A 41,538-nucleotide genomic window follows, 5' to 3' on the forward strand; every position below is an offset into this window, starting at 1 on the left:
TATTGTTTTTTTATGCATTTTAAATTCACGCATTAATAAAATTTGTTGTGGTTAATAAAATCTGCCAATTCAGTTGTTTATAAGCCGAGGTTAGACTAAATTTAACCGTATATCAGATTTGGCTGGCTTTACTTTTATGCAAAAAACCTCTGAACTAGAAGAATTTAACAACAGACCTGCCCACATTTTATGCCTAGACGACGAGGCAAGTGTTTTAAAGTCACTTGTACGACTATTACGGATGAACAAATTTAATGTGGTTGTATCGACCGACGGACACGACGCACTTCAAAAAATGTCAGCCACACAGTTTGATGTGGTCATAAGTGATATGCGTATGCCCAAAATGAGCGGCGCAGAGTTTTTAGCAAAAGCAAAAAAGCTAGCCCCTGATACACAACGTATTTTATTAACCGGCTATTCTGATCTAGAGTCAACGGTTAGCGCAGTAAACGATGGGGGGATTAACGCCTATATTCAAAAGCCATGGCAAAACGATCACTTAATTAGTGTTATAAAATCAGCAGTTGAAAAGTTTCGCTTAAAAAAGCACAACGAACTACTTCAAGCACATGTCAAAAAACAAAATGCGCAATTAACCGAACTGAATCAGTCGTTAGAACTCAGAGTAGAAAAGCGCACAAAGCAAATAAAACAAGTGCTCAGGCAGCTTGAAAAAGCAAATGAACGAGAAAAAAACGAGCATAAATCTACTGTAGAGCTGCTTTATAATTTTATTAATGCAAACCCTTATCTCGATGGCAACAGAGCACAAAACATTGCCAATACCTGTACTCATATTGCCTTGTATTTAAATGCATCACAAAAAAGTATCGAACTTGCGCCAACTGCGGGTTACCTAGCACAAATAGGATTGCTAGCCATGGACCCCGATCTTTATAAAAAACCAGTGAATAAACTAACCGAAGCACAACGCAAAACCTTTTACACACACCCAAGCACCGCGCAACTAATGCTTATGCCTGCACTGCATTTACACGATGTATCTGATGCTATTTACTATCAATATGAGCGCTATAACGGCAACGGGTTACCAAAAGGGCTTTCGGGTAACGAAATACCCATTGGCGCCATGGTATTAAGCGTTGCACGTGATTATTGGGAAGCTTATGAGCAAAGTGTGGGCGACAACGAGGCCGAACACCACCAGCACGCACTCGACACTATAAAACTTTACAGCGGTACGTTTTATCATCCAAAAATTGTGCGAGCACTTGAAGCCAGCCACAACAAAATGAAAGAGAAGAAAAGCACAGCGGGTTCGGTCACTATTTGTAATGCTCAAGAGCTTAAAGAAAATATGGTATTAGGGAACTCGATACAAAGTCACACTGGCATTATGTTATTACCTAAAGGCCACGTGTTTAGCCGTAAATCAATTGAAAAGCTACAACAGCTTGAAGCAAAAAAACCAACCCCCTTTAGAATTATGATTAAAAGCGCTAAATGATTGATCTAAAGCAGGCTTTTTTTCGTTACAATAGGCCTAAAATATACATATAACATTGCTTGAAGGAGCACAACGTGTCGCGATTTTCTGCCGTAACCGACAATCCCCACGACGGGCGTTTTAATCAAAAAACGGGAATACTACTTACTAATTTAGGGAGCCCAGACGCCCCAACGGCTGCGGCACTACGTATTTACTTACGCGAGTTTTTATCTGACCCACGCATAGTAGAAATACCACGCCTTGTTTGGATGATCATATTACATGGCATTATTCTGCGAGTACGTCCAAAACGTTCAGCAAAGTTATACAAGAGCATTTGGACAAAAAACGGGTCACCCCTCACGCACATTACGCGCCAGCAAAGCGAAAAGCTCAACACATTGTTAAAGCAAAAAGGCTACACAAACACCGAGGTTGTTATGGCAATGCGCTACGGCAATCCTTCAATAGAAGCAGGCCTTGAAGAGCTAAGAGACAAAGGCCTTACACGCATAATTATCATGCCAATGTATCCGCAGTATTCAAGCCCTACAACAGGGTCTACATTTGACGCTGTATCAAGCGTGCTGCGCAAATGGCGCTGGGTGCCAGAGCTTCACTTTATAAACGGCTATCACAAAAACACCACTTATATTGAATCGTTAGCTAATAGCATAAGCGAAGATCTAGCAGCCAATGGGATGCCGCAAAAAATTGTTTTTTCGTACCACGGTATGCCAAAACTATTTTTAGACAATGGCGACCCGTACCATTGTCTATGCTTGCAAACAACGCGACTTGTTGTTGAAAAGCTTGGCCTTGATAAAGACAATGTCATTAGCACTTTTCAAAGCCGATTTGGTAAAGCAGAGTGGTTAAAGCCTTATACCGACGCAACACTAGAAAGCCTGCCAGCTGAAGGAATTAAAGACGTTGCAATTATAAGCCCAGCTTTCAGCGCCGACTGCCTCGAAACTCTTGAAGAGTTAGAAGGCGAAAACCGCGAAATATTTGAAGAAGCAGGCGGCGAAAAATACCGATACATCCCAGCTTTAAACGACAGAGACGACCACATTGAAGCCATATTTGATGTGCTAAAACCGATGCTGTAATCAACTCAATATAATAAACAAGGCGTTAATATTAACGCCTTTTTTTACGCCCATTATTCACAAAGAGGGTAAGAGACGCTGCGCTTTTAGAGTTAGTGAAAAGCCCATCATTTACAATGCCATGGCTGAATTTACCTGTAGACGCGCAGCTTGCTGGCGTTTAAAAGCAACGCTTTTACATTTAGTCGATTTATTCGTAAACGTAACTAACTTAACACCGAGAAGTGACTAATAACTACTTTTTAACTCTGTGTAGCGCAAAGCGCCTCGGTGTGCTCTGTGGTAATATTTATTTTTAAATAACAAGAAGCTGCCGCTTCTAACGTGAGCAAGCTCTACGTCTACAAAAACAAACTAAACATTGGTATTGCTCGGCTCATTTACTTCTCATTCACTCCTCTTTGTGCATTACAGTTTTAAAAGCCAATTGATCACAAAGAGGGTAAGAGACGCTGCGCTTTTAGAGTAGTAATTAAGTGACTCGTTATTAAAACCAATAACTTAAATCAAGTAGCTTTGCTCTTCTCATTTACTCCTCATTCACTCCTCTTTGTGCATTACAGTTTTGAAAGTCCATTATTCACAAAGAGGTCAAGAGACGCTGCGCTTTTAAGTAACCCACCATCATTAACCCTTGCGAGTGATCATCACGGTGCACACTCCCGCAATAATTCCCCAAAAAGCAGATCCTACTGAAAACATCGTTAAATCAGACGCCGTCACCAAAAACGTCACTATTGCAGCCTCAGTATATTGCGAACCCGTTAACGCCTGCTGCAAACTATTAGCAATAGTGCCAAACAAAGCGATACCCGCTAACGCCAAAATAAGTGCCTGCGGCAAACTTGCCACCAAACCGACTAAAGTTGCAGCACACAACGCCATTAAAATATAAAACACACCGCCCGCAATACTTGCCCAATAGCGTTTATCCGGGTTTTTATCAGCCTCATCACTCATACAAATAGCCGCCGTAATAGCAGCTAAATTAATTGAATACGCTCCAAATGGCGCACAAAGTACATTTACCAGCCCCGTCACATTAAGCGATGCCGAAATAGGCGCTTTGTAATTATGCGCCTTTAACACAGCAATACCTGGCAGATTTTGAGAGGTCATTGTCACAATATATAAAGGTAAACCAATGCTTATACAGGCTTGTAAATTAAACGAAGGCGCAATATAGGTAAAGTGACTCATTTTCCACTGTAACGCACTGGTATCTATGTAGCCAAATTGCCACGCTAATAACACACCAACAATCAATACACTTAACATCGCAAAGCGCGCAAAAAAGCGCTTACCCACAAAATAAACCAATACCATTAACCCTATAACTAAGGGCATATCGTTCATAAAATTAAATACATCTATACCAAAAGTAACCAGCACACCCGCCAACATAGCACAGGCAAGCTCACTGGGTATTCGGTTCATTATTTTTTCAAACCATCCCGTAATCCCCGACAAAAAAACCAACAACGCGGCAAACATAAATGCCCCAACGGCTTCGTTCAAGTTATACCCCTGTGCGCTTGATATAAGCAAAGCAGCCCCAGTGGTCGACCATGCAATTAAAACAGGAACTTTGTAATAGTAAGATAAACCAATTGAGGTTGCTCCCATTACTAAACCTAGCATTAAAATCCAGCTAGCAACTAAATCAGGCGTTCCCCCCAGGGTGATCACAACCTGATAAATTAATGCAATAGAACTTGCAAAACCAATAATCACTGCCACTAATCCAGCGGTTGCTCGGTTAAGTAATTGATCTGAAAACGTCATAAATCCCTCTTGCATTTATTTTTATGCACACAACATACGTTGCGCAATTTCACATTGCAATTGGCTATTAGTGTAAGAATCGTGAATTATTTTCATTTTTATTTTAAAAAATTTTGAGCCCTTAAATTGTTGCACTTTAAAAAATAAAGAAGTACCTATAAAAGAGCCACAGACCGCATAAAACCTACAAAAAGCAATACCTAAAATGTACTAAAAACGAGCTAATCATTACTTTACAACAACTTAAAAAATCAAAAAGCAATACATTAATACTATAAAAACAAACTTGATCTAATCACCCACTTAGTATAAAACGTAACAAATAGTTAACCAAAAACACCAAAAGAGAAACAAATGAAGCGTTTAATCATTGCTGCCGTTGCTACTGCTGTACTCGCATTTGCCATTTATAAATTAGTAATCGATACCAATAAAGCCAAAGAGCCTATTGCCCCAATAGCGATCGATTTTGTGCCTGTTGATCTGCAAAAAACACGCACAAACAAAGCGCCAGCGCCTATTGATATGAGTAAAGACCCTATAAAAGCCACACCCAAAATAGAACAAACAGCCCCATTTGAAAGCTTTGACGCGGTAAACCGCTTATCTGATCGTGCAAAAGTAGTGCTTACAAATGCCAAAGTACTGCCTACCGACCTTAATAACGAAGCCTACATAGAGTTTGATCTAGCCACTTTACAAGCACTAAAAACAGGCGAAAACTTTGATTTAGCTATTCCACAAACAACCGAAACTTATACAGCCGAAGTCACTAACGTTATTGAGTCAGCAAATGGTGACAAAAGTATTTTTGGAAAAGTACTCGGCGTTGACGGACGTATGCACAACACGGTACTTACCGTTGGGAAAGACGCTATATACGGCCAATTTACTGCGCCTTCTGGAAACTACGTATTTGAAAGCAAAGGCCAATACGGCTGGATAGCAGCTAAACGCGACTTATATAAAAGCCATATTGAGCACGACGTAAGTACCCCACAACCAAAAACCGATAACACTGCCGATATGTTTGCTCCTAAAACCGACGGCTAACCACTATTCCGCCCGCTTAATTAAATACTATCGCGGATTGCTATTACCTAATTTTTTATATTAAGCCCCATTAAATGGCTGCTTAAGCGTGCTCGTTATGCTTAAGCAAAATTTAATAATAACTATATTAACCACTACAAAAGTAAGGAAATACAACAATGAAGAATGTAATCATCAAAACAGCAGTAGCAGCTGCATTGTGCGCTGCAAGCACAGCTCAAGCAGAAACGATCGATATTGGTATTTTATATACCGACCAATCGGCTGCAGCAACCAGCAATATTAATACAAAAATTAACCAGCTTATTGCATTTAGTAATCAAGTTTACAGCCAAAATGGCGTAGATATTACGCTGCGTTTAGTGGGTTCGCAAAACTTAGGCGACTACGCAATTACCCCATCAGAAGATTGGCTTAATGCAGTAACAAACAGCAGCTACGTAGATAACCTGCGCACAGGCTGGAAAGCCGATATGGTAGCAGTGCTAGGTATGGGTCAAAGTGCAGGTGCTGGCTTAATTTCATGTGGTTTAGCATGGGTTGGACAAGGTACAAACGGCAACCTTTACAGCTCTATGAGCGATCGTATGTACTCAATTACAGCGATTGACTGTGGTGCAAGCACATTTGTACACGAGCTAGGCCATAACCAAGGCTTAGCGCATTCACGTAAACAAGGTGATACGTCGGGTGGTGTTTACACTGACGGCATGGGCCACGGTGTACAAAACGAGTTTGCAAGTATCATGGCGTACCCACAAGTATTTGGTAGCGCAACACAGTACGATTACTTCTCTAACCCAAATTGGAGCGTAAACGGTATTCCTTACGGTATTACTAACCAGGCATACGCAATTCGCACGGTAACGGCAACAAAAACAAGTATTGCTAACTTTAAGTAAAATAGTAAAAGCGGGCATATGTAATGCCCGCTTACGTTATTTTGTTAGTCCCTTTGGAGCGCGTTATGCGCTCTTTTTAATGCACAACAACTTTTTGCTTAATAGCCGGCATTAACGTTTTACCATCGCCATCTACCTTATTTAATAGCTTTAAGCCCATTACTTTTGCAAGCACTGGGTAAATGTCGAGGTTATTTACTTTTTTAAGGCTTACACCTTGTTTAAATGCAGGCCCAGTGGCAATAAACGTGGCTGCCATGTCGTCTGTGTAAGCGTAACCGTGTGTGCCAACATACGTCGATTTACCCTTACTGGTAAATACAGCAGGCGCGTTAGTTTGCACTATAATATCGCCCACACGGCTCCCTTTATTATAATGATACCCAGCCAACTGCTCATCGGTTAATACTGCATAGCGGCCTTTTGCCGCGTCGCGTAAGCGTTTTTTGTAATTGGCGATGTTAGCTGGGCTGGTTTCGGGTTTTGCATAAATAAGTAAGCGAGGCCCCGTGTTTTTAACTATAAAACCGTCATCACTAGGTAACGTGTTTAACAAAATGCTTTTATCAGGGTCAACAACCGCCATACCATGGTCCGACACAATCACTAAATTCACATCTTGTTCTAATTTATTTAAACGCGCTTGCAACTGCCCCATTAACGTATCGAGCTGTTTAACTGCATCACGTGTTTGTGGCGCATCGGGGCCAAATTCGTGCCCCATGCTATCGACTAACGAAAAATAACTCGCAACAAAGCGAGGGCGCTGCGCCTTAGGTAAGCTCAACCACTGAATAATTTGGTCAACCCGGCCTTGGTACTCACTATGTTTAGAATAATGATAAAAATAGTCGGGAGTCATACCATTAAACCTCGCATCCGACTCAGGCCAAAAATACGCCGCCGACTTAAGCCCCTGCATTTTAGCTAAGTTCCACAGCGGAATGCCTTTAACCCACGTACTGTCGCCTAATGCTTTACCCATGCTGTAACATTCGTTATTACGCGCTTTGTCGCAAAATTTGTTATCAACAATGCCGTGATTTACTGGCAATAACCCAGTCACAATAGAAATATGATTAGGAAACGTTTTAGTGGGGTAAACCGGTATTAACTTTTGTGCTCTTACGCCTTTATCAGCCATGGCTTTTAAATTAGGTGCACCGTGTTTTTCAATGTAGTCCCATCTAAAACCGTCAATCGACACAAGCACTACTGTTTGCTCTTTTGCCGCAAATGCTAAATGGCTAGTTAGCACCAAAGATGCCAATATCATTACCTTTAAAAACACATACTTCATTATAAATACTCGCCTACATTAAAATGCGTTAAATACTGAAAAATATAGATTTATAATACAATTGCTGGCCCTTAAATGATACAAGCACCTGTACCTAACTCGTCTAGATGTATATATTAACAAGTAAGTATTAAAAAAGAATGACACCGCGCACTTACTTTGCCAGTCGTCAACACCAAACAAGGACACCGATGACTATCGACTTTAGTAAAAAAATAACCCCCGCGCGCATGTACCGAACCACCTCTAATTTACAAATGGCGCTTGAAAGCGACCGTGGTCGCATAATGAACAGCGCCGCTATTCGTCGCTTACAACAAAAAACACAAGTATTTCCGCTTGAGCGAAATGCCGCTGTGCGGTCAAGGCTAACCCACTCCCTTGAAGTGCAACAAGTTGGCCGCTTTATTGTACAGCGTATTTTTGCCAACCTAAGCTTTGAGCAACAAAAAGATTATGGCTTAACCGACCTAGAACGCCCACTCGAAAGCCTAGTAGAAATGGCTTGCCTAATGCACGACATTGGCAACCCACCTTTTGGCCACTTTGGCGAAGCCGCAATAAACCACTGGTTTAATACTAATTTAGCCAGTGTAACTCCCGAGCGATGTCGCGAGCCAAACACCGGCATAGGGGTTATTTTTAAGCACCTAGCGCAAGACATTTGCAACTTTGAAGGCAACGCCCAAGGCATGCGTATTATTCACTCGTTGCAAACCCTAAACCTAACCTACAGCCAAAGTGCAGGTATTTTAAAATACACCCGCCCAGCAGGGCTTGATATAAAAGACATACCCCAAAATAAAAACTACTTAATGAAAAAAGTAGGCTACTACTACAGCGAAAAAGCCTTTATTGAAGCATTACAAAACGAGTTAACCATAGAGCCCTACTGTCGCCATCCGGCCAGTTACATAATGGAAGCCGCCGACGATATATCGTACTGCCTAGCCGACATAGAAGACGCCGTAGAAAAAGGCATAATAACCATTGAGCTACTGTGCACCGTACTTAAAAATCACTATCAAAAAGTACTTATAAACCTAACCATTGACGACACCGAACACCAAGACTTTGTTAGCAAAGCGGTAAACTACGCACTAGAGCGTGGCAAAGCACAACCGTATAACTTTAATAGTGAATTTTTTATATACCTGCGTGTAGCCCTGCTGCACCCGCTAGTTAACCATGCCGCAAAACGCTTTATAGAAAACATAGAACCCATTTATCACGGCGACTTTAACCATGCCCTACTAGAAGACCGAAGCCACTTGCACGCCGTAACACAAACGCTTAAACACGTTGCCCAAGCGCATGTGTTTTCAGATAAAGAAGTAGAAAAGCTTGAGCTACAAGGCTACAGAATCATTAACGGCCTACTCGACAGCTACAAACCGCTACTGCAATTAACAAGCGACGACTTTAAACGCGCCCTAAATGGCGACAAACGCCTACTAATAGAATCAAGGCTTGTTAAAAAGCTCTCTAAAAAGCACCTAAACAGCTACCAACATGCCATAGACGCTATGCAAGAAGAGCCCGACCACTATGCAGCCTACGAATTTTATTACCGATGCCGGTTAATTCAAGATTACATTAGCGGCATGACCGACCAATTTGCCTACGACGAATACCGCAGCCTAATGGTAATAAGCTAATAAAATAGCGCTTACTCAGCGCTATTTAATAACCGCCAGGCTAAGCTTTAATATTAAAGCAAATAAGCTTAGCCATATTCGCCCGCCATTAAGCGTAATACTCCCCTAGATAATTTTTAATTTTACGCTTAAAATCAACTTATTAATGTTTAAACGCTAACCGCCCTTATGACCACTTTACTCAGACGCCTGACGCTTTGTTTTGCCTTATTTTATAGTGTTAATAGCGCTGCTTATAACGAAGCAATGTGCATACTTATAAAGCAAGAAGTACAGCAATACAGTAATAACAAAACAAGCGAAAAATACCGTAAAGCGGCGCGTGACTATAAAAAACATTGCAACAAACCTAAGCAAGTACTTACTCAGTCTAAACCAGTAGTAAAAGAGCCAGAGCCAAGCGTAATAGTAACCCAACCACAACCAAACAATGTGCAACCTGCTCCGGTTATTGAGCCCACCAACCAAACCACCGATGGGCTAATTGACGAAAAAACACTTAACTTAACCGATGAGCAAAAACAGCAAATTAGCGACATGATTGACGCTAATGCAAGCGAAATAACCATTAATATGGAGTCGGCGCAAACAACCCTCGTTGAAGAAAACGAGCCTAACAACACAGCTGCCGACCAAACACTAGCAGAGCCAATAACAACTCAAAAACCTGAACAAGCACCAGAAAAAACACAAAAAGCAACGCCAATTAAAACAACAGAGCAAGCTGCACCCGTTATACAAAACCCAGAACCAACAGTAGCGCCGGTGATAAAACCGGCGCCAGTGATTGCCCCGCAACCAGCGCGCGAGCAGCCTAGCTCGTTATTATTACCAAGTTTTGTATTGGTGCTGGTTGTGCTTATTGGCGCAATGGTGATCATTCGTTTGCGCCGCGCAAAACAAAGCAATGCCAGCGCAGCCGTTACAACAGCAAATACGCAAACACAAAATACGCAAAGCGCCGAAAAACAAACAGCTAATGTAACCTCAGAGCAACAGCAACCAAAAACCACACATAATACACCGGCACCCAGTGAGCAATCGGCTACAGAAACAGCAGAGCCAAAAGCCACTACTAACGACGCCGTTACTAATGACAAACCAAGCGAAGAAAAACCACAACCTAATACCGCTGAGTTTGAAGCCGCAGCTAAAAACACATTAGCGCGTATTAAAAACGCCAGCAGCTTTAACGAACCCCAAGTGCGCGACTTTGATCCGGATGCAAAACCTGTCAAAAAACAGCGTAAGCACAGCCCAGTAAAACCAGAGCCTGCACAAGTAACGCCGGTCGAAAACAATAAAGAGCCCATAACACACACAGAAAAACCCGCAGAGCAAACACCAGAGCCACTGCCAATAAGTAAACCTACTAATTTAGACAGCCCTGAGCCAGAAGTACCTGCAATTAAAACCGAACACGATTTTAAAGAGCCCGAAGTACGTACGTTCGACCCTAATGCGCCACTGCCCGGTAAAAAGAAAAAACCACGAAATGTAGAGCCGGCACAAACCATGCCCGAGCCACCAGCGCCAGAAAACACACCTGAACCAAAACCCGACCTTAAAGAGCCGACAGATGAGCCTAAAAAAGCAGATAACAGCAACCCGTTTGCCAACCTATCGCTTGATGCAAGTTGGGACCCAAACTCAGCCGAAAAACCTAAAATAGAAAAAAAACAACGCGCCCCTAAATCACAAGCATTAATAGAAGCAGAAGAACGCGCCAAAAAGCTACAAACAAAAGAGTAACAACCTAACTCACTACTCTTTGTGCATTACGGTCTTAAAAGCCCATTAATCACAAAGAGGTCAAGAGACGCTGCGCTTTAGAGGCAGAGCTTATTGATCTGACATAGTTGCATGAGCAAACTCGGCGTGTAAAAACCAAATTTAGGATTGTTTTTGCTCTTCTCATTTACTCCTCATTTTGTTCTCTTTGTGCAATACGGTTTTAAAAGCCCATTATTCACAAAGAGATTAAATTCAACTGCAGACGCACTTTGCTTTCGTTTAATACCAACGTTTTACATTTAGTTGATTTAATCGTAAAAGTGATTGTTTCACCACCGAGAAGTGAAGGAGAAGACCAGGAGAAGTGACTAACATTACTAGTGTTTACTCTGTGTAGCGCAAAGCGCCTCGGTGTACTCTGTGGTGATAAAAGATCACATTACCCTGTCATTTTGTCTCCTCATTTGCTTCTCATTTATTCTCTTTATGCAATACGGTCTTAAAAGCCCATTATTCACAAAGAGGTTAAATTAACCTGTAGACGTGCTTTGCTTTCGTTTAATACCAACGTTTTACATTTAGTTGATTTATTCGTAAAAGTGATTGTTCCACCACCGAGAAGTGAAGGAGAAGAGCAGGAGCAGTGACTAACCAATATTTTTTAACTCTGTGTAGCGCAAAGCGCCTCGGTGTGCTCTGTGGTGATAAAAGATCACTTTACCCTGTCACGTTGGCTGCTCATTTACTCCTCATTTGCTTCTCTTTGTGCATTACGGTCTTAAAAGCCAATGATTCACAAAGAGATTAAATTCAACTGCAGACGCACTTTGCTTTCGTTTAATACCAACGCTTTACATTTAGTTGATTTATTCGTAAAAGTGATTGTTTCACCACCGAGAAGTGAAGGAGAAGAGCAGGATCAGTGACTAACCAATATTTTTTAACTCTGTGTAGCGCAAAGCGCCTCGGTGTGCTCTGTGGTGATAAAAGATCACTTTACCCTGTCACGTTGGTTGCTCATTTACTCCTCATTTGCTTCTCTTTGTGCATTAAAGATCTAAAAGCCCATTAATCACAAAGAGGTCAAGAGACGCTACGCTTTAGAGATAAAAACTAGGTAATCTGATAAATGATTGCATGCGCAAACTCGGCGTGTAAAAACCTAAACTAAACATTGGCTGTGCCCTATTCATCATTCCTTATTAAGTTATAGCAGGTATCACGCTTTCTAGGCGCTTTATGTCAACCTCACTAATATTAGCGAAGCGCTTGAAGTGAGCCGGCCATTGGCGAACATAACACTCAATCTCAGCAATAATTTTTTTTGCCTGAGCATTATTTAAACCAAAGCGTTTAGCTTGCGACAGAATATTATCGATACTCGCATAGCGGCCATCATCACCAAGCCCTAAGCCATGCTGCTTTGAGTTATTAATTGGAGTAATATCGTAAGCAGGGCTCATGCGCCACGCTTGCTCAACAAAATTATACAAAAATGCATGGTTACGGCTGTGGTCATCTGTATTACCAATAAATACGTTAAACACCATTCGCCTAAACAGCTCAGTAGCATCATCAGCAAATTCACCTGTGTGGTGGCGAATAAACTCAGCCAATTCAGCGTAACTATAGTAAGTTGCTAAATCGCTTAACGCGACTTTAGGCTTTTGTAGCAAGCTATTAGCGCTCAAAAAATGATGAGTTGGCAAGCCGTCACTTACATCGAAACGTTCAACTAACAACACATCACCATTTTCTGTTTCATGAATACAGGTATTAGCAGTACGAATACCCAATTCATTAGCCATACACATAGCGCCATGCTCAGCCCTAACTAAATTGAACAAATCGTCTTGCCGATTAAATTTTGCCAAGTAAAGTTTATCGCCAATTTTTACCGATGTTTTAGGCCTTGCCCCCCCCATACTTTGGCCAAACTCAAACGCTTTTTTTGCCTCGTGTGAAATAGCCTTATCAGCGAGTAAATCGTCTTTAGCTTGATCTAAAAACGTTAAATCGGCTAACGTATTTTTATTAGTTTTATGCTTTGATGCACTGCGCGACAAACTAAAAACCAAAGCGCCCACACCATAGCCAGACCCAGCTAGTAAAAACTCGAGCTCATTTTTTGGCCTAGTATTATGTAATGATAATATAAGCTTACGTCCCCAAGAGTCAGCGCCGGCATCACTTAATACGCCAAATATGCCTTTATTCGCCGAATAACTAACAATGCCAGGCTTTAACGGTAAGTGCACCGGATCAAGGGCAAACGCATCTGGCCGTGCAAGGTAACTTTTACCATAATTAAACTCACCTCGGCCTGTTTGTGTGTTTAGCTTAAAAAAACCACAAATAATAGGGGTATCTTCCAAACCATCAATAAAAACATATGCCTCAGAAGTCATCATTAACCTCCTGAGTTTTACGGCCTTTGCGTTGCCTTGCATTATAACCACCAGCATCTGCAACCAACTCATTAACCTCGTCTAACAGCGAACCTTGTAGCTGAAGAGCAACTAAAGCCTCAAACAAAATATCGCTTTTTACCACCTCGCCTTGCTCAAGTTTTTGTACCGTTGAGCGAGATACACCTATCATTTTAGCAAACGTACTTTGGGTATAATGCAAAGTGCGGTGCTGACGAATTAAATCACCCAATCGATTCGCCAATTTTAACGCTTGCTCAGATCTCATAAATGCACACTTAATCAGTCATTAATATACTAATGATTACTTTAGCAGTATTTAAATTGTTTGCAAGATGCTTTAAATTGATACAAAGCAGGTTTAAAACACCGCTCAACGAAACAGCCTAGCGCCTTTCATTGGCCAGACGTTAAACTTACTAATGCGAAAGCAAATAACTCAAGCCTACTTACTTTTGCTCCTGACTTACTCCTTATTTTGTTCTCTTTGTGCATTACGGTTTTAAAAGCAAATTAATCACAAAGAGGTCAAGAGACGCTGCGCTTTAGAGTTAGTGAAAAGCTCATTTTTCAAAAGCAGTGGCTGATTGTAGCCTGTAGACGTGCTTTGCTTTCGTTTAATACCAACGCTTTACATTTAGTTGATTTATTCGTAAAAGTGATTGTTTCACCACCGAGAAGTGAAGGAGAAGAGCAGGATCAGTGACTAACCAATATTTTTTAACTCTGTGTAGCGCAAAGCGCCTCGGTGTGCTCTGTGGTGATAAAAGATCACTTTACCCTGTCACGTTGGTTGCTCATTTACTCCTCATTTGCTTCTCTTTGTGCATTAAAGATCTAAAAGCCTATTATTAAAAAAGAGGTTAAATTTATTGGTAGACGCGCAGCTTGCTGGCGTTTAAAAGCAACGCTTTTACGGGGGTTAATAAAATGATTGTGTTACCACCGAGAAGTGAAGGAGAAGATCAGAAGAAGTGACCAAAACAATATTTTTAACTCAGTGCAGCGCAAAGCGCCTCGGTGTACTCTGTGGTGATATTTATTTTTAAGTAGCAAGAAGCTGCTGCTTCTAACCTGAGCAAGCTCTACGTCTACAAAACCAAGCTAAAAGTAGCCCTATTCACTTTGGCTTCTCATTTACTCCTCATTTTGTTCTCTTTGTGCATTACGCTTTTATATAACTAACACACTTTAATAAACAGGAATAAACTCGCCCTTAACCTGCTGCGACGCCTTTAACCACACTAAATACGCTTGCTCGTAATCTATAAAATAGGTAGAAAACGCATTTAAAATCACCTCATTCTCAAGCGTATTGCACGGGTTTTTAGCCTCAGCCTGCACAATCGCCTTTAACACCCTTCTACCCTGCTTATGCTGAATAAAAAACGCCAACCAATTATTCGCATTTGCATATAAATCGCCACGGTAAGACTGCTGTTCCCACAACGCCTCTGAATCAATTAACGACCTAAACTCCATATACGTACGGCGTACACGGTAGGAAGGAATAGCAATAGTTCGGTTAGTTTTATAAATCAGCGTATTTTCAAAAACCTCAGCTATTCCCTCGTTTAACCAACTAGAGGTACTGCCAATTAAATTAAAATTAATAACATGCATTGCCTCGTGTATGGCTACGCGTAAACTACTTTGCGGATCGGCCGGGTCAAACCTCACTAACGCCGTATTATTTTTACCAAAATAAATCCCCGCATTGTTGCTTGGTAAAGCCCCAAAGCGCGACACATAATCGTCGTAATAATTATTAGGTAATACAACCAAGTTCATTAAAATGGATTTGTTGGGGTATAAACCAAATAAGTTTTGATACTTTTCGTATGCTTCAAATAAACGAATACGCAGCGTTTTATGGTAATCGCTATTTACATTAGGGGTAATTAAATTAACAGAGGTGTAAGGGCCTATATCAAATTTTTCGGCTGTAAAATCGAGATTATCGTTTAACTGCGACAGCTCACTTTGCGCGTATTCAAGTTCTTCAGGGTCGTGAACCAACTCACAACTATTTTGTTGCACTGGAGCAGGTTTTGGCTGAGCTTTTACTTTACTGGCCACATTACCAACACGCTTTTCGTTAACGGTTTCAGTAGTATACACATGCGTATAACTCTCAGTATTTTCAGCTTTGTGCGTATAGTTATTTACTTCAACCACAGCGGTATTTGGTTTATAAAAAAAGTGTAAAACCAGCAACACCACAACCAACAACAATAAATGACGTGTTTTTATTTTCATTAAATTAGCCCAGCATAATAGTTAAACAACAATACTTAAAAAACAAAACTCACACTAGGGCTAACGCTAAAAATAACTAAAATGTCATTGTTATTAAGTTATAAATACAATGATTAATCTGAAGGCGTAAAGCTTGCCTGAGCGAAAAGAGCTTTTGTTAGTACCTGTTTTTTTAGTATTATTTATTTCTAACAACAAAAAGAATAACGGCAAGGTTTAAAACTCCTTGCTTATTGAGTTTCCAATACCTATGGAGAGGCATCATTACATGAACTTAAATAAAGATTTAATAGGCGTACTTTCTGCACCATCAGGAGCGGCTTCAATTGTTAAACGCAAACTTAACAAAGAGGGTATAAACGCAAGCACTGCCGCCCATAAAATGGGGATTAATCCATCAACGCTAAGTCGTTTCTTTAATGGTACGGATTTAAGCATTAGCTTAGCGGCTAAATTGAGCCATCATTTTGGTTTTGATATAGAAATGCTCTTCAACTTAGAAGCTCTAAAAAAAATACATGCCGCAAAAAAATTAAACATCGATTAAATTTATACGACTCAAAAAGCGTAAGAAGCCAGGACTTTCTTATGGCAAATAATGCTTATTTACAGAACTAAAGCAAAATTGTCGATATACAAAGAGTTATTTACATAATTTGAGTGGCTTAAATGGAAAGTAAAAAAGGAAAATGGCTTTCAAGTAAAGAAGCCCTAAAACATCTAAAAATAACAGACTGCGAGTTAATGCATCGCCGCGAACGTAGCGAGCTTAAGTTTGAAAAGCGAAGCGTTTAAATTGCTTTGCTTTCATGCAATGAGCGCTGAACTACTTGATAACAAATAGCACGCTGCTGCTCTTGGCTTAAGTTTACTTGTCGCATAGAAAGAATCGTTTTCACTAATTGTTTATGCGAAACAATAGGAAAGAATGGTCGCTGTTTAAGCTCTATAAACCAACCAGGAAAACACAACACCGGTAAAACCTGGGTATTGAAACCCGTTGCGTCTTGTAGCCATTTATTCACCCAATTAGCCTGATTTTGGGCTTGTTCTAGTGGCTTGCTTTCAAACCAAGAAGGAAAGGCTAAATGATTATTCTCAAATTTAACTTTGTAATTTTTTTCGTCTTTTATTCGCTTGTGCCTGCCTTTGGTTTCAATAGCAAAAATACCATTTGGCCCCACCACTAAATGATCAATGTTAAAACCATCAGCTTGTATATCATGAAATACTTGGTATCCGTGTGACTGAAGTTCTATAAGTTCAGAGGCAACTGCTAATTCGGCATCACGCCCAAGTTTTAGCTTGATCAAAAGGTTTGATTTAACCCAAAGCTTTCTTGCTACATAAGCTAAACCTAAAATAATCAAAGTAATTAGGAAATAATTAACCTTGCCACTAGCAAACATTTCAGCAATCCCTTTAATTGCAAAAGGCATTATAACAATGAGTGCTGCTAAAAATATTAAGCCAATAACATCTACAATCTTGTCATTCACTTGTTCTTGAAGAGTTTGCGCGGCAACACGTTTTAATTTATGACGTTCGATTGGTAATTTAGCGCTACGTTGGTGTGACCAAATACGAAAGAATAAAACGCCAACTAAAGAGTAAACGCACGCAGCAATGAGTATGACACTTAAGCTCTGGTTTAAAAAATCATCCATGACAAATTCCTATAATGACAACTCATACTTTATACATTAAAAACAGGTACATGTCGTATTATTCAAAAAGAAGTACATTTAACGCTACAAAAATCACCTAAACACTTGTAGGCGCAGAGCTTGCTCGCGCGAAAAGCGCAGCTTTTAAATTGCATACACTTATATCGCGATGGCAACCAAAGGACACAACACTTTAAAACAACCCAATCGATTAAAGCTCACTAGCTTCTGATTCTATGCCATCTATTAGCTTTTTAGATATCCCTTGAAGCGCCCTTTTTATATCTACTGGTATAAAACCAAGATCTAAAGGACTAGAAATAGCTAAACCTGAGTTCTTAAACTCTCGTAAATTAGCGATATTTGCTAAATAGCTTTCAAGTAATTCAAGCTTTGCTTTTCTTTTTAAATTTTGCCGAAATATTTCTGTAAATTTACGTATTTCATCAGGATCATCATCTTCAAAACGTTCACAATAAACTCGCTTAGCCATTTCTATTTGAGTAAAACCAAGCTCTTTTATAATAATTTTAATTTTATTTTGTAATTCTTCGCATTTATCCATTTTATGTCCCAATTTGTCCCTACACCTTATTTAAGATGAATTTGCTCTCAAAGCGAAGAGCACTACTTAAACTAAAAAAGGTAATATTATGAAAAATATGAATCAAAGTGCCGCTGCACGAATCCAAGCTGCAGAAGCAAAAGCTAACAACGGTTTAGTTGAAAAAGGCGGCTTTGCAGCTCGAGCTCAAAGAGCTGCTGCAAATAACCAGCAAACTTCACGTCCAGCCCCAAATAATGGACCTAGTAAAACAGGAAACCCTTCGGGCCCGGGCAGAGGTAATAATCCACCAAAATCGAAATAAAAAGAGTACCTTTAGCGATACGCAAGTATCGCTATCTACATTGACTTAACTTACTAACAAAAGTGTTAATAAATTTCTTCTTATTTGACGATAACTCCGCCTCAGGTACAATTTTCATTGTTTCATCTAATGCGCAAATACACATCCTGGCATTAACGCGTAAATTGTTTTTACTAATTTTTGCTTGAGGGTTAGAACAAAAACTAACTATTTCAACAATAGCACCGGTCGAGTAGCGACTAGGCTCAAGTAACTCTCTATCTAACTTATACGCACCCACAGCTCCTATTAATAGTGCGACTTTAGCTGTTAAAAGCGGCTTCTTAAATTTTTTATAGGTGTGGCCTGCAAACGTTTTTGCACATTTACTACAAGTAATATGGTTTCCGTATTCTAAAGAGCTTTCTTCAGAACAGCAGGGGCAAACTAAGTTGAGCTGTTTTTCATTAGAGGTTGTATTTGGTGAGTTTCTGCTAGCGTCCATTGCTATACCTTTAAAGTTTTTATGTCCATACCTTATTGATATTGCTTAAATAAATCAACTTAAATTAACGTTACTTGAATAAATTTGTCGATGCACCAAGAGTTATGTATATTAAATTTATACGTAATTTGAGTAACTTAAATGGCTAATCAAGATCAAAAAAGGAAATGGCTTTCGAGTAAAGAAGCTATGAAGCATTTAAAAATATCAGGTTGTGAACTTATGCACCGCCGCGAACGTGGTGAGCTTAAGTTTGAAAAGCGCGGTCGTGTTTATTTTTATTATTTTGAAAACCTCGAAAGCATTACCAAATGAATTTCCCTGAGTATCGTGATTTAGTAAAAAAGCTTAAACATGGTAAATCATTACCTACAGCCATTTATTTACATAAAAGTTCATTAGCAGAAGCCATACCAGCTGAATTATTAAGCTTCATAACAAACACAATAAACAAACTTGAAGTAGAACAACCGTGGAACCTAATTAAACTCTATAAACGAGACTTAAAATTTACTCTACTTAACTACCCCGATTTTGATGAATACGCATACCCTGCACTTAATACAAGCCATACAATTGATGCTGATGAGCTAACTATAAAAACAACAAATTACAGTAACTCAAATAATCCGCCTATTTTGCACCGTAAAGAAACCTTTGTACTGCCTAATTACTCTCATTACACATTATTTAAAGATATAACCGAGGAAGGCGAGCAAATTAGCCTGTACCAAAACTCCAAAAGTATTGGTTTTAAACAGCAATGGCATAACTTAATTAAGCGCAAAGGCTACAAGCTTGATGAGCAAGGCAGATTACACAAAGTAGCTGAGTTACCAGAGCCTATAGTTGAAAATGAACCACAAACAATACAGCGTCATTTAACCGCAATAAATCGTGATAGGCTTTCAGCGCCTTTTCAAAAACTAGCAAAGTACGGTTATTTAAATGGTGACTATTCAATACTCGATTACGGCTGCGGCCTAGCCGATGACGCAACAGAACTAGAAGCACACGGGTTAAATATTAACGCATGGGACCCAGTACACAGGCCAAACGGTAATAAACTAACCAGCGATATTGTTAATTTAGGTTTTGTACTTAATGTAATTGAAGATCAACAAGAGCGAAAAGACACTTTAATCGCTGCTTACCAACACACTAAAAAATTGCTTTTAGTATCGGTAATGCTTGCCAATGAAGCCAAACAAGAACACTTTAAACAATATAAAGATGGCGTAATTACAAAATGGAAAACGTTTCAAAAATACTATAGCCAAGCTCAAATAAGAGCTTACATAGAGCAAACCCTAAACGTTAAAACAATAGCATTTGGGCAAGGTATAATTGCTGTTTTTAAATGCCCACAATTAGAAGAGGCCCATCACTTAGAGCTGCAATTTCAAAACTATAATTGGCAACACATAACCCAAAGGCCACAACCAAAAGCATTACCTAAAGCTCAACAAAAAACCTTGTTTGAAAAACACCAAACACTGCTAGATGATTTTTGGCATCACTGCCTGCACTTTGGCCGCTTACCCGCAAACGACGAGTTTGAGCAAAGTACCACACTGCGCAAATACTTTGCCAGCCACAACAAAGCATTTAGCTTGCTGCAAAATTACTATGAACAAAGTGAGTTTGAACAAGCGCAACTAAAGCGAAAGCACGATTTACTCGTCTACTTTGCACTTAGCTTATTTGGTAAACGCCAAGCTAAAAGCCACATGCCAGCACGGTTAACGCGAGATTTAAAAGTGCATTTTAGTGACTATAACCAAGCATTAGAGCAAGCAAAGCAACTGCTATTCTCAATTGCAGAGCCTGCTAATATTGGGAATGCTTGTTACCAAGCTTACGAGCAAATTCAGCTCGGTGAGTTACACGACAACCACTCGTATATATTACCCACTCGTTATTTAAACCAACTCCCCGCAATACTGCGTGTATACATAGGCTGTGCGGTGCAATTGTATGGCGATATTGACGACGTAGATTTAGTAAAAATACATATGCGATCGGGCAAAGTAACATTTTTAAAATACGATGACTTTAATAAAAAGCTGCCACTACTCACTGAGCGAATAAAAGTAAAAATGCTAGAGCAAGATATCGACTATTTTTACTACGGTGATATTTACCCCTATCAGCCTTTTTATAACAAAATAGATTATCTACAAAAAGGCAGTAGCGAATACAAAAACCAACAACGCTTTGATAAAAAACTAGCCGATATGCTCAAAGGCGTAGCTAAAGCAGAGTGGCCAAACTGGCCTATTTTACTCAAGGTGTTTGACTATTGGGGTGTAGAATTAAATGGGGATAGGTTTTTTAAAGTAAAATAAAGCAGCCTAAACAATAAAGTTTTTATCTTTTTAATCTGCAGCCAAAATTGACTCGACATAGGAACTTATAGAAGATTTATCATAGCCTTCATTAGTTACATCTTCACACGAAACTACAATATTTTCGGTTTTTGCTGTTATATCGTAGCCAATAAGAGTGCCATAAACATCAACTCCTAATATTAATATATTTTTTAATTGGTGCTTTTCATCCCCATCAAAAAACAAAGCCTCAGTACCTGACTCAAAATAATCACATTCGTGATAAAAAACAGGCTCGAAAATATCAACAATCAAATAACCGCGTTTTGATCCAATTTCCAATAAACCAACTTCACCATAAAACTCAATAATTGATTCAGGTAAAAGCCCTTTGTACTTCAAATTTTCTACCGCTTGAGCCTTGATGTTGTAATTATCACAAGCCTTATGTTTTTCTAGCTTTATTAATAATTCAGTGTTTCTCATATCTGTAATCACTCTGCAACATTGCTATTAGCTTTATCGATAATGTATATACTTCGTAATCAAAATAATAGTATTAACTCTAGATATATAATTAATGCTATTTGATAAAAGTTAGCTAATATCCTATGAACCGAAAGCAAAGCAGTTAATATTGCAGAGGATGCTAGGGGGTAAATTTTTTAATAAATAAAATTATCAATCATAACAAGGGAATAAGCTTATAAGTAACGAGATTGCGACAAATATAACAATAAAAACTGTATTTATCACGTAAGGTACGTAATAATATTACGTACCTTACGTGATGAGATTGAATTATGAGTGACCTTGAAAGCAATTATTGTTATAGCTTCCCCGCAGTTCGTGGCCAACAGGCAGGCAAACCCTTTTATATAGCAACTTGCCCTTTAAGGCTCATACCTAAAATATTCATGTACGATGAAGAAGAAGTCCCCGTAGAGCTCAGAGCTCAACGTACTCTAAATAAAAATCGTATTCCTGAAATGGCCCGTTATTTAGTTGACTCACCAAATGACTATGTTTTTTCTGCGATTACAGCTTCTGTTGGCTCTGAAGTCGACTTTATAGGTTCTGGTGATGGTATCAACCTTGGTACTTTAAAAGTCCCTATGGATGCCCAAATACTTATAAATGATGGCCAACATAGACGTGCCGCCATTGAGGAGGCCATTAAAGAACGACCTGAGCTTTGTCAAGATAACATCGCTGTACTTTTCTTTGTTGACGAAGGCCTGCAACGCAGTCAGCAAATGTTTGCTGATTTAAATAAATACGCAGTAAGGCCGAGCGCATCGCTATCAACACTTTACGATCACAGGGATCAAGCTGCTGAGTTAGCTCGTTATCTTGCACTTGAATGTGAGCCATTTTTAGGGTTCACAGAGTTTGAACGCTCTTCTATTGCAGCTAAAAGTAGCAAGCTTTTTACACTTAGCGGCATAAAGCAAGCTAATAAAGCCTTGTTTGGTAAAGGCTTAAAAGAAGGCTATAGCGATGAAGAAAGAAAAATAGCGGTTGCATTTTGGCGTAACCTAAATCAATTTATGCCTGAATGGCAACATGTGAGAGATAAACAGCTTTCAGCTGCTGAGTTTCGTCAAGAGTATATAAGTGCGCATGGAATAGGCCTCCAAGCTTTAGCTATAGTTGGCTACGAGCTACTAAAACTCAGTGAGTCTGAGCAAAGTAAATGTTACACTCAACTGCAGAAAATTGATTGGCGAAAAGCAAACCCTGCTTGGAAAAACCGTGCAATGCACCATGGTCGACTCTCTAAAGCCGTTTCAAATATATTTTTAACAGCCATAGAAATAAAAAAACAAATTGGCTTAAAGCCCTCTGTTGAAGAGCTAGCTAAAGAAAAAGAATTGTTAAATACATGACATTATTAAACCAGTACGATCTAGAAGACTACATCGAATTTATCGAAAACGAATCGTTTGCAGGTAGCCAACTACATAACTTTGTAGCCGACACCCAGCGTGTTTACATGGCTGACAAACGCCCATGGGTATTAGGCTACAGTGGCGGTAAAGATTCATCTGCCGTAATGACCCTAATTTACTTTGCATTACTAGGCTTAAAGCCAGAAGACCGCCATAAGCCCGTTTTTGTAGTTGCGTCGGATACCTTAGTTGAAACCCCAATGGTGGTTGATCACGTTGAAAAATCACTAAAGTTGATTGAAGAAGGTGCAAAGCGCGAAGGCTTACCAATTACTTCACATAAAGTAGTGCCAAAATCAAACAATACGTTTTGGGCTAATCTACTGGGTAAAGGTTACCCTGCACCAACGCGTAACTTTCGTTGGTGTACAGAGCGAATGAAAATTGACCCTGTAAGTACCTTTATTAAAGAGCGCGTAAGTGAATACGATGAGGTAATTGTTGTATTAGGCTCTCGCTCACAAGAAAGCGCATCGCGTGCGCAAGTAATTAAAAAGCACAAAATTGATGGTTCAGACTTAGCCGTACACACCACTTTAAGCAACGCCTTTATTTACACACCAATTGATACATGGAGTGTTGACGATGTGTGGAAAATTCTACGCCTGTGTCACTTAAAAACCGAAGAAACGCCATACGGCACTAAAAACAAATGGTTTGATAAGTACGACCTAGAGTGGGAAAACCCATGGGGCGGTAAAAACCTTGTGTTATGGAACCTATACAAAGACTCATCAGGCCAAGGCGAGTGCCCAATGGTTATTGATGAAACCACACCATCATGTGGTAACTCTCGTTTTGGTTGTTGGACATGTACCGTAGTCACGCGCGACCGCGCAATGGAAAGCCTAATTCAAAACGGCGAGCAGTGGATGACACCACTACTTAAATACCGCAATATTTTATCGCGTAGTACATCGCCTAAGCTTAAAAAGAAATACCGTAACCACATTCGTCGCGATGGCCGTTTAGCGTTTAAAACCCTAAAAGAAGACAAAGAGCGCGTATTAACAGACGACTACACAACAGGCCCTTACAAATTAAAGTATCGCCAGCATGCCATGCGTTTACTGCTTAATATACAAAAGCAATTTAACGACCAAGGCCGTGATGTAGAGTTAATTACCGTTGATGAATTACACGCAGTAAGGCACGAATGGTTAAACGACCCCAACGAACCTGATTGGGACGATACCCTACCCGGTATTGTATTTGATGCGCTAGGTATAAAGCTCGACTGGACAATAGACGACTCAAACCAATTTAGCCTTACCGAAGGCCAGTTACTTAATGACATTGCACCTAAACATGGCGTATCGCCGCAAATGGTTAAAAAGCTAATAGATGTTGAAACTCAAATGAGTGGCCTTGCTCGCCGTACGGGTATTTTTAACCGAATTGGCCGCTTAATTCAGCAGGATTGGGAAAGCGCAGAAGTTATTATTGCCTCTAACTTAGATATTCGTCAGAGCCAAATGCGCCAAAGTAACGAAGTAAAAGCGCTAGAAGACGACCTAAAACAAATTACTGCATTGCTCAAAGCTGAGGGCATAGAATGATTTTTAAAACACTGACCCTAAACAACTTTCGAGTTTTTAACGGCCAAACCTCTATAGACCTAGACCCGCGTAAAGAAGGCATGTTTGAGCGCCCTATTATTTTATTTGGTGGTTTAAATGGTGCGGGTAAAACCTCTATTCTTACTGCAATTCGTTTAGCGTTATTAGGTAAGCGTGCGTTGGGTGCTGTAATTACTAAAAAAGATTACCTAAACTACTTAAACGAGCAAACCAATAAAACGGCAACCAAAGCCCAGCAAGATGCCGAAGGCAGTATAACGCTAAGCTTTTCGCATACTCATCAAGGCAAACATAATCTTTACGAAGTAACCCGTAAATGGCAGCTTGAGGCCGATGAAAAGTTAACGCTTACTATAAATGGCGAGCAAGATACCTCATTAAATTCAGAGCAGGTACAAGCGTTTTTACATGAAATAGTACCGCCTGGTATTGGTGATTTATTCTTTTTTGATGGTGAAAAAATAGCAGAGTTAGCAGAAGACGATACCGGCTCTTACTTAAAAGAGGCCGTACAAAAACTGCTAGGTATCGATATTATAAACCGCCTAAGCAACGACCTTGATATTTACTTAAAAGGCCTAGGCGCAGAAACTGCCGATAAAGACACGCTTAAAAAAATTAAAGCCGCAGAAGATCAAAAACACCAAATTACCCAGCAAGTCAATGCCACAAGAGATAAAGCCGACAGCATTGGTGCGCAATTAACAGAGCTTAAAAACAAAATAGCCACTAAAGAGCACGAAATACAAGCCCAAGGTGGCGCATGGGCTAAAACCAAAGATCAAGAGCAAGCACAAGCATCAGAGTTGATAGAGCTTGAAAAAGAGCTAACCGCTAAAATACGCCAAGAGCTAAGTGGCAGCTTACCAATGGCACTTGCGCCAACAGCTATGCAAAACTTGATTGAGCAGCTAACCAGCGATCAACAAATAAAACAAGCTAAAGCGTTTGGTAATGAGCTAGTACAAGCGTTACCAAATCTTGAAAATGCGCTTAATCAAAAGTTTGATGCCCAAAGCAGCGATATAATGGCAACGGTAAATAGCTATTTCGGTCAGCTGGTAAATCAAACCGCCCTTGCCGAGCCAAAGCTTGATATTTCAGACTCTGAATTTGCGCTTATAAACGCACAAGTAACTGAGGCTTCTCAGTCGCAAGCATTAATAAAAGAGCTTTCAACAGCGCTTACTCAAACGCAAAACAAGTTAAGCTCACTTTCAATTAATATTGAGCGTGCGCCAGATGCTGCCGACTTACACGAGTTATATACATCACTGCGCGAACTTGAAAAGCAACGCGATGCTACAAGCAAAGAGTACATAAGCGAGCTCCTTAAAGCGAAAGAGTTCAAAGCAAAAGAGTTAGAGCTGGCTAAACGACTAGAAAAAGATTACGCCAAGCTTAAAAACAACCACTCAGCCGACAAAGCTGTTGAGCGTGTAGAGCTTAGCCAATACGTATTACAAGACTTTAAACATGCCCTTACAGAGCTGCGTGTAACGCAATTAGAAGAGCTATTTGTAAAAGCATACCGCAAGCTTGCCCGTAAAGAAGATTTAAAGCTCTCGGCTAAAATAGACCCAACCAGCTTTGACGTAAACCTAGTCGATGCCGAAGGCGTTATTATTAACCGTAAATCTATGTCGGCAGGCGAAAAGCAAATATTTGCCTTTGCAATATTAGAGGCGCTTGGCAAACTATCGGGTAAAGTACTGCCTGTAGTGGTAGATACGCCACTTGGCCGTTTAGATTCAAAACACCGCGATAAACTTATTAAGCACTACTTCCCAGAGGCCAGCGAGCAAGTAATACTGCTTTCAACCGATACCGAAGTAGACGAAGACTTTTATCAAGCCATTGAGCATAAAGTATCTCACGCGTTCGAAATTGAGTTTAACCAACATACTAATTGTTCAACCCTGCGAGAAGGTTACTTTTGGGCAGAGCTTGCACAGGAGGCTATATAACATGCTCCCACAAACTATGTGGCTTAACAAAGCCGTTGAAGAACAGCTTCAAACCCTAAAGGGAAAAACAGGCGTTACACCAAACGTAGCAGCCCGTATCGCATTTTTTCGCTCTATCGAAAAGGGGTTTACTTTCAATAAAGAAAAAGACTACAAGCTCTCTGGTAGCCTTAAACTCGATAAATTCACGTGGTTAGGTAAAACCCAAATGGTGACTGAATTGTTACTTAAGCAGCGCTACCCTGAGTATTCTGATAAAGAATTACAAACCGCATGGGCAGCGCATGTTGAGGATGGTATAGCAAGAATTAGAAGTTTAAATAATATTAATCATTTTATTAGAGAAATTATTTAATGCTAAACTTCAAATGAAAGTGAAAGTTTATCTTTGATGAGGCAAAGGCTTGAGTTGAATCGGATTATGCTCAAGCTTGAACTGACAATTACCGATTGAAAAGCTGGCAACTGACAGATCAAAATTGAGCTAATACTAAGCAGAATATCTTAGTTTAAACAACTAGAATTCATTGCATCTAAAACTTCATCCTTATTATATTTTCCTTCGCTATCCCTATATTCAATTAATAGTGTCTTATCTAACTCTTTAAAGACTTCGCCTGATGACTTTGAGACAGCATCAATGGAATAGAAGAATTCGCCTCTTATTTTTGTAGACTTCAGAAGAAAGCTATAGTCAGCGCTAGAGATTATAGTTGATGAATCATACTCTTTTATATCTCTAAGAGTATTTACACAAGTCCTCAAAAACCTTACTAACGCAATAAATCCTACAGTTTTGTTCAGCACTGACTTTTTGTTATCTGCCTTCCATTCCTCCGGCCACAGATTTTTAACAGCATTAAAAAAATTAAGAATATTATGGGCTATTATTTCATCTTTATCATTAACAAAGCACTCTCTAAAAACACAACGATTCAAACTTTTAGAATCTAAAAAGCCGAGTTTGCTATCGCTAAATGATAAAAACTTCTTTTTCTTCCCCAATAGAATATTTCTATCCTCTTTTGGTTTTGGTGACAAGAGCTTAACTATATTTGATACAAAAGCAGCTTGAGTAAGCACCTCCCCTTCAATCGTTTCTCCGTCCGAATAAACAGTTTTTACTCCTAGCCTCTTTATTCTCTTATGAAAAGGTGAATTACTTTCTTTATTTAGAAGAACTGCAATCTGATGAGCGGTTTTATCTGGACTGCGAGAAACAGATAAGGATTCCAAATCATACACTAAGCTAGGATTAACTTTTGTTTGATTTTGATTAACCATCGCAAAGACTTTAGCTTGAACTGATATATCTGCTTCTACAAAAAAAGTAACCAATAATTGAAATTGACACGAACTCCCATCATAAGTGTGAAAGCTTGTATTATTTTGATTAAATCCAGCTAAACGGTGTTGCCCATCTAAAACCTTGGCAACTCTTTCCCTCTCAAAATCATCAAAAGTTAAGAACATTTTTCCATGCCGGTAGGTAACATATTTACCTTTAACAGATACAATAATTGAGTTTGGAAAGGTTGAATCAAGAGTGCTGATATATTGTGTAATTTCTTTGACTCGACTAGATTTCAACTCTCGCTGAATACCTAAATAATCTTCAACATCCCTTTGCATCGTCCTTACATCAGAGTAAGTTATTGACACAAGGTCTTTTGCATCCATGACACCAACGTAAAACTCTCCGATTGGCTGACTTACTCGAACAGCATTAAAAGATAAAGTAGCCATTATTTATTTTCCTTGCTTTTAAACTTATTTTCTAAATCTTCTTGTTGTTTTTGTGCGATAGCTGCCCCAGAGGTTGAGCCAAAGTTTGATGGTAAAGTAGACCAAAACCATACAACGCAAACGCAAGATATAATTGATAACTCAAAAGTAGTTATTAAACCATCTTGAGCATATGAGTTAAGCTTTAAAATTTGGCTAGAGTAATCAAAGGTATAAAGCAATGCACCTCCTAAACCAGAAATCAACAACATACACAATACCCAGCCAGGTGGTTTCTTAGAGTCTTTAACATACAATACAAAAAATGCTGATAAAAAAGCTGAGGTATATAGAAAAGCTTGCCCTTGTTTGAAACTAGATAAAAATGAACTCTCAAAAGTCTCAGGTGTAAACCAGCTTTTAATTAAACTTGCTAGAAGAATTGGAAATATTGAGCACAATACGGTTATTAGCAGATCCCTTAATGTTAGCGTATATGGCTTTGCCTTCCCCAGTTTATTCCAGCCAGAAGCGAATAATATAAGTACTGTAATAATTATAATTAAAATCAACACATCAATTCCTAGTCATTAGAAAAGAAGTTTTTATCAACTTCATAAACAGTATATTTTTTAATTGGTGCAATAGCCATTTCATGTTGTATTAACAGGTCAACTAACATATCCCCATCAACTAAAGTGATTGACATACCTTGAACAGCTCTAGCGTATGTTTGAGCAGGAGCGGTAAATGCTGATGTAGTAAAAAACACTCCTTTTCTAGCCCCTTCCCCAACCATAGCCCCTGCAAAATCACGTACCTCCTTTGGAGGTACTTTAGTATTTGTATATCTTTTGGCTTGGACATAAATGTTCTCAAGGCCCAACTTATCTTCACTTATAACCCCATCAATCCCTCCATCACCGGCGCCCCCAATGGCTTTACCAGCTGTGGTTTCGTTCCAGCCATACCCCATTTTCATAAGTAAATCTACGACTAGCTTTTCAAAAAAGGCTGGGTCTTCTGACTTTATCATAGTCAAAAGTTGCAGTTTCAGGTTATCTAAGTGGGTTTTATAACCATTATGTATTACTTCTTCTACTAACAGTTCTTTTGATGAATCTACATTGCTCACGTTATCGCGAATTGGCTTAGATTGTGAGTTGTATAAGGAATATACAGGCTTCTTATTTGGGCTTTTATTATCTGAGATAACAAATAATTTCACTGGACTAGCACTAGGGAAATCTAAATTATAACAATGTTTTCTCAGCTTGCTTCGGACTACCGAACAGGGATCTTTAGCCCCAAATGTAAATAAGTTTTCTTTCTTAATAAGATTATATATTTGTACATGTGTCAGCGCACCTCCGTTATCCTTTAGAACTTTTTCAATCGCATCAATTATTCTCATTTAATAACTCCCAAAACGCCTTATCTTTAATCCGCTTAATTTGTTTTTCACCATCAATATAAAGGCTGGTGTGTTTTTCAAGTTCACGGATGTTTTTCATCAGCAGCTCTTGCTCTGACTTATCATCTTTGTTGAATATGCCTTTAATATCTTGGGTTTTTATTTGCGCTACGCGATGCACAATCCAGCTTAAAATGTACGCTGAATAATCGTTTTCACTGGTTTTGAAATGTGTGATATCTTGGGTTGATAAAATAACGCCAACCCCGTATTCACGGCCTTCTTTTAGTATTTTGCGAAGGCTCGGGAAGTTTTGCGACATAAAGTTATCGGCTTCATCAACAAGTACTAGCTTAGTAACTTGTCTAAAGTCACCTTGTACTTCTGGCTTACCTTGTTTTTGCATTTGCGAGTAGAACAAATCGAGGGTAAGCGCAACAACAAGATTTTGTATTTCACCTGGGTAGCCCGCCAGCTCAACTACGGTAATACCGTCTACAAGATCGTAAAGCGACATGCACTTACTGGTATCGTCTTCAAATATTTCAAGCTCACAGATGCTTTCTAGCGCTGCGTAGAGTGAATCTTCCGCTGGTTCGCTATCTAAAAACAATGACCACAAATCAGCCATGGTCGGTGCGGCTTTACCCCATGTGGATTTATTCGCTTTATGAATACCTGCTAAGTCGTAAGCATCACCAATTAATTTCCGTAACTTAAGCTGCTGCTTAGTGCCTAAGTTAAACGCTTTGCCCATAGTCTCTGAAAAGCCCCGAGCTGTGTGCACTGGCAGCATGGGCGTATCACCAAACAAACTAAGTGGGTTATATGGCAATTTATGTAAGTTAAACTTTTTACCATTGGTAGCATCAATAAACTTATCGTCTACATAATCCGATTTGTAATCGAAAATGAGTATGCCTATTGGCTTACCATCAACATTGTTATGCTGATTACGATAAAGCTGAGTTACGACCGACTTAGTACACTGAGTTTTACCCGTGCCCATAGTGCCAATAATACCTGAGTTGGTATTCATAAATTTAGCGGTATTGGTTGGCTCCCAGTACACAGGCTCATTATTTTGCATAACATGCCCAACAAGCACTTTTAATGAGTCTGTAGACGCTGCCTTTGCCACAATGCTTGACGCTGCTTCTTCGGCAACTTTAGGTAGAAGCTCATCTACAGGTTTTGGTTTGTCAGGGTCTACTTTATCGATTGGCTTTATAGGTGTCACACTGCTTTTATTTACTGCTTCACCTTCAAGAATATATTGCTCGGGTATATAACAAAGCTCACTACTTTGAATATTGCTAAGTAGTGCCTGCAAAGGCGTGCTTATAAATCGATTTAAGTTAGCACTTGGTAGTATGATTTGTAAAATATCGTCTTCAACGGTGTATTCTTCTTTGGCAAAGTCGGCATTTTCAAAAAATGCCATCATAAAGCCTTGCGGGTAGTCAGCTAAATCGGCAACTTGGTAATCACCTTGTAACCACCATTCACGATTATTTTGTAGCTCGTTAAAGTAGTCATTCTCGTACACTTTGTATAATTCAAACTTATCAACTTGCATCAATACTTGACGAATAAACAAGCCTCGGTATAAATGCCCTGCTAGATCGTTACGGCCAAATAAGTTTTCGACTAAGTAACGTTTCAGCTCTTTAGCTTGTTGAATGCCTTTACCATGTGTGCGTTTTTTACCAATTTTAACTTCAAGCGGTAGCAAGTACATGTTGCTACCTTTAAAGCCAACAAATAAAACGTCGTCAGAAATTGCGCCGCTTTTTATGTTTTGAGAATAGCGCGAGAAGTCGCTATCACTCATTTTTAAGCCAATATTGCCTGCTACACGGAGCATTTCGGCTACACTCATTGGCACCCATGTTATATCGCTTTGATGCAGCAAACAGTTTACGTATTTATAGGCACCTATTATGCTTTTTTTCTCTTTGCGGTCGTTGTCGTTACTGGTGATCATTTTAAGTAACCACTCACCATTAAACGCATTAAACTCGTCTATTAAACCTTTAATACCTTGCGAAAGTACCTGGTCGTATAAGTCTCGACGCTTGGTAACGGTTATCGCATCGTAATTTGCTGAGTTAGTAAAGTTGTCTGAGTAGTGAATAAGTACGGCATCTTTTTGGCCTTTAAAAAACTCAAGTGTTACTTTAGGGTCAATAATCACTGTCCAGACTGAATTTTCATAAACGCGTTCAAGCAGCTCTGACAGTTGTCCCGCTACTTTTAAACCTAAACCATTACTGGTTTCGTACTTTTGCCCGCACCACGCAGCTTTAGCTAAACTGTTAAACTGACTACTCAGTTTTAAAGTTGCAGTACTGTCAACATCGAGTTTATTTAAACCAAAGGTTGTAAAGTAGGTGTTTTGCTCTTGATATGCGGTTTCGCCTGCGAGTAAGCCATGACAGGCAACGCCGGTTTTTTCGGTAAGTACATCAACAGGTACTGGCTCTACTGTGGTATCGTTACGTACAAAGCTAATGTGTGCATAATTAAATACTGACTCTTGTGCATTTAATTTAAACTTACTATAAGTTATGCGATTTTTAAGCATATCGGCAATAGCATCGGCTTTGTCTTTTTCACTACCCAGCTCTGCTAACTCTTTTAGTTCGTCGTAACTTGGCGCATCTGCAAAATCATCAAAGTAAGTACGTTGCAGTGATTTGTCGTAAATATTTACGTGAATGCGGTTTGCTTCGTCTGCGGATTTCTTTTTTAGGTAATCAACTAAGCCTAAAAATAGCGCGGTGTTGTTACCATTATTGATAGAGTTAATATAAACGGTTTCTTTACCGCCTTTATCAAAAAGAACATCAAACGCTTTTGTAAACTCACTTGTTTTTTGCCTTACTAATGGGCGTACATATTCAAGTGCTGCTTTTTTGTTAGAAACTAGTTTGCACCACATACGGTTCTCGGGCACAGCTTGGTTGTATGCAAACCCGTCTGTTGCATGCCATACAAATGGTAATAAGCCTTCTGCATTTAAACGTTTAATTGTGGCATTTGGTAACGTATTAAAGCTATTGTCGTTTTCATCACTCGCACAAGCAACTAGTTGGGAAAAGTATGCGAGAGTTAACGGGTGCAGCGGTGTTATGTATTCTTGCTCGTCAAACTCAGCTATACCTATATTTACCAGCATATTCGCTTGCGGAGATAACAGCGATTTGGTTTCTAATTTATCAACTTGCGCTAAGTAGCACTCAACAACTTTATTTGCTAAACCTAAAAACTCGGTCCCCCACGAGCAAGAACTTATGAGTGCCTTTCGCTCGTCTAGGTAATCAAATAGTGATTGATAAGCTACAAATAAATCTGGGAATGCGCTTTCAATATTTTCTAATGTAACTTCTGGCCTACCAGCAGTTTGTGTTGCAAGTATGCGCTCATCTTGTAGTTTTGCTTCCCAATTTAATAGGTTTTTACGCATACCAGTTGGGTTTAAGTCTTTCCCGTCAATAACGACTTTTTCTTTCGCGCGATTGTATAAGCCATTGAAATTATCATTGTATAGACGGTTGAACAGGTTGGTATCAAGCACTAGTGGTAGGCTTAATGTATCTGACGAAACAGCGCCATCTACTTCAAAATTAAGTACGTGCGATCCACTTTGAACTGCAAAGGTTAATGTGTCTGTTTCATTGGCAAACTGTGCAAAATCGACAACCTGTGTTTGGTCAACTAGGAAAGTTTGGTTTGATTGAGTAACTTTTGCAGGAGTTCCTTGTTCAGCAACCTGTAAAACCCCGGCATTTGTTTGCAAAGTTATAAGCTGCTTACGTGGTACGAGCAAAAAGCTATCAGCTAAATCATCAAGAAAAAAAGCGCCCTGTGGAATAACTAAAACTCTGTATTTAAAACGCTCTTGCGGTTTTTCGCGTTTAAAATCAACACTAAAATAAAGCGGTTGATTATTAAACGTTCCCGAAATTTCAGCAATACTACGTTTTTGAGACCGATTATTTACATCAAGAGTAATTTGTTCTTTAGTGTGCTGTAGTTTTAATTCATTTTTTTGAATTTTACCACCCACAAAGCTCGCTTCAATTTTAAAGTCAGTTTTATCTGCTGGCATTTGAATGATTAAATGGCGTTCTTTTTTGTTTTCACGCGCTATAAAATCTATATCTGTGACTATCTCACTTTCAAACGACAGTAAGTTTTCTTTATTGTCTCGGCGCTCTTTTATGATTGCGCCAAAATCGAGCTCTTCCCAATTTTGACCATCTGCAAAATGAGTACTCACAAACTTTTCGCTAAGATCTAAATCGCCCAGCTTTTCGACAAGCTCTTGCGGGTACTTTTCAACTATCTCGCTAATATTGCCGTATAACTGGTGGTTTTGTGATAAACGTTTATCTATTTGGTCTGTATCATCCCAGCTTACAATGGTGTTATCGTTAAATAACCCTAATTCACAAAATTGAATAATGCCATCTTCTAACGCATCATAAAGCTCAGTAAAACCAAACATGGTTGCACCGTCTTCAATAATGAGCTTAAAGCGATGATCGAGCAGGCACTGCGATACTTTATCAGTACCGCTTATTGACGAAATTAGCTCACTGAGTGATTTTTTTATTGTTGAGGGATGCCAAACTTCACCAGATTTACCTAAATCACGTGCTGAATTAATTAGTGTATCCAAATAAGAGTTGTGAATAACGAGTAATGCGCAGTTTTTTAAAGGGTCGTCTTGCGCTGATACTAAATCGCGTAAATGTGAGATAAAGTTTTCACTCAGCCCTTGTGCGCTTTCGCTATGTACAACAGGTATTAACGTAGTTTTACCAAAAGTAATAGCGGGCAGCGTTTGGTTTATGTCATTAGTTTTCAATTCAACGCTTGTATCTGCCTTATTAAGCATTGCCTGATAAAGCTTTAAACTATTATCACTATCTGGCGAGCGAAACTGAAAGCGGCTTTCACCTTCAAAACCTTTAGTTGCCCACTGGCAAAAGTGTTCAACTAAGAAGTCTTCATATAGTTTTTTTGACATAAACTGCATCTCCGCTATCACTCATTCTTTCTACATTACCCATTCTTTCAAACAAATCGATTAAGCATTCTTCACTGCTTTTATCAAAAAACACACCGCGTTTTTGAAACTCAATTAACAGCTCATGGAGCCTTAATTTTTCACTTTCACCTATACATAAATTTGTGAGCAACAGTAGGTAGTCTTGATTTAATACTAAAAAAGATCCTGCTCGGCGGCGGTTTTGTTCAAACGGCTTAATTAAGGTTTCGCGGGTGGCTTTTACAAAGTTGTTAAACGCTGTCTCGCGTGTTGTGCCCTTTTTAAACTGTTCAACAAAAAGCTGAGTTAAATGATTAATAGACTCGTCTATAGTGGTTGGTTGTTTCTGCTGACTCGTTAAATTTCTATCAATATAAAATTTATTAGCATAAGAATTTAACCCCTCAATGTCGGTATCCTTAATCTCATCCATTAACTGCCACAGAGGGTTAATAGCAGTTTTTGTATCTTGTAAACTTTCATTTAATGATAAATAAGGAAACAACGCATAACTAGACTCAATAACTTGTTTGTGCCCATGTAACTGCAATTTAGTGCGCTCTTTACTGGCTTTTTCACTGTCTAGAATAAAGTAACAAGGTTTTACCTCGGGTTTTTGCGCCCAGCCTTTTATATTTAGCGACAATTGCGCCGTATACAAAAAGCCGTACAACTTTAAAAAGGCCTTAATATTTTGTAAAAAATGTTCTGGATAGCTAACTAAGAATTTAAGATCTTGCTGAAATCGTGCTGACAAAAAAGGCAGGTAAGCAATATGTTGCTTGCGTATTTTCTGATTTTTATTAGTAACAAGTGGCGAGTCAAAAACCTTTTTTACTTCTTGCTCTAAAAAATTAAGCTGCGCTTTTGGTGCATTAGCGACTTCAACATCACCCATTAAACTATTAAATAATGACGTAAGCCGCTCATCACCTGAGTTACTTTTATCTGGGTTTAATACTTTTAACACTTGCATTTCAGGCGCTATATTTAAGACCTGCTCGTTATCAAAATACATTTTTTCGATAACATGCCAAAACGGTTCGCCATCTAACTTATTGGTAAAATGCGTTTTACACAGCTTTTTAAAGTCGTCGAGTGACTCAATGTTTTTTTCCAGTTTAAGACTGTGTAGAGACTTGATGAAAAAACCAACGACCGTTTCCCAATCATACTTATTGTTAGCGCTATTAGCTGAAACAGGGAAATAACTAGCAGCACTATTATTTTTTGGCTTTAACTCTTCTAATAATGGCATTTATTAACCCTCATTAACCATAATGTCTTCATCATCAAGTTCTAGGTGATATTTACCATCTACACCTGTAATGACTATTTCTTTGGCGGCCTTTGCCTGCTGTACGATTTCTGCGGCTAATTCATCTAGCAGTATTACCGAGTTTTTGTCATGCTTATTAGGTCGATAACCATTGTTTATATTAATCAGTAGCGACAAAAGGTTAATATTAATTGGCAACTTAAACTTTTTATCTTGCAGCTTTAAATGCGCATTAAAAAATGCACTACTGGTGGTTGTTGATGCAGAAATAGATTTAGAATCCATTGTTAAATCTGCCGGTGCTGCAATTTGGTAATCACCAAAATCAGACAGTAAATAGAACTTTTTACCCAGTTTTGGTGCGTTACGGTTTATATAAGTGCGAATAGCAGCAATTAGCGTATCTCTATAAAACTCTTTTAAGTTATTTTTTTGATTGCTATCGCCATTGTAAGACTTGTGTAATTGGTAAACTGAAAGATAACTTTTGATTAGGGACTCGTTAAAGTCACCAGCAAAGCTTATATGGTAATTGTTAGCAAAGTCGTCGTATTTAAGTAGGTAAAATAAACGCAGATACTGAGCGCCAGTTTCAATATTAGTAATACCTAACTGGTTTAATGCATTCTTGAATACATCAAACTCTTCATCTGGCAAACCTAGATCGAAAGCAAGAATAAACCGGTCGATTTCTTTGGTACGATGATGCGCGGGGTCAAAATTCTCAATTTTGTTTGCAAGTTCGTTATCTCCACCTGCAAATAAGTTATCAAATAGATACCCATCACCTAATAAAAGCTCATGAACAAAATCGAGTAATGCACGCGCAGTTAAAAATTGATCTCGCATTAAACGCGCTTTAAATAGCAGATCAATAATCACTTTTTGGACAGAAGGTAAACTAAGCAACTCAAAGTTAGCGATTAAACGTAAAGTTGAAATATCGTTTTGGTGCTGCTTTTCTTTTTCGAGAAGTTGTCGAATAATATTGTTATCGGGTTGAGTGATTCTTTGTAATAGCTTTTCTGCAAAATCACACTTATAACCATCTTCACCTATTTCAAATTTTGGATAGTCTTCAAAGTTAATAAAAATAGCAGTGTCATCTTGGGTATTTTTATTTTTAAGATATTCACTAATTTTGCTACGTATTAATTGATTTTGACCTTCTTCAGCATAGTTTCCTAGCATACCAGCGTTTATACCAACAACTAACGGGCTGCTTGACGCTTCAAACTCATCAAATACCTTATCTAATGTTTGAATTGCTGTGCCATGCGGGTCAAAGCTGTGGGTAGCATCTAAATGGAATTTCATCCGTGAGCCAAAATTAACTTTAGCTTTTGTTAAAAGCTCTGACTTGCCATCACCACTACTGCCACATAAAAACAATATTTTTTTATCGTTAGCACCAAAACTTGAAATAGTTTTATTAACTGCCTCTTCGATAGGCATTTGGATGTATAAATATGACTTTACATCATCCAAAATATTTTGGTTTATAGTGCTGCGCTCTGTAGATACAGCATAAGGAGATGACTTTGATAAGACGCTGAGGGCTTCTTTCAACCGCATAATTAACCTTTCCAATATTTCGCGGTTTGATAAAACCGCTCCTTGGTTTATTTTTAACTAACTTGGCATTAAGTTAGTATTCATATTGGAACAATCTACATGATAATAAATAAAAAATATAGGCTTTTTAGGTAGATATGTATGATGAATCATACGACGTTGTTACTAATTCCCCAATAACGCGCTTAATTGAGTGCAAACTAGATGTATTTTTCACTCTTATTCCCAACGCATTGATTATAAAAATATAAATTTTTACAGCCCGTAATGTTATTTACATGCTTATACAAAATTTACGACTAAATTTTAAGGCTGGTTTATACTGTACGTATTGCGTCGCTAGCATGAGGGATATTATGCATAGATTAAAAAAATACGGGTTGTATTTGTTAGTAGCCCTCTCTTTTGGGAGTGGGGCTTGCGAAAAAAGGTTTTTTGTCGCGTCGCACGATACCTATTGGCCGCCTTACGTTGTTAATGTAGACGGCCACGCACAAGGTAAAGAGGTAACGGCGCTTTGGCTTATATTTGCGGGGTCGCCTTATTGTGTTCAGGTTGAGTTTTTACCCAATGCAGAGCGTGCATTTGTTGAACAAACTAAAGGCCGAATGGATTTAGGCTGGGCTGCCAGTTTTACTGAAAAACGTGCAGAGCATGTTTATTTTTCGGATAGTTACCGCAACGAGGTGATGTGGTTGTATCAGCATAAAAATAAACAATATAATGTTAAAAACCTGCAAGATGCGCTTGAACAGGGCTACACCGTGGCCGCCCATGTAGGGAGTTATTACGGAGAGCAATTTGAGCACTTAAAAAATATTTATCCAAAACAAATTATTTTTACCGGTGCGGCAAAAACGCGCTTTGCTTTATTGGCTAAACAACGGATCGATTTTATAATTGAAGACCAGTTAGTGGGTGAGTACTTTGTTAGCCAGTCAAACAATATTAAGCAAGTTAATACTACAACTTATGTTAACAAGGGCTCTATTCATTTAATGCTGAGTAAAAATACGTCTACTATGCAAGATGTTATTGAGGTTAATAAATTAATACAAAGCCGTAAGGCACAATTAGCAGAACTGTTTGAAAAATTATAACTAAATACACACTAAAAACCGTTTACAAAAGGCTGTAGTTTGAAAATATTATTGTTTATAACCCTTTTTACTTTTAGTGCATTTAATACCTGGGGATGCACTAAAACGTTAACAGTGGCTACTAACGAAAGTTACTGGCCGCCTTATGTCATTTTAAAAAACAATACGCTGGACGGGGTTGAAATAGACGTACTTAAGGCTATTTTTAAAAGCTCACCTTATTGCTTAAACTTTAGTGTGTTACCTAGCTCCTTACGTGCATTTGAAGAGCTAAAACAGGGCCGTGTTGATTTAATTTTTGCCGCCAGTAAAACGGCAGATCGCGCTGAGTATGCCCACTTTACATTACCTTACCGTGTTGAAAAAATGCTGCTATACACACACGCCAGCTCGCCTAATGTGAATAGCATTAACGAGTTATTTAAAAAATCGCTTACGGTGGGTGTAAACAGAGGAAGTGTTTTTGGCGATGCGTTTGAGCAATTACGCATTCAGTATGCAAACCAAGTGGTGCTTACGGGGGAGTCTAAAAAGCGTTTTATTTTGCTTAACAAACAGCGCATTAATTTTTTAATTGATGATTCGTTAGTGGCGCAATATTTTACAAAACAGTATTCAAACATTAAGCCTGCTGCATTGGTTGAGCCCATAAACGTTAATAATGTGCATTTTATGCTGAGTAAAAAAACGGTTACTGCTGACGATATGGCGGCTATTAATTCGTATATTACTAACAATAAAGCGGTTATTGAGCGTATTTACCAAACCCATCAATAGTTTTATTTATTTAACCTTCCTTATTCACTAAGCAAATTTTTAAAAGCTTTTGCACCGTTAAAGTGCGTTTAAGGTTGGTTATAAATTAGCTGCCTTTTACCTTTCATTAATTGTGGCTGATCTGTATAATTCGCCAGCTAATTTACCCTATTGCTTGATGTTGTTTGTGGCCTTTTGCTACAGCAAGCTCCTGTCAGTACTCATTCTAGGATTACCCTTTTTGATCTCCACCGCAAATATTACGATGCAGTTTGGCGCAGAGCCGTTGTTTGAAAACATTTCAGCTAAATTTGGTAACGGTAACCGTTACGGTTTAATTGGCGCTAACGGCTGCGGCAAGTCGACCTTCATGAAAATTTTAAGCGGTGCGCTTGTGCCTAGCGCGGGTAATGTGTCGATTACCCCGGGGTTAAAAGTAGGTAACCTTAGCCAAGACCAGTTTGCATTTGAGCAATACACGGTGGTAGATGCGGTAATTATGGGCGACGTTGAGCTTTGGAAGGTTAAACAAGAGCGCGACCGTATTTATTCTTTACCTGAAATGAGCGAAGAAGACGGCATGAAAGTGGCCGACCTTGAAAGTGTATTTGCTGAAATGGACGGGTACACTGCCGAAAGCCGCGCTGAAGAAATACTAATAGAAGCGGGTATAGATAAAGAGTTTCATTACGGATTAATGGCAAATGTTGCCCCAGGTTGGAAACTCCGTGTGCTTTTAGCGCAAGCTTTGTTTGCAAACCCAGACATACTGTTACTCGATGAGCCGACCAATAACTTGGATATTCATACCATTACGTGGCTTGCAAACGAGCTGAACAAGCGTAAATGTACGATGATTATTATTTCGCATGACCGTCACTTTTTAAACTCAGTTTGTACACACATGGCCGACATTGATTACGGCGAGCTGCGTATCTACCCGGGTAATTACGAAAAGTATTTAGAGGCATCGGGCCTGCAACGCGAGCAGCTGTTAGCCGAAAACGCTAAAAAAAGTGCTGAAATTGACGAGCTACAAGACTTTGTTAACCGCTTTGGTGCTAATGCCTCTAAAGCTAAGCAAGCCAGTTCGCGCGCTAAAAAAATGGATAAAATTAAGCTTGATGAAGTTAAAGCGTCAAGCCGTATGAGCCCGTCGTTAAACTTTGACGAAGGCAAAAAAATGTACCGCCAAGCGCTTGAAGTTAACAAGCTTGGCCATGGTTTTGATGGTGAAACGTTATTTAGTGGCGGTGAGTTTTTACTAGAAGCCGGTGCAAAGCTTGCGGTAATTGGCGAAAACGGTGTGGGTAAAACTACTTTTTTACGCTGTTTAGTTAACGAGCTTAAAAGTAACGAAGGCGAAATTAAGTGGTCTGAAAATGCGAGCTTTGGTTACTGCCCGCAAGACAGCACTAAAGATTTTGATAACGATTTAACGTTATTTGATTGGATGTCGCAGTGGCGTACTGCTAAGCATAACGATTTAATGGTACGTGGAATGTTAGGCCGTTTGTTATTTACCGCAGACGATTCAAACAAAAAAGCGCGTAACTGTTCAGGTGGTGAAAAAAACCGTTTGTTATTTGGTAAGTTAATGATGCAAGACGTTAACGTGCTTGTAATGGACGAGCCAACAAACCACATGGATATGGAAGCCATTGAGGCGTTAAATAATGCGCTTAAAGACTTTAAAGGTACGCTTATTTTTGTAAGCCATGACCGTGAGTTTGTGTCGTCGTTGGCTACGCGTATTATTGATATTAAAGATAAGCAGGTTATTGATTTTCAGGGTACGTTTGATGAGTACCTTGCAAGCTGCGAAGAGAAAAAAGCATAAACCCTTTGGTGTTTAGTTTAAAAGGCGCTTAGTTAGCGCCTTTTTTGTGCTTGGTTAAATGCATTAGTAAACAAGTAATTAAATCCCCACCAAGAGGTGATTAACTATTGCTCGTGTTTTTTTGTAGCGCTGAGAAGCTTTCACTTCTAACGTGAGCAAGCTCTACGTTTACAAAATAAGTTAACCCTACTTACTTTGGCTACTCATTTACTCCTCATTCGCTTCTCTTTGTGAATCAAGATTTTAAAAGCCCATT

Annotated in this window: 33 protein-coding genes; 18 read left to right on the forward strand and 15 right to left on the reverse strand. The window is 39.1% G+C overall.

Annotated elements, in window-relative coordinates; translation table 11 throughout:
- Window positions 1-136: 136 nt before the first annotated feature.
- The gene (nosR, locus tag ACFI34_RS07600; protein WP_276755442.1) at window positions 137-1,471 is read left to right on the forward strand and encodes a response regulator c-di-GMP phosphodiesterase, NosR family; all 1,335 of its coding nucleotides are present in this window, start codon (window positions 137-139) and stop codon (window positions 1,469-1,471) included.
- A 74-nt stretch (window positions 1,472-1,545) separates the two neighbouring features.
- A complete protein-coding gene (hemH, locus tag ACFI34_RS07605; protein WP_462673027.1) occupies window positions 1,546-2,565 on the forward strand; it encodes a ferrochelatase in 1,020 nt (339 codons plus the stop codon).
- 627 nt (window positions 2,566-3,192) lie between these two features.
- Here hemH and ACFI34_RS07610 read toward each other — a convergent pair.
- Entirely contained in the window at window positions 3,193-4,350 is a 1,158-nt protein-coding gene (locus ACFI34_RS07610; RefSeq protein WP_462673028.1) for a benzoate/H(+) symporter BenE family transporter, read from the reverse strand.
- Between the two features lie 354 nt (window positions 4,351-4,704).
- On the opposite strand from ACFI34_RS07610, the gene ACFI34_RS07615 reads away from it, so the two are divergent.
- A complete protein-coding gene (locus ACFI34_RS07615) occupies window positions 4,705-5,403 on the forward strand; it encodes a hypothetical protein (protein WP_462673029.1) in 699 nt (232 codons plus the stop codon).
- Window positions 5,404-5,561: 158 nt separating this feature from the next.
- A complete protein-coding gene (locus ACFI34_RS07620; RefSeq protein WP_006793508.1) occupies window positions 5,562-6,305 on the forward strand; it encodes a zinc-dependent metalloprotease family protein in 744 nt (247 codons plus the stop codon).
- A 76-nt stretch (window positions 6,306-6,381) separates the two neighbouring features.
- Here ACFI34_RS07620 and ACFI34_RS07625 read toward each other — a convergent pair whose 3' ends face one another.
- On the reverse strand, window positions 6,382-7,605 hold the full coding sequence (locus ACFI34_RS07625; protein WP_462673030.1) for an alkaline phosphatase family protein: 1,224 nt from the start codon (window positions 7,603-7,605) through the stop codon (window positions 6,382-6,384).
- A 191-nt stretch (window positions 7,606-7,796) separates the two neighbouring features.
- On the opposite strand from ACFI34_RS07625, the gene dgt reads away from it, so the two are divergent.
- The gene (gene dgt, locus ACFI34_RS07630; RefSeq protein WP_462673031.1) at window positions 7,797-9,263 is read left to right on the forward strand and encodes a dGTPase; all 1,467 of its coding nucleotides are present in this window, start codon (window positions 7,797-7,799) and stop codon (window positions 9,261-9,263) included.
- Between the two features lie 168 nt (window positions 9,264-9,431).
- A complete protein-coding gene (locus ACFI34_RS07635) occupies window positions 9,432-11,015 on the forward strand; it encodes a cell surface protein (RefSeq protein ID WP_462673032.1) in 1,584 nt (527 codons plus the stop codon).
- Between the two features lie 1,184 nt (window positions 11,016-12,199).
- Here the strand turns inward: ACFI34_RS07635 and ACFI34_RS07640 are convergent.
- From ACFI34_RS07640 to ACFI34_RS07650, 3 genes are all read right to left on the reverse strand, one after another.
- Entirely contained in the window at window positions 12,200-13,405 is a 1,206-nt protein-coding gene (locus ACFI34_RS07640) for a type II toxin-antitoxin system HipA family toxin (RefSeq protein ID WP_462673061.1), read from the reverse strand.
- Complete coding sequence (locus ACFI34_RS07645) at window positions 13,395-13,694, reverse strand: helix-turn-helix domain-containing protein (protein WP_058405273.1); 300 nt, start codon at window positions 13,692-13,694, stop codon at window positions 13,395-13,397. Before ACFI34_RS07645 ends, ACFI34_RS07640 begins: the two co-directional genes overlap by 11 nt.
- Before the next feature lie 923 nt (window positions 13,695-14,617).
- Window positions 14,618-15,685: a hypothetical protein gene (locus tag ACFI34_RS07650; protein WP_462673033.1), complete on the reverse strand. Its 1,068-nt coding sequence runs from the start codon at window positions 15,683-15,685 to the stop codon at window positions 14,618-14,620.
- 268 nt (window positions 15,686-15,953) lie between these two features.
- Here ACFI34_RS07650 and ACFI34_RS07655 point away from each other — a divergent pair, with 268 nt between their 5' ends.
- Together ACFI34_RS07655 and ACFI34_RS07660 are read left to right on the forward strand one after the other, a co-directional pair.
- Entirely contained in the window at window positions 15,954-16,232 is a 279-nt protein-coding gene (locus ACFI34_RS07655; RefSeq protein ID WP_305471354.1) for a helix-turn-helix domain-containing protein, read from the forward strand.
- Window positions 16,233-16,354: 122 nt separating this feature from the next.
- Complete coding sequence (locus ACFI34_RS07660; protein WP_462673034.1) at window positions 16,355-16,480, forward strand: hypothetical protein; 126 nt, start codon at window positions 16,355-16,357, stop codon at window positions 16,478-16,480.
- Here ACFI34_RS07660 and ACFI34_RS07665 read toward each other — a convergent pair.
- A complete protein-coding gene (locus tag ACFI34_RS07665) occupies window positions 16,477-17,352 on the reverse strand; it encodes a nuclease-related domain-containing protein (protein WP_462673035.1) in 876 nt (291 codons plus the stop codon). The two genes, ACFI34_RS07660 and ACFI34_RS07665, sit on opposite strands and share 4 nt — an antisense overlap.
- A gap of 211 nt (window positions 17,353-17,563) precedes the next feature.
- Window positions 17,564-17,917: a hypothetical protein gene (locus ACFI34_RS07670; protein ID WP_462673036.1), complete on the reverse strand. Its 354-nt coding sequence runs from the start codon at window positions 17,915-17,917 to the stop codon at window positions 17,564-17,566.
- 88 nt (window positions 17,918-18,005) lie between these two features.
- Between ACFI34_RS07670 and ACFI34_RS07675 the strand changes: the two genes are divergently transcribed.
- Window positions 18,006-18,221: a hypothetical protein gene (locus ACFI34_RS07675; protein ID WP_054452423.1), complete on the forward strand. Its 216-nt coding sequence runs from the start codon at window positions 18,006-18,008 to the stop codon at window positions 18,219-18,221.
- Window positions 18,222-18,252: 31 nt separating this feature from the next.
- Here the strand turns inward: ACFI34_RS07675 and ACFI34_RS07680 are convergent, their stop codons facing one another.
- Window positions 18,253-18,705, reverse strand: coding sequence for a hypothetical protein (locus ACFI34_RS07680; RefSeq protein WP_462673037.1), 453 nt, complete (start codon window positions 18,703-18,705; stop codon window positions 18,253-18,255).
- Window positions 18,706-18,846: 141 nt separating this feature from the next.
- Here ACFI34_RS07680 and ACFI34_RS07685 point away from each other — a divergent pair, with 141 nt between their 5' ends.
- On the forward strand, window positions 18,847-19,020 hold the full coding sequence (locus ACFI34_RS07685) for a hypothetical protein (RefSeq protein WP_462673038.1): 174 nt from the start codon (window positions 18,847-18,849) through the stop codon (window positions 19,018-19,020).
- Window positions 19,017-21,053: a DNA phosphorothioation-associated putative methyltransferase gene (locus ACFI34_RS07690; RefSeq protein WP_462673039.1), complete on the forward strand. Its 2,037-nt coding sequence runs from the start codon at window positions 19,017-19,019 to the stop codon at window positions 21,051-21,053. The genes ACFI34_RS07685 and ACFI34_RS07690 overlap by 4 nt, the downstream gene beginning before the upstream one ends.
- 30 nt (window positions 21,054-21,083) lie before the next feature.
- Here the strand turns inward: ACFI34_RS07690 and ACFI34_RS07695 are convergent, their stop codons facing one another.
- Window positions 21,084-21,521 carry a hypothetical protein gene (locus tag ACFI34_RS07695; protein ID WP_462673040.1) on the reverse strand — a complete coding sequence of 146 codons (438 nt, stop codon included), beginning with the start codon at window positions 21,519-21,521 and terminating at the stop codon, window positions 21,084-21,086.
- Window positions 21,522-21,838: 317 nt separating this feature from the next.
- Between ACFI34_RS07695 and dndB the strand changes: the two genes are divergently transcribed.
- Genes dndB through dndE form a run of 4 tightly spaced genes read left to right on the forward strand, consistent with a single transcriptional unit; the run spans window position 21,839 to window position 26,889 of the window.
- Window positions 21,839-22,924, forward strand: coding sequence for a DNA sulfur modification protein DndB (gene dndB, locus ACFI34_RS07700; protein WP_462673041.1), 1,086 nt, complete (start codon window positions 21,839-21,841; stop codon window positions 22,922-22,924).
- Complete coding sequence (locus ACFI34_RS07705; RefSeq protein WP_462673042.1) at window positions 22,921-24,546, forward strand: DNA phosphorothioation system sulfurtransferase DndC; 1,626 nt, start codon at window positions 22,921-22,923, stop codon at window positions 24,544-24,546. Before dndB ends, ACFI34_RS07705 begins: the two co-directional genes overlap by 4 nt.
- A complete protein-coding gene (gene dndD, locus ACFI34_RS07710) occupies window positions 24,543-26,534 on the forward strand; it encodes a DNA sulfur modification protein DndD (protein ID WP_462673043.1) in 1,992 nt (663 codons plus the stop codon). Before ACFI34_RS07705 ends, dndD begins: the two co-directional genes overlap by 4 nt.
- A gap of 1 nt (window position 26,535) precedes the next feature.
- Window positions 26,536-26,889: a DNA sulfur modification protein DndE gene (gene dndE / locus ACFI34_RS07715; RefSeq protein ID WP_462673044.1), complete on the forward strand. Its 354-nt coding sequence runs from the start codon at window positions 26,536-26,538 to the stop codon at window positions 26,887-26,889.
- Window positions 26,890-27,038: 149 nt separating this feature from the next.
- Here the strand turns inward: dndE and ACFI34_RS07720 are convergent, their stop codons facing one another.
- Genes ACFI34_RS07720 through dptF form a run of 6 tightly spaced genes read right to left on the reverse strand, consistent with a single transcriptional unit; the run spans window position 27,039 to window position 37,586 of the window.
- Window positions 27,039-28,280: a DGQHR domain-containing protein gene (locus ACFI34_RS07720; protein WP_462673045.1), complete on the reverse strand. Its 1,242-nt coding sequence runs from the start codon at window positions 28,278-28,280 to the stop codon at window positions 27,039-27,041.
- The gene (locus ACFI34_RS07725) at window positions 28,280-28,834 is read right to left on the reverse strand and encodes a hypothetical protein (protein WP_462673046.1); all 555 of its coding nucleotides are present in this window, start codon (window positions 28,832-28,834) and stop codon (window positions 28,280-28,282) included. The genes ACFI34_RS07720 and ACFI34_RS07725 overlap by 1 nt, the downstream gene beginning before the upstream one ends.
- A gap of 8 nt (window positions 28,835-28,842) precedes the next feature.
- Window positions 28,843-29,673 (reverse strand): restriction endonuclease, encoded by an 831-nt coding sequence (locus tag ACFI34_RS07730; protein WP_462673047.1) that lies wholly within the window; start codon window positions 29,671-29,673, stop codon window positions 28,843-28,845.
- Window positions 29,660-34,711 (reverse strand): DNA phosphorothioation-dependent restriction protein DptH, encoded by a 5,052-nt coding sequence (dptH, locus tag ACFI34_RS07735; RefSeq protein ID WP_462673048.1) that lies wholly within the window; start codon window positions 34,709-34,711, stop codon window positions 29,660-29,662. Before dptH ends, ACFI34_RS07730 begins: the two co-directional genes overlap by 14 nt.
- Window positions 34,692-35,990 carry a DNA phosphorothioation-dependent restriction protein DptG gene (dptG, locus tag ACFI34_RS07740; protein WP_462673049.1) on the reverse strand — a complete coding sequence of 433 codons (1,299 nt, stop codon included), beginning with the start codon at window positions 35,988-35,990 and terminating at the stop codon, window positions 34,692-34,694. The genes dptH and dptG overlap by 20 nt, the downstream gene beginning before the upstream one ends.
- A gap of 3 nt (window positions 35,991-35,993) precedes the next feature.
- On the reverse strand, window positions 35,994-37,586 hold the full coding sequence (dptF, locus tag ACFI34_RS07745; RefSeq protein WP_462673050.1) for a DNA phosphorothioation-dependent restriction protein DptF: 1,593 nt from the start codon (window positions 37,584-37,586) through the stop codon (window positions 35,994-35,996).
- 356 nt (window positions 37,587-37,942) lie between these two features.
- Between dptF and ACFI34_RS07750 the strand changes: the two genes are divergently transcribed.
- From ACFI34_RS07750 to ACFI34_RS07760, 3 genes are all read left to right on the forward strand, one after another.
- A complete protein-coding gene (locus ACFI34_RS07750; RefSeq protein ID WP_462673051.1) occupies window positions 37,943-38,686 on the forward strand; it encodes a transporter substrate-binding domain-containing protein in 744 nt (247 codons plus the stop codon).
- 39 nt (window positions 38,687-38,725) lie between these two features.
- Complete coding sequence (locus ACFI34_RS07755; protein WP_462673052.1) at window positions 38,726-39,463, forward strand: substrate-binding periplasmic protein; 738 nt, start codon at window positions 38,726-38,728, stop codon at window positions 39,461-39,463.
- Between the two features lie 220 nt (window positions 39,464-39,683).
- Window positions 39,684-41,282, forward strand: a complete 1,599-nt coding sequence (locus ACFI34_RS07760; RefSeq protein WP_462673053.1) for an ABC-F family ATPase — start codon at window positions 39,684-39,686, stop codon at window positions 41,280-41,282.
- Window positions 41,283-41,538 lie beyond the last annotated feature (256 nt).

This window comes from Pseudoalteromonas sp. PSi26, assembly GCF_054960575.1.

Coding starts and splice junctions, on each gene's coding strand:
- nosR (WP_276755442.1), top strand. CDS start 137: ATGCAAAAAACCTCTGAACTAGAAGAATTTAACAACAGACCTGCCCAC.
- ACFI34_RS07610 (WP_462673028.1), bottom strand. CDS start 4,350: ATGACGTTTTCAGATCAATTACTTAACCGAGCAACCGCTGGATTAGTG.
- ACFI34_RS07615 (WP_462673029.1), top strand. CDS start 4,705: ATGAAGCGTTTAATCATTGCTGCCGTTGCTACTGCTGTACTCGCATTT.
- ACFI34_RS07620 (WP_006793508.1), top strand. CDS start 5,562: ATGAAGAATGTAATCATCAAAACAGCAGTAGCAGCTGCATTGTGCGCT.
- ACFI34_RS07625 (WP_462673030.1), bottom strand. CDS start 7,605: ATGAAGTATGTGTTTTTAAAGGTAATGATATTGGCATCTTTGGTGCTA.
- dgt (WP_462673031.1), top strand. CDS start 7,797: ATGACTATCGACTTTAGTAAAAAAATAACCCCCGCGCGCATGTACCGA.
- ACFI34_RS07635 (WP_462673032.1), top strand. CDS start 9,432: ATGACCACTTTACTCAGACGCCTGACGCTTTGTTTTGCCTTATTTTAT.
- ACFI34_RS07640 (WP_462673061.1), bottom strand. CDS start 13,405: ATGACTTCTGAGGCATATGTTTTTATTGATGGTTTGGAAGATACCCCT.
- ACFI34_RS07645 (WP_058405273.1), bottom strand. CDS start 13,694: ATGAGATCTGAGCAAGCGTTAAAATTGGCGAATCGATTGGGTGATTTA.
- ACFI34_RS07650 (WP_462673033.1), bottom strand. CDS start 15,685: ATGAAAATAAAAACACGTCATTTATTGTTGTTGGTTGTGGTGTTGCTG.
- ACFI34_RS07655 (WP_305471354.1), top strand. CDS start 15,954: ATGAACTTAAATAAAGATTTAATAGGCGTACTTTCTGCACCATCAGGA.
- ACFI34_RS07660 (WP_462673034.1), top strand. CDS start 16,355: ATGGAAAGTAAAAAAGGAAAATGGCTTTCAAGTAAAGAAGCCCTAAAA.
- ACFI34_RS07665 (WP_462673035.1), bottom strand. CDS start 17,352: ATGGATGATTTTTTAAACCAGAGCTTAAGTGTCATACTCATTGCTGCG.
- ACFI34_RS07670 (WP_462673036.1), bottom strand. CDS start 17,917: ATGGATAAATGCGAAGAATTACAAAATAAAATTAAAATTATTATAAAA.
- ACFI34_RS07675 (WP_054452423.1), top strand. CDS start 18,006: ATGAAAAATATGAATCAAAGTGCCGCTGCACGAATCCAAGCTGCAGAA.
- ACFI34_RS07680 (WP_462673037.1), bottom strand. CDS start 18,705: ATGGACGCTAGCAGAAACTCACCAAATACAACCTCTAATGAAAAACAG.
- ACFI34_RS07685 (WP_462673038.1), top strand. CDS start 18,847: ATGGCTAATCAAGATCAAAAAAGGAAATGGCTTTCGAGTAAAGAAGCT.
- ACFI34_RS07690 (WP_462673039.1), top strand. CDS start 19,017: ATGAATTTCCCTGAGTATCGTGATTTAGTAAAAAAGCTTAAACATGGT.
- ACFI34_RS07695 (WP_462673040.1), bottom strand. CDS start 21,521: ATGAGAAACACTGAATTATTAATAAAGCTAGAAAAACATAAGGCTTGT.
- dndB (WP_462673041.1), top strand. CDS start 21,839: ATGAGTGACCTTGAAAGCAATTATTGTTATAGCTTCCCCGCAGTTCGT.
- ACFI34_RS07705 (WP_462673042.1), top strand. CDS start 22,921: ATGACATTATTAAACCAGTACGATCTAGAAGACTACATCGAATTTATC.
- dndD (WP_462673043.1), top strand. CDS start 24,543: ATGATTTTTAAAACACTGACCCTAAACAACTTTCGAGTTTTTAACGGC.
- dndE (WP_462673044.1), top strand. CDS start 26,536: ATGCTCCCACAAACTATGTGGCTTAACAAAGCCGTTGAAGAACAGCTT.
- ACFI34_RS07720 (WP_462673045.1), bottom strand. CDS start 28,280: ATGGCTACTTTATCTTTTAATGCTGTTCGAGTAAGTCAGCCAATCGGA.
- ACFI34_RS07730 (WP_462673047.1), bottom strand. CDS start 29,673: ATGAGAATAATTGATGCGATTGAAAAAGTTCTAAAGGATAACGGAGGT.
- dptH (WP_462673048.1), bottom strand. CDS start 34,711: ATGTCAAAAAAACTATATGAAGACTTCTTAGTTGAACACTTTTGCCAG.
- dptG (WP_462673049.1), bottom strand. CDS start 35,990: ATGCCATTATTAGAAGAGTTAAAGCCAAAAAATAATAGTGCTGCTAGT.
- dptF (WP_462673050.1), bottom strand. CDS start 37,586: ATGCGGTTGAAAGAAGCCCTCAGCGTCTTATCAAAGTCATCTCCTTAT.
- ACFI34_RS07750 (WP_462673051.1), top strand. CDS start 37,943: ATGCATAGATTAAAAAAATACGGGTTGTATTTGTTAGTAGCCCTCTCT.